This is a genomic window from Bacillota bacterium (assembly GCA_012518215.1).
Classification (GTDB): domain Bacteria; phylum Bacillota; class Dethiobacteria; order DTU022; family PWGO01; genus JAAYSV01.
Genome location: JAAYSV010000053.1, coordinates 1 through 49847, shown reverse-complemented (window position 1 = coordinate 49847; position 49847 = coordinate 1). Strand labels below are relative to the sequence as shown.

At 48.6% G+C, this 49847-nt stretch carries 50 protein-coding genes; 9 read left to right on the top strand and 41 right to left on the bottom strand.

Annotated elements, in window-relative coordinates; genetic code table 11:
• Nucleotides 1-377 precede the first annotated feature (377 nt).
• Both GX364_08940 and lnt read left to right on the top strand, forming a co-directional pair.
• A complete protein-coding gene (locus GX364_08940) occupies nucleotides 378-1211 on the top strand; it encodes a hypothetical protein (protein ID NLI70974.1) in 834 nt (277 codons plus the stop codon).
• Nucleotides 1212-1520: 309 nt separating this feature from the next.
• Nucleotides 1521-3044: an apolipoprotein N-acyltransferase gene (gene lnt / locus GX364_08935; protein ID NLI70973.1), complete on the top strand. Its 1524-nt coding sequence runs from the start codon at nucleotides 1521-1523 to the stop codon at nucleotides 3042-3044.
• Here the strand turns inward: lnt and GX364_08930 are convergent.
• The 6 genes from GX364_08930 to GX364_08905 form a co-directional block, all read right to left on the bottom strand.
• Nucleotides 3025-4200 carry a hypothetical protein gene (locus GX364_08930; GenBank protein ID NLI70972.1) on the bottom strand — a complete coding sequence of 392 codons (1176 nt, stop codon included), beginning with the start codon at nucleotides 4198-4200 and terminating at the stop codon, nucleotides 3025-3027. The two genes, lnt and GX364_08930, sit on opposite strands and share 20 nt — an antisense overlap.
• Before the next feature lie 3 nt (nucleotides 4201-4203).
• Entirely contained in the window at nucleotides 4204-4833 is a 630-nt protein-coding gene (locus tag GX364_08925) for a molybdenum cofactor guanylyltransferase (protein NLI70971.1), read from the bottom strand.
• Nucleotides 4826-5596 (bottom strand): twin-arginine translocase subunit TatC, encoded by a 771-nt coding sequence (gene tatC / locus GX364_08920; protein ID NLI70970.1) that lies wholly within the window; start codon nucleotides 5594-5596, stop codon nucleotides 4826-4828. The genes GX364_08925 and tatC overlap by 8 nt, the downstream gene beginning before the upstream one ends.
• A gap of 21 nt (nucleotides 5597-5617) precedes the next feature.
• Nucleotides 5618-5818: a twin-arginine translocase TatA/TatE family subunit gene (locus tag GX364_08915; GenBank protein NLI70969.1), complete on the bottom strand. Its 201-nt coding sequence runs from the start codon at nucleotides 5816-5818 to the stop codon at nucleotides 5618-5620.
• A gap of 146 nt (nucleotides 5819-5964) precedes the next feature.
• Complete coding sequence (locus GX364_08910) at nucleotides 5965-6159, bottom strand: twin-arginine translocase TatA/TatE family subunit (GenBank protein ID NLI70968.1); 195 nt, start codon at nucleotides 6157-6159, stop codon at nucleotides 5965-5967.
• Between the two features lie 273 nt (nucleotides 6160-6432).
• Nucleotides 6433-6672, bottom strand: a complete 240-nt coding sequence (locus GX364_08905; GenBank protein NLI70967.1) for a hypothetical protein — start codon at nucleotides 6670-6672, stop codon at nucleotides 6433-6435.
• 79 nt (nucleotides 6673-6751) lie between these two features.
• On the opposite strand from GX364_08905, the gene queG reads away from it, so the two are divergent.
• Nucleotides 6752-7897, top strand: a complete 1146-nt coding sequence (gene queG / locus GX364_08900; protein NLI70966.1) for a tRNA epoxyqueuosine(34) reductase QueG — start codon at nucleotides 6752-6754, stop codon at nucleotides 7895-7897.
• Here the strand turns inward: queG and GX364_08895 are convergent.
• Nucleotides 7894-9312, bottom strand: a complete 1419-nt coding sequence (locus GX364_08895; protein ID NLI70965.1) for a glycerophosphodiester phosphodiesterase — start codon at nucleotides 9310-9312, stop codon at nucleotides 7894-7896. The two genes, queG and GX364_08895, sit on opposite strands and share 4 nt — an antisense overlap.
• Nucleotides 9313-9379: 67 nt before the next feature.
• On the opposite strand from GX364_08895, the gene GX364_08890 reads away from it, so the two are divergent.
• Nucleotides 9380-10045 (top strand): hypothetical protein, encoded by a 666-nt coding sequence (locus GX364_08890; protein NLI70964.1) that lies wholly within the window; start codon nucleotides 9380-9382, stop codon nucleotides 10043-10045.
• Here the strand turns inward: GX364_08890 and GX364_08885 are convergent.
• Nucleotides 10042-10686, bottom strand: coding sequence for an MBL fold metallo-hydrolase (locus tag GX364_08885; protein NLI70963.1), 645 nt, complete (start codon nucleotides 10684-10686; stop codon nucleotides 10042-10044). The two genes, GX364_08890 and GX364_08885, sit on opposite strands and share 4 nt — an antisense overlap.
• Before the next feature lie 828 nt (nucleotides 10687-11514).
• Between GX364_08885 and GX364_08880 the strand changes: the two genes are divergently transcribed.
• On the top strand, nucleotides 11515-11808 hold the full coding sequence (locus GX364_08880; protein ID NLI70962.1) for a carbohydrate-binding protein: 294 nt from the start codon (nucleotides 11515-11517) through the stop codon (nucleotides 11806-11808).
• A 36-nt stretch (nucleotides 11809-11844) separates the two neighbouring features.
• Here GX364_08880 and GX364_08875 read toward each other — a convergent pair whose 3' ends face one another.
• The 13 genes from GX364_08875 to GX364_08815 all read right to left on the bottom strand — a co-directional run bounded on the left by GX364_08875 (nucleotide 11845) and on the right by GX364_08815 (nucleotide 22268).
• Nucleotides 11845-12474: a nitroreductase gene (locus tag GX364_08875; protein NLI70961.1), complete on the bottom strand. Its 630-nt coding sequence runs from the start codon at nucleotides 12472-12474 to the stop codon at nucleotides 11845-11847.
• A gap of 50 nt (nucleotides 12475-12524) precedes the next feature.
• Nucleotides 12525-13526, bottom strand: coding sequence for a YafY family transcriptional regulator (locus GX364_08870; protein NLI70960.1), 1002 nt, complete (start codon nucleotides 13524-13526; stop codon nucleotides 12525-12527).
• 192 nt (nucleotides 13527-13718) lie between these two features.
• On the bottom strand, nucleotides 13719-15707 hold the full coding sequence (locus GX364_08865) for a proton-conducting membrane transporter (protein ID NLI70959.1): 1989 nt from the start codon (nucleotides 15705-15707) through the stop codon (nucleotides 13719-13721).
• A gap of 60 nt (nucleotides 15708-15767) precedes the next feature.
• Nucleotides 15768-17234, bottom strand: coding sequence for a monovalent cation/H+ antiporter subunit D family protein (locus GX364_08860; GenBank protein NLI70958.1), 1467 nt, complete (start codon nucleotides 17232-17234; stop codon nucleotides 15768-15770).
• A 34-nt stretch (nucleotides 17235-17268) separates the two neighbouring features.
• Entirely contained in the window at nucleotides 17269-17520 is a 252-nt protein-coding gene (locus GX364_08855; GenBank protein ID NLI70957.1) for a hypothetical protein, read from the bottom strand.
• Between the two features lie 50 nt (nucleotides 17521-17570).
• Nucleotides 17571-17810 carry a DUF4040 domain-containing protein gene (locus tag GX364_08850; protein NLI70956.1) on the bottom strand — a complete coding sequence of 80 codons (240 nt, stop codon included), beginning with the start codon at nucleotides 17808-17810 and terminating at the stop codon, nucleotides 17571-17573.
• Nucleotides 17811-18158 (bottom strand): monovalent cation/H(+) antiporter subunit G, encoded by a 348-nt coding sequence (locus GX364_08845; protein NLI70955.1) that lies wholly within the window; start codon nucleotides 18156-18158, stop codon nucleotides 17811-17813. It lies immediately after the preceding gene.
• Between the two features lie 39 nt (nucleotides 18159-18197).
• On the bottom strand, nucleotides 18198-18473 hold the full coding sequence (locus GX364_08840; protein NLI70954.1) for a hypothetical protein: 276 nt from the start codon (nucleotides 18471-18473) through the stop codon (nucleotides 18198-18200).
• Between the two features lies 1 nt (nucleotide 18474).
• Nucleotides 18475-18984 carry a Na+/H+ antiporter subunit E gene (locus GX364_08835; GenBank protein NLI70953.1) on the bottom strand — a complete coding sequence of 170 codons (510 nt, stop codon included), beginning with the start codon at nucleotides 18982-18984 and terminating at the stop codon, nucleotides 18475-18477.
• Between the two features lie 20 nt (nucleotides 18985-19004).
• On the bottom strand, nucleotides 19005-20516 hold the full coding sequence (locus tag GX364_08830) for a monovalent cation/H+ antiporter subunit D family protein (GenBank protein ID NLI70952.1): 1512 nt from the start codon (nucleotides 20514-20516) through the stop codon (nucleotides 19005-19007).
• An 11-nt stretch (nucleotides 20517-20527) separates the two neighbouring features.
• A complete protein-coding gene (locus GX364_08825) occupies nucleotides 20528-20872 on the bottom strand; it encodes a cation:proton antiporter subunit C (protein NLI70951.1) in 345 nt (114 codons plus the stop codon).
• Nucleotides 20873-20892: 20 nt separating this feature from the next.
• Nucleotides 20893-21288, bottom strand: coding sequence for a sodium:proton antiporter (locus GX364_08820; GenBank protein NLI70950.1), 396 nt, complete (start codon nucleotides 21286-21288; stop codon nucleotides 20893-20895).
• Between the two features lie 191 nt (nucleotides 21289-21479).
• Nucleotides 21480-22268, bottom strand: a complete 789-nt coding sequence (locus GX364_08815; GenBank protein ID NLI70949.1) for a type III pantothenate kinase — start codon at nucleotides 22266-22268, stop codon at nucleotides 21480-21482.
• 225 nt (nucleotides 22269-22493) lie between these two features.
• Between GX364_08815 and folE the strand changes: the two genes are divergently transcribed.
• The 4 genes from folE to folK all read left to right on the top strand — a co-directional run bounded on the left by folE (nucleotide 22494) and on the right by folK (nucleotide 24907).
• A complete protein-coding gene (gene folE, locus GX364_08810; GenBank protein ID NLI70948.1) occupies nucleotides 22494-23057 on the top strand; it encodes a GTP cyclohydrolase I FolE in 564 nt (187 codons plus the stop codon).
• A gap of 67 nt (nucleotides 23058-23124) precedes the next feature.
• On the top strand, nucleotides 23125-23952 hold the full coding sequence (folP, locus tag GX364_08805; protein ID NLI70947.1) for a dihydropteroate synthase: 828 nt from the start codon (nucleotides 23125-23127) through the stop codon (nucleotides 23950-23952).
• A 6-nt stretch (nucleotides 23953-23958) separates the two neighbouring features.
• Complete coding sequence (gene folB, locus GX364_08800; GenBank protein ID NLI70946.1) at nucleotides 23959-24315, top strand: dihydroneopterin aldolase; 357 nt, start codon at nucleotides 23959-23961, stop codon at nucleotides 24313-24315.
• A gap of 49 nt (nucleotides 24316-24364) precedes the next feature.
• The gene (gene folK, locus GX364_08795) at nucleotides 24365-24907 is read left to right on the top strand and encodes a 2-amino-4-hydroxy-6-hydroxymethyldihydropteridine diphosphokinase (GenBank protein NLI70945.1); all 543 of its coding nucleotides are present in this window, start codon (nucleotides 24365-24367) and stop codon (nucleotides 24905-24907) included.
• A 29-nt stretch (nucleotides 24908-24936) separates the two neighbouring features.
• Here the strand turns inward: folK and GX364_08790 are convergent, their stop codons facing one another.
• From GX364_08790 to aroF, 20 genes are all read right to left on the bottom strand, one after another.
• Nucleotides 24937-25806, bottom strand: coding sequence for a 2-keto-4-methylthiobutyrate aminotransferase (locus GX364_08790; protein ID NLI70944.1), 870 nt, complete (start codon nucleotides 25804-25806; stop codon nucleotides 24937-24939).
• 19 nt (nucleotides 25807-25825) lie between these two features.
• A complete protein-coding gene (gene pabB, locus GX364_08785) occupies nucleotides 25826-27232 on the bottom strand; it encodes an aminodeoxychorismate synthase component I (GenBank protein ID NLI70943.1) in 1407 nt (468 codons plus the stop codon).
• Nucleotides 27213-27836 (bottom strand): C26 family cysteine hydrolase domain-containing family, encoded by a 624-nt coding sequence (locus GX364_08780; protein ID NLI70942.1) that lies wholly within the window; start codon nucleotides 27834-27836, stop codon nucleotides 27213-27215. The genes pabB and GX364_08780 overlap by 20 nt, the downstream gene beginning before the upstream one ends.
• A 93-nt stretch (nucleotides 27837-27929) precedes the next feature.
• A complete protein-coding gene (locus tag GX364_08775; protein NLI70941.1) occupies nucleotides 27930-29693 on the bottom strand; it encodes a formate--tetrahydrofolate ligase in 1764 nt (587 codons plus the stop codon).
• 310 nt (nucleotides 29694-30003) lie between these two features.
• A complete protein-coding gene (locus GX364_08770) occupies nucleotides 30004-31974 on the bottom strand; it encodes an ATP-dependent metallopeptidase FtsH/Yme1/Tma family protein (protein ID NLI70940.1) in 1971 nt (656 codons plus the stop codon).
• 234 nt (nucleotides 31975-32208) lie between these two features.
• On the bottom strand, nucleotides 32209-32724 hold the full coding sequence (hpt, locus tag GX364_08765) for a hypoxanthine phosphoribosyltransferase (GenBank protein NLI70939.1): 516 nt from the start codon (nucleotides 32722-32724) through the stop codon (nucleotides 32209-32211).
• On the bottom strand, nucleotides 32714-34150 hold the full coding sequence (tilS, locus tag GX364_08760; GenBank protein ID NLI70938.1) for a tRNA lysidine(34) synthetase TilS: 1437 nt from the start codon (nucleotides 34148-34150) through the stop codon (nucleotides 32714-32716). The genes hpt and tilS overlap by 11 nt, the downstream gene beginning before the upstream one ends.
• 109 nt (nucleotides 34151-34259) lie before the next feature.
• Nucleotides 34260-36479, bottom strand: a complete 2220-nt coding sequence (locus GX364_08755; protein NLI70937.1) for a SpoIIE family protein phosphatase — start codon at nucleotides 36477-36479, stop codon at nucleotides 34260-34262.
• Between the two features lie 362 nt (nucleotides 36480-36841).
• Nucleotides 36842-37222 carry a S1 RNA-binding domain-containing protein gene (locus tag GX364_08750; protein ID NLI70936.1) on the bottom strand — a complete coding sequence of 127 codons (381 nt, stop codon included), beginning with the start codon at nucleotides 37220-37222 and terminating at the stop codon, nucleotides 36842-36844.
• A 50-nt stretch (nucleotides 37223-37272) separates the two neighbouring features.
• Nucleotides 37273-37569, bottom strand: coding sequence for a hypothetical protein (locus GX364_08745; GenBank protein NLI70935.1), 297 nt, complete (start codon nucleotides 37567-37569; stop codon nucleotides 37273-37275).
• Between the two features lie 100 nt (nucleotides 37570-37669).
• Complete coding sequence (locus GX364_08740; GenBank protein NLI70934.1) at nucleotides 37670-38110, bottom strand: hypothetical protein; 441 nt, start codon at nucleotides 38108-38110, stop codon at nucleotides 37670-37672.
• Nucleotides 38110-38403 (bottom strand): sporulation protein YabP, encoded by a 294-nt coding sequence (gene yabP, locus GX364_08735; protein ID NLI70933.1) that lies wholly within the window; start codon nucleotides 38401-38403, stop codon nucleotides 38110-38112. Before yabP ends, GX364_08740 begins: the two co-directional genes overlap by 1 nt.
• Before the next feature lie 91 nt (nucleotides 38404-38494).
• Complete coding sequence (locus GX364_08730) at nucleotides 38495-39484, bottom strand: SpoIID/LytB domain-containing protein (GenBank protein ID NLI70932.1); 990 nt, start codon at nucleotides 39482-39484, stop codon at nucleotides 38495-38497.
• A 140-nt stretch (nucleotides 39485-39624) separates the two neighbouring features.
• On the bottom strand, nucleotides 39625-39900 hold the full coding sequence (locus tag GX364_08725; protein NLI70931.1) for an HU family DNA-binding protein: 276 nt from the start codon (nucleotides 39898-39900) through the stop codon (nucleotides 39625-39627).
• A gap of 81 nt (nucleotides 39901-39981) precedes the next feature.
• Nucleotides 39982-40737 (bottom strand): nucleoside triphosphate pyrophosphohydrolase, encoded by a 756-nt coding sequence (mazG, locus tag GX364_08720; GenBank protein ID NLI70930.1) that lies wholly within the window; start codon nucleotides 40735-40737, stop codon nucleotides 39982-39984.
• Between the two features lie 409 nt (nucleotides 40738-41146).
• Nucleotides 41147-42784, bottom strand: a complete 1638-nt coding sequence (locus GX364_08715) for a polysaccharide biosynthesis protein (protein ID NLI70929.1) — start codon at nucleotides 42782-42784, stop codon at nucleotides 41147-41149.
• A 74-nt stretch (nucleotides 42785-42858) separates the two neighbouring features.
• On the bottom strand, nucleotides 42859-43407 hold the full coding sequence (spoVT, locus tag GX364_08710) for a stage V sporulation protein T (protein ID NLI70928.1): 549 nt from the start codon (nucleotides 43405-43407) through the stop codon (nucleotides 42859-42861).
• Nucleotides 43408-43580: 173 nt separating this feature from the next.
• Complete coding sequence (gene mfd, locus GX364_08705) at nucleotides 43581-47111, bottom strand: transcription-repair coupling factor (GenBank protein NLI70927.1); 3531 nt, start codon at nucleotides 47109-47111, stop codon at nucleotides 43581-43583.
• A 136-nt stretch (nucleotides 47112-47247) separates the two neighbouring features.
• Entirely contained in the window at nucleotides 47248-48099 is an 852-nt protein-coding gene (gene pheA / locus GX364_08700) for a prephenate dehydratase (protein ID NLI70926.1), read from the bottom strand.
• 26 nt (nucleotides 48100-48125) lie between these two features.
• Nucleotides 48126-49166: a 3-deoxy-7-phosphoheptulonate synthase gene (aroF, locus tag GX364_08695; GenBank protein ID NLI70925.1), complete on the bottom strand. Its 1041-nt coding sequence runs from the start codon at nucleotides 49164-49166 to the stop codon at nucleotides 48126-48128.
• Between the last annotated feature and the right edge of the window lie 681 nt (nucleotides 49167-49847).

The window sequence follows — 49847 nt, the reverse complement described above, 5'->3', positions numbered from 1 at the left end:
GAAACATGCCGTTACTGCAGGGAGGCTTCAGTTTCACCAGGGAAGCTATTAAAAGTTTGATAGATAAAAAAGTGTGTTAAAAATTACGGGGTTCTCTCTTTTTTCCTAAAGTAGGTTGACACCGTCTTAAAAATATCCTTACAATCATTTCCTTGATACACTTATGATATAATATTGGAAAGGGAAAGGCAGCCTGGATATGGAAAAATATATAGCCAATATGCCAAATAAACAATTGCTTGTTCCTGTCTTCAACCGAAACTTATTTTCAATGGGATCGAAAATAGAATCAAAGCGGACAAATAGTTATTTTTGAATTGATATGCATTCAAGGCAAACAGGCTAACTTTTAGCTAGAAAATCGGGGGTTTGATTTTATGGCTCTGCGTAAATCTATGTTATTTGACCGTATTTGCAAAGAAGGTCTCTATGAAGATTTTATTGATTTTGCAACTTTCATGTGGTGGACAAGGAGATATTCATTTTTTAATTCTGCCCTTATCCTTCTTCAAAGGCCTGGAGCTGTACATATCGAGACCGAAGAAACTTGGAGAGAGAAATATTGTAGGCACATACTACCTGACGTTACTCCCATAGTAATCTTGCAGCCATTCGGGCCCATAAACTTTGTATACGATTTTGCTGACACTTACGGTGAAATGGTTCCTGATATCATGCGTGATGATTTTCAACTTCCAATACCAGATCCAAGGGTTGGCAAGTTTCTCCCCGCCTTGATACGTACAGTTAACCAACTGGGAATTTACTATGGTGAAGCTACATTTGGTTCTAGACAGGCTGGCCAAGCGGAATATCTTGAAAAAGCTATGAAGATCAAAATCTTTGAAAAGGAGAAAAAAGTAGAGTTATCTACTCATTTGGCTATAACAGTAAATAAGCATTTTAACGATGACCGGAAAGTAACCGCTATTTTGCATGAGATAGGACATATCCTATGCGGCCACCTCACCAGGGACAAGGGTAATAAAATGCTGAGGGTGCCCGACAGATCAAAAGAAGAACTCTCCAAAGAGCAAAAGGAATTTGAAGCCGAAAAGGTATGTGAGTTGATATGCAAAGCTATGGGGATGGCTTATGACAACAAGGATTATCTGGAAGGTTACTTGATAAATGGCGCCGAACCCTATTTTTCAGTGAGATTGGTAATAGAAGCTGCTGACAGGTTTATGAAAATAAATAGTACATATTAGCCATTATTCAATTGTTTAACTGGCGTCTTCCCCAAAAAGGTGCCTTTTTCATGCCCATTCCATGTTGGAACTTTTCTCCTCTCCTTTTTTCGATGCACAAATCAATATTCAAGGAGTAAGGCCTTTCTTTTCTGCCAATCCAATCCCCATATAAATCTTCTCCCCGACAACCATTTACTTGTACAATATCCGGCGATGCAGGTACACTTGAAGTGTATTGCATGTTAGTGTTAATATTTATCGGGGAGTATGGAGGTAGTGCTGTATATACTGAATCGGTAGCAAATATATTATCACCGGGGTATGACGATGAAGAAACAAACATTTTTGTTATTTTCCCTTCCGTTGCTTTCCGCATTTTTGTTGATTCTGGCTTTTCCCCGATTCAACCTCTGGTATATGGCCTGGTTTGCTCTGATCCCCGCGATTGTTTTTTTGCTGGGTTCCCGGCCGGGAACAGCATTTTGGGGCGGCCTGGTTTTCGGGGCCATCTTTCATTTTTACATCAATTTCTTTGTCAATGAAGCACTTTTCGATTTCTTGCCACGCAATCTTGCCCTACTGGCCTTCGTGCTGCTGATCACTTATTTAAGTCTGTTTTATGGACTGTGCTTCTATGCGCTCAACCGGATCAAGGATATTGTATCGCCGATTTCCATGGTTTTTTTATTTTCATTTCTTTGGGTACTTATGGAATATCTGCGTTCCGCGGGTTTTCTCGGGTATACCGCGGGGTATCTCGGGTACACACAGTGGAACATCCCTGTTATCCTCAGGATTGCCAGCGTTTACGGTTACTGGGGGCTTCCTTTTTTGATGTTCGCTTTGCAGGCCATGATCGCTCTCTGGATCAAGAACCTGTTGAGTAACAGAAGCCTGGGCAAGGTTTTGCTGGTGTGGATGATCATAGCCGGCCTGGGCCTGGGGCTGCCTTCTTTTTTCCCTGTAACCAGGGAAAATCAGACCAGAAACATCGCCCTGATTCAGGCCAACATCAGCCAAAACAATTTGCTTGAAGGCGCACGTGAGAATCTGGAACGATACGAAAATCTTTCCCGGGACGCGGCCGCACAATATGGGGATCTTGACCTGATCGTCTGGGCAGAAACCGTCCTTTCCACGGCGCTGGCCGGGGGACGGGATACTCTTCCCGAGGTCAGGCAACTGTCCGAGGATCTGCAGGTTCCTATTATTTACGGCGCCATGGTCCGGAAGGATGATGGACTTTACAATTCCATGATCCTGCTCATCCCCGGCCGGGAAGATCTTCAATCATGCAGCAAGAAGTACCTGGTACCGATTGTGGAATATTTCCCGCTGAACGATTTTTTGAACCGTTGGTTGAATTTAAGAGTTATACTGGGAACCTACGAACGGGGGAAAGGGATCAATGTTTTTGATCTGGATAGCCTGCCTCTGTCCGGAGTGATATGCTTCGAGAGTTTTTTTGGAAGCTACACGAGGCAATTTGCCGCCGCGGGAGCAAAACACCTTTTCATTATCAGCAATGATAACTGGCTCAAAAACAGCAATGGCCTGGACCAGCATGCCCACATGGTCATGATCCGCGCTGCCGAGATGGGCGTGGGCGTAACACAGGTTGCCAATTCGGGTATAACCATCTCCGCCGATTTTACCGGCAAGGAACTTCTACGTTCAAATATCGATGAGGTGAAGATTCTCCGGCTGGAAACCGACTTTGCCGGGCGCAATACCGTCTACCGCGTGGGCGGGGATTATTTTATCATCCTGGGCTGTCTATATGTTTTCTTTTCCATCGCGAAAAACATATTCCTGCACCGCAAAACCAACGCTACTTCAAGAAACCCTTGATCAGGACTATCGGTGTTCCGGCATCCGATGAACCACTGACCAGATCAGCCAGGCTGGCCAGAACATCCCCCAAAGGCCTGGGCGTGGTACCCTCGGATTCAATGGTGCCCTGAATAACTGTTTCTTCCTTTTTCTTTTTTTCAAGCATCTTTTCCACTGACTCGATATCGGCCCCTTTGCTCAAATACATGTCGGCCAGATACTTGTATTTTATCCCTTCCCTCAGACGATTCAACCCGTCGGTGGCAGCAAATACAGGGCGCGGATCGGCCAGCTCGTAGATTCCGCTGGTGGGATCGCAATAAGCCCCGTCTCCATAAATCAAAACCTCTATTTTCCGGCCCAGTTCGGTGGCAATCGAATTCTGCAAAGAAAGGACAAATTGCCGTCCATCACGCGGTGCCAGTTTGATATTGTCTCCCGAGCTTATGTTACTCCCAAGAACCCCCCATTCGGACCGGCTCTTGCCGCTGTTGCAAATCTCCTGCAAGGTTATGCAGTTTTTGATGATTTTGCCGATAGCCGCCTTTGTTTTTTCCCGGCTATGGATGTCGGCAGCAATCACCCCGTGCAAGGAAAAGGCCGTGATGGCCTGTGGGTCGTTGGACAATATTACTTTCGGTACCGCTCCCGCTTCCCTGACCGTGTCTTTGTAAAGAGATATATAATCAACCCCGGTCACAGGGTGCCGTGGCTTGTATCCTTCCAGATCCGACTCGGTAATGGTGTCACATTCTGTCTTGGCCAATCGCTCGACAAATTCAGGATCAACAAGGCGATTTCCAACTTCATCGCATGGAAATGAAAATTGGATGACCACCTCTCCCCGTGGAACTGCCCGCGCAATACCCCTGAGAACCTGGACAAAACGGTTGCGGCTGGTGATGGGGAAAACAACACCGACACGCCCATCGGATGGCAAGGATAGTTTTTCTGTTACTTCGCGGGCCACATCGTCGATGGTCACAAAATTGTTCTGTGCACGGGCCACGACTGATTCGGTAATACAGATAATGTCATTGTCATCGATCAGCCCATCCCTGCTGCATTTTTCGAGGGCCTCAAGGATCAGCTCCTCCAGATTCATCCCGGGAGCGATCACCCCCATCTTGATTCCAAAAGCCATCGGACCAAGGTAATTTGGCAACTTGCCCATTGATTACCCCCCCAAGATCTTTCTTGTTTGCTCTTCCTCAAAATATATCTGCCGGGCAGTTTTGAAAGCTACATCGGTATTGATATTGAAAAATGCCTTCTGTTCCGGATCAACTTCCAGGATTTTTTCTTCCTCGATATACCTGATATTCAAGTGGCAATACAGCTCAGCAACCTTGAATTTACCCGCAAGCAGATGCTTTTCAATGGTAGCAATGCTCCTCTTGTGATAAAAAGCATGAAGTGGTTGTACATATTCCCCTACACGGGGAATAACCGCATCGTACCCGGGTATCATACTGTGCATGTATTCGATCAGCAATATATTTACAAAAGGCATGTCGCAAGCAATAACAAAATTGTGAGTGCCTGTCGATCTTTCAAGCCCGGCATGCAGCCCCCGCAAGGAAGATTTTCTGTAACTGGTGAAGACATCCCCGGTTAAAATAACCGGCAGGTGCCGCAGCGGATCGGGAAGATCGGTTACAATGATAATTTCAGAGAAATATTCTTGCAGTTTTTCTACCATTATCTCGACAATCAATTTATCGCCGAATCTTAGCAGGGCTTTTGGCTGTCCCAGTCTTTTATTTTCTCCCCCGGCTAAAATAATCGCCGCTGTTTTCTCAGTCATATTCTTCTCCAATTCCGGGTGTATTGATTTCTTCCGCAGCCCCCTTCTTGATCCCCTTCCTCTCCGAGAATACCACGACCATGATCCCGATTTCGTACAATCCCTGCAACGGAATGGCCAGAAGTATCTGGGAAATGATGTCCGGCGGCGTGAGAATAGCTGCTACAACCAGAATGATCAACAAGGCGTACTTCCGATTGCGCTTCAAGGTCTTTGCGGTGATCAAACCAATTTTACTCAGTATCCACATCGCCAACGGCAGCTGAAAGAAAAGGCCACAACACAATATTAAATTTATTGTAAAAGATATATAATCACCGATGTTGAACAAAGGTGTAAGCCGCTCGGTTTCAAATTGAATAAAAAAATGAAGAACCAACCGCACGATAACATAGTAAGCAAAAAGGGCCCCGCCAGCAAAAAGGGTTACCGCACCACCCGTAAGCCCCAGCAAAAATTTTTTCTCATGACGGTACAAACCCGGGAAAATAAAAGCCATCAGTTCATAGATCAATACCGGAAAAGCAAGGGCCAGACCCGCAACCGCGGCCAGGCGCATATTGGCCATGAATGCTTCCGGGGGAGAAAAAAAGAACAGCTTCATGCCCCCGCCGGGTTTAACCAGAAGATAACGGAGATAGTCGACCCGGGTAAAACAAAAAATGGCAGCCGCAATAAAAGTAGCAGCAGAAATTAAAATGCGCAGCCGTAATTCTCCCAGATGTTCCAATACCGTCATGGAATCTTTACGGTGTTTGTTCAAATCAATCCCTCAGAAATACTGCTAGTCGTTAATTTCCTGTTCTTCACCCGATGTCTCGGGGGCGGCCTGTTTTTTTGGTTTCCCGCGCAACCCATCTTTAAGCTCCGTAACGCTTTGACCAATGGCTTTTGCCAAACTGGGCAATTTCCCGGGACCAAATATGAGCAGGACCACCGCCAGAATCAACACCAGTTCCAACGGGCCAATCTTTCCTCCCAACATCTGTCATTACCTCCTTTGACATGATCAAATATAGTTAAACATTTTGGAAATCAGGCTGTACCTGACTGACCGGGCCCGGCAGGGTTTCTGCACCCTCTTCCAGGCCCCCTTCGATATAAAATAAGTGTACAGGTATCCTCAATCATTTATTCGCCCTGATCGTCTTCTTCCAGATCCACCCCGGTAACATCTATGCTTTTTCTGATATCGCTTGCTGCCTTCCGGAACTCATTGATGCTTTTTCCTATTGCCCTGCCGATCTCGGGCAACTTGGTTGGACCAAAGACAATCAAGGCCACTACCAGCACTACTACTATCTCCCATATTCCGATTTTACCCAATCAACACACCCCCGCAACAGCCCTCGACCCTTTGACTGCTAGCCTTTCCGATGTTTTATTCTACGTTGTAACGAACAAATCCTTTAAACAAAACTTTCAATTGCATACGCACATCACATCAATTATATACAAAGCAATACATTTAAACAATATTTCCAATGTTTAAATGTTGGAAACGTGCGGGTGCGCCTGTCCGGCTGAAAAGACATGCATGACAGAATGTTGCTTCCCGTTCAATGGCTCCCTTCGGGCCATCGGGGAAGCTGCAAAATATTATTGGCCCGATCGGGGTTCTGTACCGGAAGCTATAATTTCCCTGGCCGATATCAGCAAATTTTCGGGAACCATGATTTCAACCCCGATCTCCTGCCCGAAAACAACTTTCAACCCTTTGTACGGCCCGGTGTATTCCTTGCGAGCAGGAATATCAAAGGTCGCCAGGAGGCTGCATATGATATCAGCCTCTGTATCATTGTAGGCTTCCGTTAAAAGAACCCAATCCTTTCCCGTCATCCTTGACACAACCCCCGTTTGACAGCATTGTACTTATCCCTTAGTATTTATTTTGCGGAAAGGAGCAGTTTAAAATACGATGAGCCCTGTCAATGATCTTATCGACTATTCCAACCAGATAGGAATTGAAATAACCGGTATCATTGAAGCATTGCCCCTTGCTGGGCTGAAATCTTTCCTGGCCACACGGGCACGGACAGGATTGCGTTCACCTTTTGAAAACAGTTCCCTGTCAGCCAGAATCGATCCCCGGCTCCTTCTTCCCGGATGCCAAAGTATCATCTGCCTGGCACTGCCTTATTTCATAGAATCGTCAGCCCCCCGTTCCGATAATGAAGGGCCCTGCGGAAAGGTGGCACGGATAGCTCGATTCCGGGATTATCATGAAATTGCAAAAAATAAAGCCAGGCTTCTCGTCAATTTTATGGGTCGCCTGTTTCCTCGTTCTTTCCAGTACCGGCTCCTTGTCGACAGGGAGCCGCTGATGGAAAGAGCTTTTGCCTACCAGACAGATGGAATAATTGGTGAAAATACTTTTTTCATCAGCCACAGATACGGTTCATGGGTAATTTTAGGGCTGATCCTTCTTGATATCCCTCTTCCTGCATGGCCCCCAACCACCCGATCAAGGTCATGTCTCGAATGCGGGCGATGCAGAAAGGCCTGTCCTACAGGAGCACTTTATGCTCCTTACCTGCTTGATCCCCGGCGTTGCCTGTCCTACGTTACACAGGCCCGGGGCGTTGTCCCCCTTTCTTTCCGGGAATCCCTGGGGTCAAGGATATATGGTTGCGATACCTGCCAGGAAGTCTGCCCCCTCAACAAAGAAATACCGCCATCCCCGCTGAAGGAAATATCCGCAGCGGTATTTGACGATCATACACCGCTGATCCCGCTGCTCGGTATAGATCGGCGGGAATTCTCCCGCACTTTTGGACAGACCGCTGCCGGTTGGCGCGGCATTGACCTGATAAGAAGAAATGCCATCATTGCCCTCGGCAACAGCCGCGATCACAGGGGTTTGAAACCGCTGTCCGATGTTTTCACACGCGACCCCCAGCCACTGATACGATTGCACGCTGCCTGGTCCATCGGGCAACTGGGAGGCCCGGAAGCCGAACGGATACTGAGCCGCGGCCTCGAACGGGAAACTGACCAACGTGTTCAGGAAGAAATTCGTTCTGCTCTACAGGGAAAAAGGGGAGAACCAACTTCCACTGACTAGTCGATTTGCCCCCGGTTCAGTTCCTCCAATGCGCCGGGGTAGTTGGTGATTATCCCATCAACCCCCAGTTCAATCAGGCGTTCCATTTCCTCCACTTCATTTACCGTCCATGCACTGATACGATATCCTTTTGCATGCGCCCTGGCTACATAATCTTCATCCACCATGTCGTAACGCGGATGCAGCGCATCGGGTTTGGTGATGGGAATGAGCATCCCCTTGCTCAGGAAAGAAGGAAGATCAGGGGAATAAATCAACCCCGTGCCAATACGGCTGTCCGCTCTTTTGACCCTGATCAAAGAAATGGGATTGAAACTGGATACAATGGTGCGTCCATAAAGGTCATACCGGGCTATGAGATCAACCACAGCTTTCTCGAGGCCATCCGAGAAGGGAGACTCACTCTTGATCTCGATATTGATGAGAACATCTTCGTCCAGCGCCTCAATCACCTCGGCCAGCGTGGGAATAACTGTTCCGGAATAATCTGCAGAAAACCAGGCACCAGCATCCAGCTGGCGAAGTTCGTCCATGGTCAGGTTCTTTACTTCCCCGATCCCATCGGTAGTCCTGTCAACACTGTAATCATGAATAACTACCAGTTCCCTGTCACGGCTGAACATGACGTCCAGTTCAATCCCATCTGCACCGAGTTCCATTGCCTTCTGGAAAGAAGGTATCGTGTTTTCAGGTGCATCCCCGGAAGCACCCCGATGGCCAAAATTCAAAACTTTACTATCACCGTAGAATGCCTCCATGGGATCCGGAGTCCAGCACCAGAATGAAATCATGATTATCCCGGCAGCAAAAAGAACAATCAGGATCAACGCCACCAATATTTTTATTACCGCCTTACCGGCTTTCATGAACAAACTCCCCCCATCATTGATTTTTTCTTCCGGATACAGACCGGTAGCCACCACTATGATAAATAAACCAAAACCGACCAGCCAGAAGGAAAACTGAAGAAAATACTCTCCGGTGATCGGGATCCAATCCGGATCCACGAAACCATGGGCAATGACAGACGGCAAACTGTAACATACAATCCCACCCGCCATCAGAAGCGGAATGATATTCCAGACCCCTCCCCGCCGCAGTTGCGTCAGGGCAGGTTTCCGCTTGTAAAATAAAATATGAATCAACCCTGACAGACGCCCTGTCCCGAGATCATAAAGCCCCAGGATCAGAAATAACAGGCCCACACATAAGAGAATTGCGTACCCCATCCCCAGATAAACAAACAACAAAAAAACGGCTACCAGGGATAACATGTCAAGAGCCACAAGGGCAATAAATTTCAGGCGGCCCATCAATACACCTCGATACTTATCTGTTGTTTTCGATACCAGGATCATATTTCCTGCATCGATGGCATATTGCCAGCAGAGAACAATCATGGTGAAAGGTGCCATTTACTTTTTTTCATACCCTACCGATATATACTATGGACAGGGCAAAGTGTTTTTGGGGGTTCGGGCTATGTTGAAAGATATATCGCGGATAATCGACAAGAGCTCGCAGGAAGGTTGGTCAGGGTCAACCAGGCGACGCCGTAAAAAAACTTCCCCGGACGGTACCGTCAAGTCTGAAGAAGACAGACTGGACCTCTCGGGCCCGGTTCGTTTTCTGGCATTTTTCAAGAATGTCGATTTCAAACATCAGGCTGAAGATAACCTCCTTTCTTTTCAACTTACCGGCACGGGGGATCGGTATCTGCTCTTCTTTGAAGGAGATTTGAACGTCATCAACGGCAACTGGCGTGTGGCCTGGACGGTGGAGTCGTGGGTACGTAATGTGGCCAAACATGAAATCTTGAACCAATTTTACCAGGCACTGGCCACACTGGTTTCAGGGAAAAAACCGGAGATGGAATATTTTTTGCAAGGAAAAGAACTGGCTGATTTTCTTGACGATCCTTCCGGGCCAATCTTTGTTATGCTCAGGGATCTCTTGACTATTGTACAAAACCTGCTCCCGATCATGCCAACCGGGAAGAAAAATTCATATTCCCGCAACGTTGATCACGAAATAACCGACACCCTTCCCATTCCGGTATGGCCTCTTTATTTCAAACGTCATAAAGCTTCTGCAATTTCATTGAAGTGGACAGAAAAAAGAACGGATTTGCAAGAAAAAACGTACTAGCTCGATTCCATGACCCAGATTTCTGTGGCGGGAGGGAGATCTTCCTTCTTGAGTGAAAGCGTTTTGCCCATATGTTTAACGTTCTTCAGACCCTTGATAAAGTTGTCAAGCGAGTCTATTTCGATATTTAACATGGGGGTCTTGTAGTGCATCGGAATGGCTACCCTTGGTGAAACAGCATTCACTATGTCACGAGCTTTCTTCGCATCAATCGTATAGACCCCGCCCACGGGGATCATCAACACATCAGTCGGCTCAAGGAAAAGGCGCTGCTCATCAGTCAGTTCTGCTTCCCCGTAATCACCCATATGAGCAAAGGTAATCCCTCCGATATGCCACTTGAATACAATGTTTTTACCCCTCCGGGATCCGCCATCTTCATCGTGATCAGTAACCAGCCCCTCGAATGAGACCGGTCCGTATATGAGCGGTGCGATGTCACGGACAATCACGGGGTTGCCTTTCAGGCCTTCAACATTGTTATGGTCATAATGATCGTGGCTTACAGAAACCAGCGACACATTTATATCGGGAAAAGGATAACCTATTTCCGGTGAATACGGATCGGTAACGATCCTGAAAGCCTTCTGCTCAATCATGAACATGGCATGACCGAACCATTTTACTTTTATTTTTTCCATCTTACCACCTCTATTTTTATTCTTCCCCTGCATGAATGGGCTCGTGCAGATTGTCAATAGGCCGTCAAAAAATCCGTGGGTTACTTTACAGGATCTTTTCTTATGATATGAAGCAAGATGCGTTACCTGCAAAAATCACGTGCGCATTGAAAAGTTTGAAGCATGCCTGTTTCGACATATTTTATTCGTGATCGGCATTGACCGATCCCTTGTCTGTCAGCGGGGGTAAAACCCCCGGCTTATAATTCGCAATAACCGCTGCCAGTATTGAATTCAGGGCCATGTTCTTTGAAAACAAACCCTTTGTTGAACCCGGACCGGTAATCTATCGTTTTGTTGGCGATATGCCGGGATATTTTCCGTTCATACAAAAAATACAGGCCATCCAGTTCTTCCACGATATCCGTTTCATTTGCTACAGGCTCTTCCAGAGCCAGCCCCAGTTGGGAACCCCTTCACCCAATTCTACGGAAGTAAATACGAATATATGCTTCCTCCACTCCTTCCTGTTTCAAAATTTCTTTCAACTTGTTTTTGGCTGTTTCTGTGATATTTATCATCTGACATTACCTTCCTGTTGATTTTCCAATATTATATCCATAATCAGTAAAGTTCTCAAACATATTTTATTTGAAATTTCGTCCGGCCCGGGTTTTTCGATTTTCTACCATTTTTCTTGGAACTATCTTCACCGCTTGACTTTATTCAAACCATTCAATACACAGCGTATGTTGAATAAATATCAATATTGAACTGTTACATAAATAATTCGGGTGTGCCGAGGAAGAATAAAAATGACCCAATCAAGAAAGGAGGCATGATTTGACGATGCACCTGGACGATCGTATTTCCATGGAACCGGGCAACCCCCGCCGTGGACAGAAAGTGAGCATCGAGTACCGTGGACTGCTGGCGCAAAGCGGTGCCGACAACATCTGGATGCACTGCGGTTTTGATGGATGGAAAAACGCAATGGATATCCCCATGAACCAGTCCATGCAGAAAACGTTTTCCTGTGATGCAAAGATACAGGGTAAACGCGAGATGAACTTCTGTTTCAAGGACAGTGCTGACAACTGGGACAACAACAGCGGAAACGATTGGACATGCAGGATCAGTTAAACAAAGCATGCCTGATGGGGGGGTATCCGTGTACATTCAATCCGGCATATCCCCTTTTTCTCCCACTTTCCAGACGATCTCATGCAAGGGAAGGCGAGGCCGCGCCGGGGGGTCCTCTGCCGGATAGCCCAATGGAATAATCGCCACAGGAGTCAACCGGGATGGCAAATTCAGGATGGAAGATAATTTCTCTTCATCGAACATACGCACCCAGCAACTCCCTATTCCCATGTCGGCAGCAAGCAGTATGATGTGTTCTATGGCGATACCCATATCGATGTAAGCGGAAACCGGTATGCCAACTTCCTCCGTCTTCTCCGGCATCTTCCGTTGATACAACAATTCGGCCACCTCTCGTTCCATGACTCCGGCGGAAACCAATTCTTCCACCCTTTTTTGAAGAACACCGCGGGTAAAGGAACGGCGGTCAATACAGCAAACCACGATCACCGAAGCTCTGGTAACAAAGGATTGGGTGATAGCTTCGCCGAGGTGGTTCTTCAGGTCTTTGTCCCTGACGACAACAAAACGCCATGGTTGACGATTGGTAGCCGAAGGGGCCGCCCGCGCCGCCAGCAGCAGCTCTTCAATCACATCATGGGGTAGAGGTTCCTCTTTGTAACGCCTGATACTTCTTCTTCTCCGGATTATTTCCTTCAATTCCAATGTCTTTTCCCCCTGTAAAGAATAAAATCATGATGTCCTGACAAAAAATATCAGCCATCCTGACGCTCATAATTTTTGACCATATTCCGCAATTCAGCCCCTATCTCATCTCTCAATTCCGGCGGTTCTAGAACCACCGCATGTTCCCCCCACCCCATAATCCATTTTTTTATCTCCCAGGTGCCTTCCACCGTTACCTCGAATATCAAGCTGTCATCATCAAGGTGCTTGATTTTCTGGGTGGGATGCCACTCGGATTCCATGATAAGAAAACTGATGGGGGAATAAATTCTAACCTTGACATTTATGGCCTCACCTCTAGCCAACCTCCATGAATGTTCAAAATACTTGTCGATATTGAAATCCCTGTCTATCTCAAAATTATCTTCGGTCAATTCAGCCCCATGGATTCGATCCAGACGGAAAGTGCGCAATTCCTGCCTCTGGAAACAGTAAGCAATGATATACCATGCCCCGTCGCGGAAAAAAATGTGATAGGGATTTACTTTCCGTTCCGAAAATTTTTGTGAAGAGAATGAATGATATTTTATGTTGACGGTCTGCTGGTACATCATCGCCTCATTGAGCATGGAGAAAATGTTTTCCCACGGATTGTAATTTTTTATATAATCTACAAGAATACTTATTTTTGGTTTCAACAAACGCAGATATTTCTTGCCCTCCGGTTTTGTAGCCCCGGTTATCTTCTCCAGGGCATTCTCCAGATCTTTTCTCAAGGGAATGCCATCGGTTCTGGCCAATACATGTGAAGCGAGCAGGATGGCCGTAGCTTCCAATCCAGTGAAAGTCAACGCCTTCAAAGCCGGGTGCCCCTTCGAGATATAACCTCCGGCTGCCCCGCTGGATGCCTCGATTTTGATACCCATCTTGCGCAAGTCTTCTATGTAACGATAAACTGTCCGTGTCCCGACCTGCAATTCCCGGGCAATCTCTCTGGCCTTGATCCCATCTTTCTCCTGTATCAATTTCAAAGTCTGCAGTACCCGCTCCGACTTTTTTATTGGAGTTGCCTCTACCCCGCCGGACCCCAAAACAAACACCCCCTGAACAGTAAAAATACCGCTATTTGATTTCAACAAGTGCTGGGAATATTCCTCTTTGATGGTTTGAAGAAGTGGGTCAACAATCACCGGTTATCGACTTTGCAAACTGCCTTGTCTTCTCCCCGGCATGTCAAGGCGATACCCATGATCGTAAAGCAGCCTGTTATATCAATCAAGGAATCATATGCCAAATTGCAGGTAAAACAGGCAGAAAAGAACTGCTCCCAGAACAAGCAGAACCAGGAAAATGTCAAAGTCAATATTCCCGAAATTGATAGCACGATAAATCGGCAAACGGGGCCGGTAATCCAGCCCTTGAAGCAGCCTGAATGTTGCTCTATAGATAGCACCAAAAATCCGTGCGAAGATATTCAGCACAAAATTTACAACAATAGTCACCAATCCCCATATTGCCACTGCTCCGCGGCCAATATTGTAGCCGATATATTCCTGGGTCAACCATTGCGGAATCCGTATGCGGAAAAAATTCGTTTTCGATGCCAGCCAGTAGATGACGATCCCCAAACCCAGGGTAATCGCTACAGACCCGATATCTTCAAGCACCCAGAAATTTATCCCCTTCAGATGTTGTTCGATGTAGATCGGATCGAACATGAAGCCATCAAGAACCGGCAAGATACATTTATCCAGAATCAGGTTGGGGAAAACCCCGAAAACCAACATGGTTATACCCAGCATCCCCATCCCCACCTTCATCAACGGGGGCTCCTTGAGCCCGGCATAGATCCGGCCACTTTTACGGAAAAATGTATAATAGAGGAATTTGATAAAATAGCAGGCCGTGCAGGCACTTGTCAGGATGAATATCCATTCCGCAACCTGCAAGGCGAAAAGGTTTTCGAGATGGTGTGCTTCTACCAGCGCATGATGCAAAAGAGTCTTGCTTGAATAACCATTGAAAAGAGGTATACCGACAATGCCAAAAGAAGCAATCAGCGCCACGGCCATGCTGAACGGCATCCTGCGGGCCAGTCCCCCCAATTCACGCATGTCCAGTTCCCCCAGCGCATAGACGATCACCCCGGCTACAAGAAAAAGTGATGATTTGAAAAGAGCGTGGTTGAGTATATGGAAAGAAGAACCGGCCAACCCCATCGCTCCATTGTAGCCAAGATATGCCGCAGCCCCCACCCCCGTGATGATGTATCCCATCTGACTGATGCTGCTGCAGGCAAGCATCCTTTTGATATTGTCTTGCAACATGGCGGAAACCGCCCCGAAAAACATGGTAACGATCCCCACCCAGATCATGATCATGCCCACACGAGCCAGATCTGGCCAGAGTGCAGCAAACTGTTCACCCAGCTGGGCCAGTTGAAAACGGTCGGCTGAAGGGGTAAAGAGCATGTTCACGGTACGAATAATTCCGTAAGCCCCGGTCTTGATCATGATCCCCGAAAGAAGTGCACTTGCCGGGGAAGGAGCAATGGGGTGTGCTCTCGGCAACCAGATGTGCAACGGGGCCATTCCCGCTTTGATACCAAAACCCAGTATCAACAAGACCATGGCGATCAGATGGAAAGTGGAGAAAGCGCCGAAAGGCTCCATCATCGGCCTGATGGCAACTGAACCTGTAATATGAAAAATTATCCCGATCCCCATCAGGAGCGATAATCCCCCGAAGATCCCCATGTACAGATAGAGGTTGCCGGCGCTTACCGCTTCATCGGATTGATTGTGAACCACGAGGACGTATGATGCCAAAGTCATGATTTCAAAAAACAACAACAATGTCAGCAGATCGCCGGCCAGCGGGACACCGATGGTACCAACAAGGGTCAATGCCAGGAATACGAAAAATCTTCCCTGGTTCTTCTCATGATCCATGTAACTGACAGCGTAAATCGTAGCAGCCAACCAGACCAGCGAGGCTATGAGAGCCACGATGAGGCCCAGCGCATCCACCCTGAAGAAAAGGTTGAGCGGAGAGATGAAAAGCGGTATCTCGAAAACGAGAACCTGTTTTGCTCCCATGATCCGGGGCCACATACCGATAACGGCACCCATGGTAAGCGCCGTTCCTACCAGGGCAACGGCATGGCGTGCCCAGGCCAGGCGTGAAAAAACAACAAGCAACAATGTTGTAAGGAGTGGTATTACAACCACCCATATCGGCAACACCGAGGTAAATACTTCCTGCCCGCCCATCAACCATCCTCCTATCATGGTTCAAGGAAACTGTTGAAAAGCTTCCCCGATCAGAATTGGCTACAACAAGTAAGCGGCTATCTTTTCTACAAAAGGTACATAGAAATTTATCTGAACACCGAAAGCGATACAGGTAATTGCAAGAATAACTATAGGTACCAACATGCTCAAAGGAGCTTCCATGCCGGGTGCCTCCTCGAAATCCCCCTTGCGGAAAAATGCAGAGATGACAATGGGGGCAAAATAGGCGGCATTGAGCAGTGCGCTGGCCAGCAGCACGACGGCCACCAGATAGTAGCGCAGGTCCAGACTGCCTACAATAAGGTACCATTTTGAAATGAAACCGTTCACCGGTAAAATTCCTATCATGCCTATACTCCCTATGGCAAAGGCCAACATGGTCAACGGCATTCGTTTACCCACCCCACGCAGTTCGCTGATTTTTTCCTTGCCGGTAACGGTGATAATAGCCCCGGCGCAGAAAAAGAGGGTGATCTTGAGCAAAGCATGATTGATCATATGCAGCAGCCCTCCTGCCAACCCCATGGATGTCAGCAAGGCACCGCCAAGTGTAATGTAACCCAGCTGGCTTATCGTGGAATATGCCAGGCGTTTTTTCAATACATCCTGCTTCAAAGCAATGATAGATGCAATGATGATGGTAATACAAACGATGACGGCCAGCAATAAGCCCAGGTCAAGATGAGCCAGGGTATCCGTTCCATAAATGGAATACATCACCCTGATCAGACAGAATACCCCCGACTTCACCACCGCCACTGCATGCAACAGGGCACTCACGGGAGTGGGTGCGGCCATGGCGGCGGGCAGCCATGCGTGCAGGGGCATGATAGCGGCTTTGATACCAAACCCCAGAATGAAACAGACAAAAATGGCCTGCCACAAAAAGGCGCTTTCCGAAGTGGCGGCAACTATACCCCCCTGGGTAAAATCAAGCGTCCCCGTATGGTGATAGGTCATGACCATGGCCAGAAGAACGAAGGCCGCCCCGATAAAACTGTATACCAGGTATTTGAAGCCGGCAGCCTGCGATTCCTCGTTCTCGGAGTGAATGACCAGGGGATAGGTACAGATTGTCAGAAACTCATAGAATAGATAAAGGGTGATCAGATTGGCAGCAAAAGCAATGCCCACCGTGACACCCAGAGACATCATGAAAAAAACAAAGTAGCGTCTGCGTTTATGTTCATGCGCCATGTAACCGAACGAATAAAGCGTTGCAAAAACCCACAACACCGAGGCGATGGTTCCGAAAAGAATGGAAAAAGGATCGACCTTGAAAGACAATTCCAGCCCCGGGGCAAGGGTCAGGATGGAAAACTCCGGGGTTCGACCATTGAGAACGGCCATGAGGATAAAAATCACGCTGGCAGCAGTAACAATGCTGATAAAAAAAGACATTGCATTTCTCAGCCGATCGGATTTTTCGGGAAACAGGCTTAGCAATATGGAACCTGCAATCGGTAAAAATATTGACCAAACTATCAACTGAGATGCATCCGGCATAATTTTCTCTCCTTAAAGGTTTTGGCAGCAGTTTTTATTCCGTGGATTCGCCCCTGCTGCTTAGCACGAGGATAATTGCCATCACGGCCGTGAATAGCACCGTCGTTTCCAGCAAGGTGTCATAACCACGGTAATCCAGAATAATATTGGTGATCAGGTTCAGGCCGCCGCTCTCTTCGACCCCTTTTTCAACATACCTTTCCACAACATCGTTCACTGTAGGATTGTCCGGTTGCCCGTAAGGGGGCATCTCGGAAACCGCCTGCAACAGCATATAAAAAACCATACCGGCCACAGCCAGGCCAATAATTACAATAATCAGACGGTGTTTGCGATTCATGAAGGCTTCCTCCCGATCTTCGTCACTATCGTAATGGTAATGAAGGTAACCGCGATACCAACGGCGGCCTCCGTGATTGCTATGTCAGGCGTATTCAGCTGTTGCCAGATCAAAGCCATGGTCATGCTGAATGCACCGAAAATGATTGCCACATAAAGGAGGTCTTCGAAAAAAAATATGGCCAGTGTGCTTACCAGCAGCACCAGAAAAAGAAAAAATATGATTGGTTCCTGCATTCAAGATCCCTCCCCTGTCTTCATCTTTTCATCCTGCCTGTCGCCTGACCCATTGTAGCGATCAAGAATAAAACTCCCCTCGGTCATCCTCACGCCTCGCTCGTAAGAAACCTTGGCAATGAGGTGAGTAACGACAGGGTTGATCACGGCAATCAGCAACAGAACAACCGCCAGTTTCATGATGGCCAGGTAACTGTCCGCAATCATCATCAAGCCCAAAATGATCAAACCGGAACCGAGCGTATCGCATTTACCGACAGCATGCATCCTTGTATATACGTCGGGTAAACGTAGAAACCCGATCACACCTGCCATCAGAAAGAAGGCCCCGCCTGCAAAAAATATCATCCCCAGTATTTCACGAAAAGCCACCCGGCCATTCCTCCTCTATGACTTTTTCTCAAGTCTATCTTTGCTTAACAATTTCAACATGCTCAGCGTGGCAATAAATGATCCAAGTGAAAATACCAGCCCTACATCGATATAATTGATATTGTGATGAAGATAGGCATAGATAAGGATGATCATGATGATTTCCGTGGTAATAATATTCATGGCAATGATACGGTCCACCGCCGAAGGCCCCCAGAACGCCCGAATAAGGGCCAGCACGGCAATCGCTATCAGAAAAATTACTACCCCGGCGAGATACTTCTCCAGCATTCTATCCGCCCCCTTCTATCTTTTTCATCATGCGATGAAGATACCAATCCGGGATACCCTCGGCTGCATCACGGGTGATCGCATGAACCATCAGGCGATCGTCTTCCATTTCAACAGTGATGGTCCCGGGAGTAAGCGTGATTGAATTGGCATAAAGCACCCTGGTCAGGTCCCGGTTCAATTCCTCCCGCAAAATAATCATCCCCGGTGAAATCGGCAATTTGGGATGGAGAACAATGATGGCCACGCTGATATTTGCCTTGATGATCTCGTATATCAGGCAGATAACATAGATAAAGGCCCATCCCCACTGTTTCAATACGAACTTTGTATGTGGTGCGTCTTCCCGGTTAAGCTTGTTCCAGAAAGCAACGAGAAAAATACTCAGCAAGGATCCGACCAGGAGATGTTGCCAATCATAATCAAGAGACATCAGCAACCAGAATCCCAGGAGCAATATGAACATGAATATCATGCCCTTGTAATCCAATCCTTTTCTTTGACCGGTCAAGATACTTACCTCCCGTCATGCTACAAAAAATATCCCGATACTATCAATCCCAGAAAATCAAAGCAGTAGTTGAACAGAAAACCCAGGGCAATAATAACCGCTGCCAGGATGCTGATAGGAGCCAACATCGTTACCGGCACCCTGTCCATCTTGAAAACGGGTGCCCGGCGGGGGGAGCCATCCCGGCCTTCATGTACAAAATATGCCTGCCAGAGAATGGGGAAATAATATGCCGCGTTGAGCAGCCCGCTGATCACGATGAGAATGATAAAAAATGGTTGCCCGGCAGTCAGACTTCCCAGACCCAGATAAAATTTGGAGATGAAACCACCGGTGGCGGGTATCCCCACCATGGAAAAACTGGCTATCAGGAAGGCCCCCATCGTGACCGGCATGCTGTAGCCTATACCGGCAAGTTCGGTGACTTTCTTTTTCCCGGTCTGCCGGTAGATGGCCCCGGCGCATAGAAATAGTACCGTCTTCATCACGGCATGAACGATAATGTGGAAAAAGGCGGCCATGATTCCTTCCGGCGTACCCAGCGAAATTCCCAGAAAAACATAGCCTACCTGGGCAACCGTGGAATAAGCCAGGCGCCGTTTAAGTTCCAGTTGCACAAAAGCGAAAAATGATCCGATCAGTATTGCCGCGGAAGCCATGATCAGAATCAAGACGCGTATATTCGTAGTCCCCAGAAACATTTTTACACCAAAGACGATCGCAAAAACCTTGAACAGGCTGACGATATACGCCTTGACAACCAGCCCGGAAAGGATGGCGCTTGATGGTGATGGTGCGGAGGAGTGAGCATCCGGCAACCATAGATGTAGAGGAAAAAGCGCCGATTTGATCCCGAAACCAACCACGAAAAAACCCATCGTTACCCAGACAAGATGAGGATACTGGGCCGCTGTCTGTTGAAGAATATCGCCGGCAAAGACCATGTTCAGATATCCGGTCATCATGTAGACAAATCCTATCCCCAACAGTATAAAACCGGAGCCGATAGTGGCCAGAATAAGATATTTGAGCGTCGCTTCCATGGCTATACGACTTCCTTTGCCAATGACCAGGGCGCAGGCACTTATTCCCACCACCTCGATAAAAACATACATGTTGAAAATATCCCTGGTCACGATCAGGCCCAGCATCGCCGTCATGCATAGCATGTATTCCACGTAATACCAGCCGCTCATCTCTTCACCGATCTCCGCGGGCAAAGCTCTGAGGCTATAAACGGAGATCATGAAATAAATTCCTGTTACCAGCGCAGCCATGAGACTGGTGATCGGATCGATGACAATCTCGATTCCCCATGGGGGATCCCAGGCAGCAACAGCATAATCAATGGTATGCCCTTGCGAAACCTGGATAACAAAAATCAGAGAAAGGATGAAGGCACCGGCCGAGGTTACGATCGCCAGAGGGGCACACCATTCCCTTTTCCACCGTGCCAGCAGGGGCATCGCAAAAGCGGATATCAAACTGCCTATGATCAATATAAAAGGAAGGTTGTTCTGCCCATAGACCAAATCCGTTCACCTCATCTCATCTTCATAAAATTTGGAGCATATACAGTGCCGTAAAGCGTGTAAAGTTTTGCAATCAAGGCCATGGCAAAAGATGTCGTGCTGAACCCTACCACAATCCCCGTCAGGACCAGCGCGGAGGGAAGGGGATTGATATAAACTATATCTGCGGGGGCACCGACTTCGACGATGGGTACTTCCCCACCGACAATGCTGCCCATCGAGATAAAGAATAAAAAGGTGGCATTGCTGATGATGTTCAAACCAAATACTTTTTTGATCAGGTTTGGTTGGGTCAATACAATCATCAACCCTACCGTAAATATTATTATGGAGATGAAATAGGGATAGTTGACCATCAATATTTTCCAACTCACGGCTAATCCTCCCCGGATAACAGATAATATATGCTGATGATGGTGCTGGCCACCAGCAGCCCGATTCCCAGGTTCACCACGGAGATGATACCGACACTGAATAGAGTGCCCACCTCTCCGACCGGGCCCTTGTGCGCAGGCAACAGATACTTGATGCCTTCCATGAGGCTTCCTATAGTGATCAGAACAACAGCGACATCGAGGGGGATATTACCCAGACGCTTCCTCCATGTCGGACCGAAAATGAGGAAAAACAGAAGAACCCCGAGGCCCAGAACCGTGCCACCTGCAAAACCCCCGCCCGGGGAAAGATGGCCGTGGAAAATTACATAGAACCCGTACATCATCACAAATACAAGCACATAACGAAATATTGTTTTGGCAATGTAATCTTTCAACGATAAACCCGCCTGTTATTATATTGTTTAACAATCAATTTTGCTGAATTTATTTATGTTTGTACGTTCAGTTCATCAATAAAAAGTTTGTCAAAAAGAAGATACCTTAAACTGACATGCATGTATTCTATATGGCAATCATAAAATCCTTCCGCCAAAACCAACAAAATAAAATATATTTGAAATATTGTTTAAGATTTGGCCGAATAATTTCTTTCCTTCTGCCGGTTGTAAATGATTTTCAACCCTTCGAGGGTTAGATTGTAATTGACCTCTTCGATGGTTTCCGATTCACTGGCCAGAAATTCCGCATAGCCCCCCGTGGCCACGACAAATGGTTTGGAAGATAGTTCCCTGCAGATGCGCCGTACAATGCCATCTACCTGGCCCACCAGGCCATAAATAATTCCTGACTGCATGCTGCTGATCGTATTCTTGCCAATTACCCGTTTGGGTTTGGCCAATTCTACCCGGGGAAGTTTGGCCGCTTTGGTAAAGAGGGCTTCGGTGGAGATTCCAATTCCCGGGGCTATGGCTCCACCGAGATAATCTCCTTTTTCATTTATAACACAGAAAGTTGTGGCCGTGCCGAAATCGACAATAATCGTTGGCCCCCCGTAGAGGGTATAAGCCGCCACGGCATTGACCACCCTGTCGGCCCCAACTTCACGGGGGTCATCCATCAAAATATTCAAACCGGTCTTCACTCCCGGGCCCACAACCAGGGGATACAGTTCGAAATATTTTTGTGACATCTTTTCCAGCGTATGCATCAGGGGAGGCACAACGGAAGAAATGGCTATCCCCGTAACCGCTTTCCACTCCAGGTTGCTATGCAGAAAAAGGTTTTTGATCATGATGCCGAGTTCATCCTCGGTGCGCTCATGTTTTGTCGCCATCCGCCAACAGATTTGCATCTTGTTGTTTTCGAAGACCCCCAGCATGATATACGAATTGCCCACATCGATGGCCAGCAACATTTTTCTCTTCCCTCCCGATTTACCCTACAACATAATAACAGAGTGAATATTTTAATTCAATCAAAGGAAATGATTTTGTCGGGTAAAAAATTGACATCATGGCAGGAAAATCGGCAAATTAGTAGAATCTTGCTAAGTACAATCTACATGAAGAAGAAAAAAACGTCGTTGCATCACCACATTTGAAAGCTTTATGAACAGAATCAAGACTCAAAGGAGAGGAATATGGTAGACGAGCAGAAGATAGAAGAAGCAGTAAAAATGATACTGGAGGCGATAGGCGAGGACCTTGAACGGGAAGGGCTCCGTGAAACGCCAAAGCGAGTGGCCAGGATGTACAAGGAGGTTTTTAGCGGATTGAGCCAGGATCCATGCGACATCCTGCATAAATTTTTCGTTACCGACAACCATGAAGAGATGGTTCTGATCAAAGATATCTCTTTCTATTCCATGTGCGAACACCATCTTCTCCCTTTTTATGGCAAGGCACATATCGCTTACATTCCTGCCGATGGGCGCATCATCGGTCTGAGCAAATTGGTCAAATTGATCGAAGTATTTGCCCGCCGCCCGCAGTTGCAGGAGAGGCTTACCAGCCAGGTTGCCGATGTAGCCATGGAAAAATTGGCCCCGAAGGGGGTAGTTGTCGTGGTGGAAGCCGAACACCTTTGCATGACCATACGCGGGGTAAAGAAACCCGGTTCAATAACAGTCACTTCGGCAGTAAGGGGACTCTTCCGCCACAGTCCCGTTTCCAGGGAAGAAGCTTTTACCCTGATAAAAGGATAAAACAAAACAGGATGACGGCACTCAAAAAGATAAATCCAGAGAATCGATAAGGCTACGGTAAACAGTAATGACCTCTATTTTACAACTGGGACCATACGATCTCCCCCTGGGGGAAAGAACATTGATCATGGGAATCCTCAATGTCACCCCCGATTCTTTTTCAGACGGGGGCCTCTTCCACCAATTTGATAAAGCTATTGCCCAGGCGCTGCGTATGGCCGAAGAGGGAGCGGATATAATCGATATAGGGGGGGAATCAACCCGTCCCGGATATATGCCCATCTCCCTGGAAGAGGAGCTAAACAGGGTTATCCCCATCATCCGCACCCTCAAAAAAGAAATCGATCTTCCCCTTTCCATAGACACCTACAAGGCAGAAATTGCAACCGCGGCCCTGCATGAAGGTGTCCATATGGTCAACGATATCTGGGGGTTGAAGGCTGATCGTAAAATGGCCGGGATTGTTGCCACAGCAGGGGTTCCCGTCTGCCTGATGCATAATCGGAGAGAACCTGTTTATCGCGATTTCATCCCCGACATCATCTCGGACTTGCAAGAGAGTGTCGATCTGGCATTGGCTGCCGGGATAGAAAAGAGTAAAATTATTGTCGACCCGGGTATCGGATTCGGGAAAAACCTTGATCAGAATCTGGAAGCCATGCATCATCTGCATGAGTTGAAATCACTGGGGTTTCCGGTGTTGCTTGGTTCTTCAAGAAAATCCATGATCGGCAAAACACTGAATCTGCCCGTGGAGGACCGCCTGGAAGGAACTGCTGCTACAATAGCTTATGGAATCGCTGCCGGAGTGGATATTGTCAGGGTTCATGATGTCAGGGAAATGGGGCGTGTAGTCAGAATGACCGACGCGATCGTGAGGCGTCAGAAAGGCTGAAAATGCATGGGAAAGATAAGATTGAATAGATTATCTTTTTTTGCTTACCATGGTGTTCTGCCGGAGGAGAAAGAACGCGGGCAGGAATTTCTGGTAAGCGTGGAATTGGATGCTGATCTGGAGGGAATCAGCCGGGCCGACGACCTCGGGGAAACGATAGATTATGCGGATATTTCCCTGTTGATCGAAGAGATCATGCTGAAAGAAAGATACGATCTGATCGAGTCAGTTGCGGACAGATTGGCCGGGGAACTGATCAAAATAAATAAAGTAAACCACGTTACCGTAACAGTGGAGAAACCACGGCCGCCACTGCCGGTTTTGAGCGGCGGGGTATCGGCAACCATCAGCCGTTCCAGATAATAATTTTTGCCGGGAAACCGATCTTTTTTGACAAACAGGTGATAAAATAATGACCACGGTTTACATCGGTCTGGGATCGAATCTCAAGGACAGGCTTGACTTTCTCAATCGTGCCGTCGAGGAAATGGACCGGCTTCAAAACACCGAAATGTCGAAACTTTCCTCTGTCTACGAAACTGATCCGGTCGGCGGCCCGTTACAGGGCAGGTACCTCAATGCGGTATGCGCGATCACAACATCTCTGTCGCCCATCTCCCTGTTGAACGCCACCAAAAAAATAGAATATGACCTTGGACGCAGACGGAAAGGCCACTGGGAAGCACGTTTTATCGATATCGATATCCTTGTTTTCCCGGGTGTTGTGATGCGGACAACGACACTCACGCTCCCCCATCCCTTGCTGGACAAGCGCTGGTTTGTCCTTGTTCCCCTGGTTGAGATTGCTCCGGATCTTGTCCCGCCGGGCTACTCCAGGAACGTGACCGCTCTTCTGCACGATCTTGGCCCCCCGGAAGGCATTGATCGGTATGAAGGGGAAAAACCCTGGGGCAAGTACAGCCATCTCATGGCCGGGAATAACCAAAACCCGTAGATCTTCTGCCCCGGGCAGTCTATTCCACATCACCGCGAGCCGTCAAGATATTTTTCCAGATACTCCCGGTAGAGATGCTGGAAATCTGCCGTCACCGGGCCGGGTTTACCCGTACCAACCGGTTTTCCCTCGATCGCAATCAGGGGCATGACCTGTAGCAGGGAATTCGTCAAAAAAGCTTCATCGGCTTCTTTCAGAAAAAGCGGGGAAATATTTTGTTCATGTATTTTGATTTTTTTTTCGGCCAGTTTGATAGCCAGGGCACGAGTTATTCCCGGCAGGATACCGGCTTCTGCAGGTGGAGTGTACACCTCTTTGCCCTTGACCAGGAAAAGATTGCTCACCGTCCCTTCGGCCAGATAACGTTTCTGGTTCAAGAAGATGCCTTCATCGCAACCCCTGCCTGTCGCTTCCTTTCTTCCCAACACATGATCGAGGCGGTTCAATGTTTTGAGGCCTGCGAGCGGCGAGTACTCGTTCAGGGGAAAACCGATCAATGCCCCGCGAAAACCCCTCCGGTACTGTTCCGGCGCGTATGGAATCCCGGCATGCGATGTGATGAAAAAAGTTGATGGGCCAGATTCCAGGGGCCAGAGCCCGCGCCGGGAAAAGCCCCTGGTAAGGGTCAGGCGCAATACCCCTTCATGCAGGGAGTTGGTGTCTATGACCTTCTCCACCGCCCGAAATATGTTGTCCTTTTTACCAGGCATTTTCAGGCCAAGCAGGTCAGCGCCCCGCTCAAGCCTTTCAACATGCCTGTCCAGAAGAAAGGGAATACCCCCGTACACCCTCATCGTTTCAAAAAGGCCATCCCCGTAGAATATGCCCCGGTCAAATATGGAAATCTGCGCTTCCCCGATGGGTACAATATCACCGTTCAAAAAACAGCAAGTTTGCAATCGATACACCCTCCCTGCATCAAAGGCCCAACGCTGCAAACAACGCTCTGGCCTTGTCCAGCGTTTCCAGGAACTCCGCTTCCGGAGACGAATCAGCCACGATGCCGCCCCCGACCTGAAAAAAAGCTCGTTGGCCCTTGATAACAAATGTACGGATGACAATATTCAAATCCGCTTTCCCGGCAAAGTCAATGTACCCGATCGAACCCGTATAGATACCGCGCCTGACCGGTTCCAGTTCTTCTATGATTTCCATGGATCTTATTTTTGGCGCACCGGTGATTGATCCTCCCGGGAATGCCCCCTTCAACACTTCCATTATACCTTTTTCTTGCGGGATTTTCCCCGTTACCGTTGCCACCAGATGATATACCGTGGCATATTCCTCCAGGGTGGCCAGGGATGGAACCTCCACCGTGCCTGTCCGGCACACCCGGCAAAGATCATTCCTTTCCTGGTCCACGATCATGGCCAGTTCTGCCCGGTCTTTTTCACTTTCCAGAAGCTCCCGTTTCAATGACAGGTCTTCCGCCACGTTTTTCCCGCGTGGACGTGTCCCCTTGATGGGCCGTGTTTCCAGATCCAGCCCGTCAAGTTTGAGAAACCTTTCCGGCGAGGATGAAACAACATTCACTTCGGGAAAATCCAGGAAAGAAGCAAAAGGAGCAGGATTGATCGACCGAAGCCGACGATAAAGCGCCCAGGGGGGGCTCTCCAGCCGGGCTTCGAAACGCTGGGACAGGTTGACCTGGTAGATCTCTCCGCGTCCGATATAACCGAGGGCTTTTTCCACCATGTCCATGTATTCTTTCCGGGAAAAGTTGCTGCAAGGGCCACTTCCCTTTATCTCGACAGCAGGCATTGCTTCCTGTCGACGCATCGTATCCTTCAATCTGTATTGCAATTCCCGGAAACGCCGGTCACGATGAGCGAGCCTTGCCGGGGGATCCCGGAACGGCTGCCCCGTTGAAAAAAGATAGGTTTCATGTTGATGATGATCCACGACTATTCCACGGTCATAAAAGGCCATGATGCATTCGGGTATCCCTGTGTCATCCGGAATACACCTCGGTAGCCTTTCGAGGGAACGCCCCATATCGTAAGAAAGATAACCCACAGCCCCGCCACCTACCATCGGTATTTCATGCCTGGAAAGAGTAGAAAGTCCAGCGAGCAATTCTCCCAGACATGAGAAAGGATTTTTTTCAATGAAAACGTTGTATCCCCCGGCGTAACGGATTGCACAACGGTCGCCCCGTGAACTGAAAACAAGAAAAGGATCCCCGCCCATGATGGAAAAACGGCCCAGAGCATCCTGGTTGCCGCCGCTTTCCAGCAAAAAGGCATAGGGGTTGCCTTCAAAAATGCCGTGGAGCCGATCCAATGGAAGGGTGTCTGGCCAGACCTCAACGATGGGTTCCATCATCCATCCCTCCTTCCCTGCCAGAGCATTTGCATTCGCCGGCCAGGCTTATGAAATTGTCCAGGATCCGTTGACCATATTCAGTCAAAATCGATGCCGGATGAAACTGAACACCGTAGACCGGCCCATGGCGGTATTTCAGAGCCATCATTTCTCCTTCGCCACTGAAAGCCGTGACCTCCAGATCCGAAGGCATGGTGCGAGAATCTGCGACCAAAGAATGATAACATGCTGCTTCAAAGGGCAGGGGTACCCCTGCAAAGAGCCCCTCCCCGTGATGGTAGACCTCCGCTGTCTTTCCATGCCGGGGGACATCCGCCTGCCTGACCTTTCCCCCAAAAGATTCAACCAGTGCCAGGTACCCGGAACCGATACCCAGCAATGGAATCGATCCGGCTACCCCCCCGGCCAATGCAACCACATTCCTGTCTTCCCCCGGACATCCCCGATCCGAAGAGATCACCATTGCCCGGGGCGCCAACCCGGCTATTTCTTCCATGCTGATATCATCGAAACACAGGAGCCGGATATCGTTACAACCTCGTTGTAAAAAAAGGTCGGCCAGGACATATACAAATGGATCACGATCATCAATTATCAACGGCATTTTCAACCCCCCAAAAGCAGAAGGACGCTACTGCCGATTCGCATCCCGGCCCTTAGCGTCCTCCATAACTGTTTGTTTATTTTTGAACAGGTTTTAGAACAAACCTTTTACCTTGCCTGTATCAACATCGACATCCACACGGCGATAGGCTGGATTGGCTGCCGTTCCAGGCATCAGCGAGATCGTTCCCGCCACGGGAACCACGAATCCCGCCCCGCCATAGGTGAGGATATCTCGCACATAGAGTTTCCAGCCCTTGGGCACACCTTTCAACATCGGGTTATCGGTCAGGCTCAGGTGAGTTTTGACCATGCAAGTGCCCAATTTCTGAATTTCGGGGTCTTTCTCCATCCGCTTTGCTTTCTCCAGCGCTTCAGCAGAGTATTCAACACCATCGGCGCCATAAACCTCGGTAGCAATAAGTTCAATGCGCTTGCGAAGCGGCGTATCCAGTTCATACAGAAACTTGAAGTCGTTGGGCTCATTGCAGGCATCAACAACGGCATCGGCAAACTCGAGGGCACCTTCCCCCCCGTACTGCCAGTGCTCAGAAAGAGCTACCCTGGCTCCGGCTTCCTCCGCGATACGGCGCACCAGATTGATCTCATTTTTGGTGTCGGTATGGAATGCGTTGATGCAGACCACCGGATTGATTCCCGCTTTCTTGATGGTACGGACATGGTGAATCAGGTTTTCGCAACCCTTCTCAACCCACTCCAGTTGTTCCGTAAGATATGCTTGATCCAACGGCTGGCCCGGAAGTGGCAGAGGGGCACCACCGTGAGCTTTGAGCGCACGTATGGTAGCCACAACGACGGCACAGTTGGGCTTCAGCCCCGACATGCGGCATTTCAAGTTCCAGAACTTCTCGAACCCGATATCGGCAGCAAATCCTGATTCCGTAATGACATAGTCACTCAGCTTGAGGGCAACGCGGTCCGCGATGATCGAGGACTGCCCGATAGCAATGTTGGCAAAGGGGCCGGCGTGAACAAATGTCGGCTGCCCTTCGAGCGTCTGCAGTAGATTGGGGTTGAGAGCCTCGACCATCCAGGCAGTCATTGCCCCGTCAACCTCGAGATCCCCCGTGGTAACCGGATTCCCACGTTTGTCGTAAGCTACCACGATTTTACCCATGCGTTCCCGCATATCTTTCAAGTCCCGGGCCACCGAAAGGATAGCCATGACTTCGGAGGAAACAGCGATGGCAAAGCCCGAATTCATCATGAATCCATCCCGCCTGGTTCCAAGGCCGATATTGATGTTGCGCAGAGCCTGGGCGCAAAAATCTATGATCCACTTCATTTCCACATTGCGCGGGTCAATGTTCAATCTTTTCAAATTGCTACGTTCCAGAAATGCATCCGTAGAATTGAATTCATGCTGAATTCGTGATGTAAGGGCCACCATGGCCAGGTTGTGAGCGTTCATGATTGCGTTGATATCCCCGGTCAAACCTAGGGAAAAAGGAGTCAGTGGGATACACTGGGCGAGGCCTCCACCGGCAGCAGACCCTTTTACATTCATGGTTGGCCCGCCCGAAGGCTGGCGAATGGTAGCGATGGCCGACTTCCCCCGCCTACCCATTCCTTGAGTCAACCCCATTGTGGAAGTGGATTTTCCTTCGCCAAGGGGAGTCGGGGTGATGGCAGTAACATCTATGTATTTGCCGTCGGGCCGATCCGCCAATCGATCAAGAACCTTTTTGAAATCTATCTTGGCCACGTAGTGACCATGTGGAAGCAATTCTTCCTTTTCCAACTCCATCTCTTCTGCCAGCTGGTAAACTGTCTTCATCCTTGATTCTGCTTCCTCGGCAATTTCCCAGTCAGCATATTTGGTAGGATCAAGTGTCATTTAATTTCCTCCTTTATTAAGAACAAATTTTTCCGATTTTTGATCTTTGCAAGATGTCGCCTTTACTTTGCCTTGCTTGCCTTTCCAAACGCCTCCCTTCAGGTCTTTATCCCATATTTATTAAGATTTCATACCAAATGTGGGCAATATTGATTCATAATTCTAATTTCTTCATAATTATTAATATTCCTGCTAATAAACAAGATACTTTTGATATTTTGTTGCATATTGCTGGCATCCCAAAACAAAAAAACCCTCTGTCCCGGGCAGCAAAAACCATGCAAAAAAGAAAGCGGTGATGAATTGTGGATCAATCATCGGGATCAAACGACGGGGAAATCGTGTCTTCGGTGTGTTCCGTATTTTCGAGGGGATGATCCTGCCCGATTCCCCCGGAGATATTTCTGAAGGAGCTCTTGACATTCTGAAAATTGTCTTTTTCCCTTGCTTTTCTTTCCACCTCTATCTCCTCGATGGTCTTTCCCTCTATGATGGCGGCAATCTCGTCAGAATCCAGCGTTTCTTTTTCGATCAACGCTGCTGCCAGTTCGTCCAGTTTGTCCCGGTTCTCTTCGATGATCTCCCGGGCACGATGGTAGCAACGGTCAACGGTCAAGCGTATTTCCTTGTCAATCGCTTTGGCAATATCTTCACTGAAGTTTCGATCATGGGCAAAATCCCTTCCCAGAAACACCTGATCATTTTTCTTGCCCAGGGTAATGGGGCCCAGTTTATCGCTCATACCGTATTCCATGATCATCTGACGTACGATGGATGTGGCCCGTTCCAGATCATTTTGCGCTCCGGTACTGACCTCGTTCAACACCACTTCCTCGGCCACCCTTCCCGCCAGGAGAGTACTGACACGATCCAGAAGTTCCGAACGGGTCATATAATACCTGTCTTCCTCCGGAAGCATCAGCGTAAACCCACCGGCACGGCCACGGGGTATAATGGAAACTTTGTGTACCGGGTCCGTGTTGGGAAGAAGATAACCAACCAGTGCATGCCCGCTCTCATGGAAAGCAACCAGCTTTTTTTCAAAATCGCTGATAACCCGGCTTTTTTTCTCTGTTCCCGCTACCACCCGGTCAATTGCCGCTTCGATTTCTTCCATGCCGATATACTGTTTGTTGCTTCGCGCCGTAAGCAGCGCCGCCTCGTTCATGACATTTTCAAGATCAGCCCCGGTAAAACCAGGAGTACGGCGGGCAATAACTTTCAAGTCCACCGTCTCATCCAGGGGTTTTTTTCGGCTGTGAACCTTCAATATCCCTTCACGACCCCTGACATCGGGATAATTGACGGTCACTTGCCGATCAAAACGGCCGGGGCGCAACAGGGCCGGATCCAGAATGTCGGGGCGGTTGGTAGCGGCAAGAATGATAATACCTTCATTGACATCAAAACCATCCATTTCCACGAGGAGCTGGTTGAGGGTCTGCTCCCTTTCGTCATGCCCACCCCCCAGGCCCGCACCCCTCTGCCTGCCGACAGCATCGATCTCGTCAATAAAGACGATGCATGGGAAATTCTTTCGTGCGTTTTCGAAAAGATCTCGAACCCTTGATGCCCCCACACCGACGAACATCTCCACAAAATCAGAACCGCTGATACTGAAAAAAGGGACATCGGCTTCACCGGCAACAGCACGTGCCAGAAGCGTCTTCCCCGTTCCAGGTGGGCCAACCAACAAAACCCCTTTGGGTATCCTTGCCCCGATAGAGATATATTTCTTCGGGTCCTTCAGGAATCCCACAATCTCTTCAAGCTCGGCTTTTTCCTCGTCAGCTCCGGCAACATCATTGAAAGTAACCCTGGTACGGTCAGGATCATGCAACCTGGCCTTGCTCTTGCCGAAATTCATGACCCGGCTGCCGCCACCCTGGGTCTGTTGCATGAAGAAAAAGAAAAGTCCGATCAGAAGTACGAAGGGAATCATGTAGGTCAAGGCGCTCCACCAGGGAGTGCTAACTTCACGAGCTTCAAACTGGATATTTTTTGCCTCGAGCCGCTCGGTCAGATTGTCATCGTCAGGTTTGGTGGTTTTTATTTTTTTTACCACCTTGCCATCAATTTCGGTTTCTTTTCTAAGCTCTGCCTTGATATCCATCCCCTCGAGGACAACCTTCCTGATCTCCTGTTTTTCGACCATGTCGATAAAATTGGGAATGTAATCTACACGCGGTATTTCTTCACGGCCCTGGAAATAGCTTATCAGGGCTATAACCACAATGGCGATAAGAAGATAAAATGTGGCGTGGCGCATGAATGGATTCAAATAATGTCCTCCTCAATGTGTGCATCCTGGATATTTAAAATCTGTTTTATTCTAACATATAAACACCGCCATGCAAACTTTTATACCCCTTTTCCATCATGTTGGATCGTGGCCTTTTTGAAACCGGCAGATCCCGTCAACAAACTTTTCCGGGCCGGGAGCTCCACACAGGACATGCGCTGATTGCAATACAGAAATTCAATCACCATCAAGCCCCCGGAAAACGTTTCCCCGCTAGATAAAATAGATATCAGGCAGATGACGATATTTTTCGTTGTAATCGAGGCCATAACCAACCACGAAATGATCCGGAATGACGAAACCCCGGTAATCCGCCTCGATGTCGATAAGGCGCCTTGCAGGCTTGTCCAGGAACGCCACGATTTTGATCGAAAGGGGTCTGCGCTGCCTGAAATTGTCAGCGATGAACTTCAGTGTAAGGCCGGTATCAATTATGTCTTCCACAATGATGACTTCCCTGCCCTCGATGCTCCTGTCCAGATCCTTGATAATCCGTACCACCCCCGAAGATTTTGTCGAGGCCCCATAGCTGGACACGGCGATAAAATCTATTTCCGAGGGAGTTTGGATATACCTGATCAGATCGGCAAGAAAAACCACCGCACCTTTCAGCACTCCAACAAACAATATTTCTTTTCCCCGGTAATCTTCATCTATAGCCCGGGCTATCTCCCGAACCCTGGTGTTGATTTCTGTCCGCCCGATAAGTATGTTTTCTTTACCTGGCAATTTTCATCCTTCCAATCTTCCGATCAGGTTTGAACTTTATTGTCAGCGCCCGCCGGGTTTCCGCTGTAACCCGGAAAGGATGAGCAATATCCAACCCTGTCACCCAAACGATATCAGTTCCGCAGACTACCAGGGGCAGGCAGTCCCGCTCCTGCCGGGGCACTTTGCGATCGATCAGATGATCTTTCAGTTTTTTTTGCTTGCCATCCATACCCAGGGGCCGGAAACGTGCCCCTGCCCAACGAAAAGTAACGACAAGGGGCAAGCGAAGCTTGTCATAATCCAGGTAAGCTTCCTTGCTGCTGTCGGGGGGCCACCTCAATCCCCGGGGATCTGCAATCGTTGTCGTGAAAACCCCCCCGCCACCGGGAATGGAAGTGTCGCCTGGCACGTTCAGAACAACCGTCTTCGCGGCCATTTTTTTCTTCCGGGGCTTTCTGGTTATCACCAATCCCAACTTTGAAATGTAAGCCCTTCCGTGACCGGGAAGCTGTGTTTCTTTCCCCGGCCGGGAATCAAGTAGCAGCTGCTCGAGAGCTTCGATATGTTTGCTTTCCGGGTAGAAGCCAACACCTCGGCTTATTCCCGCCCAGGCAACTCTCAAAACCCGTCTCCTGAGAGCGGGATGCAATTTCCGAACCTCCGATGCATCGATTACAACTGTTTCCCGCTCCCGTGCCCGGGTATATTTTTCGCACAGATGTATGGCTCTCCGTTGCAGATATGCCCCCTCTTCCCCGGCAAGGACAGAAAGGCGAAAAATAGCCTCGCCCACCCTTGGATTGTATTCTCGGGTCAGAACAGGAACAAGTTCAAGCCGGATCTTGTTTCGCAAGTACAAAGGCTCCAGGTTGCTGGGGTCACTGACATGATCTATTCCATTTTCTTCACAGTAATCCAGGATCTCGTCCTTGCTTATTTCCAGCAGGGGACGCACCAGAACAATACCCCTCCAGGGGCGGATGGCCTTGATACCGGCCAGGCCATCCAATCCGGTTCCCTTGATGATATTCATCAGGACCGTCTCCACCTGGTCATCACGATGATGGGCGGTGGCAATCCTGTTGACTTCAAAAAAAGAAGCCGCCTTTTCAAAGAATGTATAGCGGCAAAGCCTTGCCGCGGCCTGGACAGACAAACCTTTCTCCTGCCGGTACAATGCGGTATCGACCCGGGAACCATAGAAAGGAAGCCCCCATTTGCGGGAAATCGAACGGACAAACACAAATTCCCGGGAGGCCTCCGGACGAAGTCCATGATCCAGGTGGGCAACAAACAACCTGATACCCAGTTCCGAACGGAGCCGAAGCAGAACATGAAGCAGGCACATGGAATCGGGACCGCCGGAAACGCCTACCAGAACCCTGTCCCCTGTTTGAAAAAGGTTGGCATATTCGATTAATTCACGCACTTTGTCCTTGACCATCAAAATCTATATTCCCCTTGCATGAAAAAAAAATAAGCAATCACTGGCAGAGATTGCTTATTAATTTAATTAGAGTCAAGCGAAATTCCTTCTTTATATTTTTGTATGCTTATATAATCCCCACTTTTTCCTTTTTGAAGCCGCTTCCTTTCCTGGCCACCTGCCGATTCAGGGGGATTATACGGCAGGCTATCACCGTCATGTCGTCATGTTTGTCTTCAATCTCGCAGCGGAGCATGGCTTCTTCCAGAATCCTTCCGGCCACGATCTCGGGGTGATTGTATTCACAGTGATTGAGGAAGTTAGACAACCAGGCGTCCGAATTTCCATACACACCATCCGAGACCATGACATAAAGATCTCCGCTCTGGATCCCGATACTCTTCTGTTCGATTTCCAGATGCGAAAGAATGCCCAGAGGCAAGGATGCCGCGCCTATTTTATTCACATCTTTCCCCCTTTTCTGGAAACTGGGAGCAGCACCTATTTTGATTGACTCGATCTCACCTGTGCCCAGATTGATGAGCGCAAGATCCATGGTGGCAAAGAACTCTTCCAGTGTACGGAGCTGGAGCAGAGAATTTACCACCCGGATGACCATTTCTTTGCCAAAACCGGCCTCCAGCATCTTCTCGATCAGCTTGACCGCTGCTTTGCTCTCGGCTTGGGCTCGTGGCCCCTGTCCCATGCCGTCGCTCAAGGCCAGCACCTGCAAGTTTTCCCCGAACTCGAAAACGCTGTAATAATCTCCGCAGACTTTCTGACCTTTTCCCGGCTTCTGTGCTACTCCGACCTCCACAGTAAAGAGCGGGGAAACCCTTTCATTTGCGGATTGCAAGGGATTGGTCTTGACTTCTTCAGCCATCTCCTCCATGATGAGGGACACTCCCTCCAGCTGGCTGGAGACCAGATTCCTCTCCTCCGTCAATTTGTTTACCCAGTAACGGTTAGCTTTCCACACTTCTCTACTGCAGTTTATGGCCGTCAGCAATGATGCCGGGCTGCGGCACTTCACCCTGAAGTCGGGAGAAAGGTGGTATTCCTTGATCTCCCCTTCCGTCCGGGCCAACAGATCGATGATCCAGCGAAAATTCCGGTAAAAGTCTTTCCCCCAGCAACGATCCTTCATCAAGCATGTTTTGCAGGCACGATTCACGATATCATTGATAAACGGTGCCATCTCAGCTTCGATAGGACGCTGCTCATTACCGGTGATCTGGCTGAAATTCTCCGAAAGCTCGGAAAACAGGTTGGACAGGCGTTGAATTTTTGTAGCAACCTTGCCGAGGTATTCTTTCTCCACTTCACCCGCATGTATGGCCGTCCCCCGCGGTAGCTTCCCGGAAGCCCACCGGTAGAACACCGTGGGAATCAGAAGAAATATCCCCAATGCCAACAGATTGTCCAGCTGGTAAACCTCCGAAAATGCAGACGGCTCCAGCAGAGCGAAAAAAGGAAATGAAAGAATGTACCCCGATGCCGAACCCAAGCGCCCGAATTGCCGCATAAAGCCGGCCCAGAACCCGCTAAAAGCGAGGGATCCGATTACCAGGTACAGGTAGGGGTTCCCCAACCCCAAGATTATCCCCACGATTACGCCCATAGCGGCTCCTCCACCGGCACCGATAAGATAAGCGGACACCAGCAACAACAATTTGCTAAACAGACTGACTACGGAAATCCCGGCGATCTCCACCGTTCCGATTCCTATCAGCGCGAGGGAGAATAACAGGAACATGGCCAGGATCTCTTCCGAGGTTAAATCAGGACGATCCCTGATCCTGGGCAACTGCCCGACTACGTGCACGGCCGGCACCAAGGTTATGGACACCAGTAACCCGATTAGCACTTCCAATCCCAGGAATGCACCATCGAAAGCCCCGGTAATTCCGGAAACCAGTATGGGTGAAGATAGTACAATCAACAACACCACCGAAACAACCAGGGGGCTTTTTTTCTTCCACAGGCGCAGGCACAAAGCCTCCCAGACCCAGATCAGGAAGATGGCTACAAGGAGATGTCCTGTTGACAACCACCCCAGCACAGTTGCCCTGCCGAGCAATACCGTTGCCGCTACCAGATAGCTTTGTAACGGTTTTTCCCGCAACAGGACCAGCCAGAAGATGGCCCCGAAGGTGGCTACCTCTCCCATAAGGGTTGCCCTGCCGAGCAGAAAGCCGAGCATGCCAAGGAGGAGCAATTCTCCCCTGGACAGGGCCATTTCCTTCAAACCGGCAAGGCGCTCGGACAAACGCCACCGGATTTTTTTTAAACTCAATCGTTCATCTACCGTTATCGAAGATCCTGTATACAAGGACTCCTCCTTCAAGCAAACAACCTCCTTTCCTGAACGCCTGGAACCTCATTATAAATGACCGCCATCTATTTTAATGTCACAATAGGGCGGGTCCAAAATAATTTTTTCCGACAATAATTCCCTGCTTTTATCGTAATGGTGATGATAGTGCCATTTTTTATGGAAGCCGATTCAACAATGGCCATTTTTTTTGGCAATATCGGTTAATACTTTACGAAAATAGAGGATGGAATCTTTGAAAAACATTTTTTCTGCAGGTGATGATACGCGGCAATACCATTTCTTCCTGGCCTGAAACAATGGAGAGGCAACAAAAAAACCCCCTTGGGGGCAGACAGTGGTAACGCGGAAAATGTCCTGGAGGTTGTTGATTGTCAAGAATGATGGCGGTAGGAACGGTGCCCACGCCTTGGGTCATTGCTCCTTTTTATATCCTGCTGGCGTTCATCGCTCTCTTTCAAGAAACGGGATAACTTGTCTTCGAAAGAATGGTCCGGTTTTCTGGAAGGGACTTCTTTTTTTTCCTTTGCTTGCTTGATCGAAAGGGCCACCTTGCCTCCCTCGGCAGTTGAAAGCACCTTGACCTTTACCACGTCATCCTTCTTGAGATAATCATTGACATCTTTTACGTATGTGTGAGCAACCTCGGAAATGTGCACCAGCCCGGTCACCCCGTTGGGGAGGAGGACAAAGGCTCCAAAATTGGTAATACCCGTCACCACCCCCTCAACAATGTGTCCAACTTTCAACGACATGCTAAGAATATTCCTCCCTGAAATAATGATAATCTTCAAAAGCCAACCTGCTATTCACCGGGCCTGGCCAGGTCCAGATAACGGCGGGCCAAAAATTCTATGTATTCCTGATCTTGCAGGCGGATGATCTCCTCTTTGAGTTCATCATTCTCATCTTCCATCTTCTGCACTTCGCCGTTGTAACGGTCTCTCTCCAGGGCCAAACAATGGCAATGCCAGTAATATGCCACAGCAACAAATAAAAGAAAAAGGATGCACAACAGGGCTGCAAAAGCAAAAGAACGGCGCCCGTTCCACACCTTTTGTTTCTTCCCCGGAAAGGTAACCACAGATCTCTTTCGCCTCATCTTGCTCCCCTGGTGACAGAATTTCCTGATTCATTTACTATTTCTATCCGGTTGCCCCAAAGTCCTGCATATCATAAATGATTTCTTCCATTAAACATATTCAAACATCATTATTTCTTCGCAACATATTGAAAATGGCCTGCCCCGCAGATTTGAACGATCCGGAGAAGCGGTCAAAACCCTTTACCAGGAACTTGCCCAAATTGCCACCATGATGAAATGCCCGGCGCCAGAAAATAAGTAGATAGCGGCTCAACAAAAAATGATAGACCAGAAATCCACACGTGATCCCTGCATAAGCATAGAAATGAATTTCTCCCCATAAAATAACAAGCAGTACCGACACGCTGATTGCCGAAACTGCTATCCAGAAAAATAGGTCTGCAAAAAAAGTAGCTCTGAAAGACATATTGATCAGAGCCTTCAGGGAACGATAAAAATCCAACAAAAAACCCAGGACAAACCCCAACAGCAATGCTTTGGCAAAAAGAAAAAATTGATACCCCGCTGGAGAGATGAAGTAGGTATTGTTCATGGTCACTATTTGAACAGTCTTTCAAAAAATCCCTTGCCCCGGTCCCTTGCACTTGGTTTCTGATCCGAGTAGGCCAACTCCAGAATCATCCCCGCGATTCTTACCTCACCCTGGTCAAGATTTAGATGCTTGATGTTTAAATTTTCACCGCGTACCGCCAACAATCCCTGTTCGGTATCCATGACGACTTCCTCATCATCAAAACTATCAACATTCATTACCCCGGTTATCTCCATCTCCTCCCGGTTTTCCAGGGTTAGACGATGGTCAATCACTCGTGTTCCGTATTTCTCCTCCATCGCTTCCTTCCCCCTTTATCTTCTCCCATATAATATATTATGTCCGGGAAGACAGTTTATTCCATGTCAACTATAACCCTTTGAATTGGAATCACCAGAGGTTGTGAAAGCGAATGTCCCGGTAAAAGTAGCTGATGATATCTTCCGCTGCCTTGCCTTTCTGGGCCATGGCTTTTGCACCCCATTGACACATTCCCACCCCATGCCCATAGCCCGTACCTGCCATCAGCAAGTCAGGGCCATCAATTTCAATTTTGTCAATAAACGTTGAGCGCATCTCCGTGGAGCCCAATTTGAGCCGCAAGATCGGGGCCAGTATTTCTGTTTCATTGAAACCGATCCTCAATGCCCTCCCCGAAGGACCCTTTTCCAGAATCCCTACCGAAGAGATTGCACCCGGGTCATGACCCGTTTCTCCGGTTACAATTGTTCTTATCTCGGTTAGCGGGAATCTGGCCTTCCAACTTCCTTCTTCGGGATCGATAATATCCTGTCCCTTCCCTTCCACGATATGAATATAGGAAGGATTCCCTTCCTTGGGTCCCAGTCCTTCATAGGCCAATGCTGTACGGGGCCCGGCATAGGCATGAAACCAGGCTCGGATAAACTGATCGTCATGAGTAACAACCTTGCCGCGTGTTTTTCGGACCGCCCTGCGTACCCTGCTATTTATCTTGTCCGCATCGTAAGCTTGAAAGCCCTCGGGATCCGTGGAGACATGAGCAGCTTTCCCCTTCACCTTTTCCCCTGCAGCTATTCTATGCAATGTGTATGTACGAGCAATGATGGCCTGGGCTGCAAGAGCTTCCAGCGGCCAGAGATTGTCCATCTCCGCGGCAACCACGCCTTCGATGTATTTTTCAAAATCCATCGTTTCGATCTCGTCATCTTCATGCATGAATACTTTGATGGTCGGCTCTTCCCGTGCACCCGTTCTGATCTCCGCGGGTATTTCAGGCCCTTCTCCTCTTTCAGATGTACCGTGGCCGGGAAACATTTTGCAACCGCCACAACCCAAAATGAACAGGCAACAAATCAAGCAAACACCCTGGATAAACCTGCGTTGTTTTTTTGCATCCATTTTACTGTTTCCCCTGGTAATCCTGAATTTCAGCAACCTCTGCACTGCAATATTAGTTTTTATTGTTTGTAGAATAATATTCAATAAAAAAGCACCGCGAGCGGTGCTTTTAAGCAAAATATCAATTATGTAGCGGTACCTTACTTTTTAACTCTATCTTTCAGTCCCTTTCCAGCCTTGAAAACAGGTACCGTGGTCGCTGGTATGGTAATCTCTTCCCTGGTTGCAGGATTTCTGCCTTTACGAGCTTCACGCTTGCGGGTAGAAAATGTTCCAAAACCGATAACCTGCACCTTGTCCCCTTTTGCTAATGCATCGGTAATATTTTTAAAAACAGCATTTACCACTTTTTCCGTATCTTTCTTCGATAACTCCACCTCTGCAGACACGGCATTCACCAGATCAGACTTGTTCACGTGAGTTTCCCTCCTCATGGTATTATTGTTTTAATTCAACATTTACCCTATTCGATATAACATCTATGATTCCTGCCTGCCCTAGGCTTTTTTTGTTTTTTTCTTGATTTCTTTCCACCAACAGTCAAGTTGGTTCAGATCGAAATCAGCAACACCCCCCCCTTTTTCTTTTGCTTTCTCCTCTATACCGGCAAACCTATCTGCAAATTTCTTCGTTGCCGCCACCAAAGCAAGTTCCGGATTTACCCCCATGAACCGGGATACATTGACCAGGGCAAACAGAAGATCACCCAATTCTTCCTCTATTCTTTCCCTATCTCCCCCGTGATATGCATGCATAAGCTCGTTTCGCTCCTCTTTGACCTTTTCCAGCGGTCCCTCGATCGATTTCCAGTCAAAACCTACACGAGCAGCTTTCTCCTGTACTTTGAACGCCTGCATCAAAGCCGGCAAGTCCGGGTCAATGTGCATTATGCTGGCCTCGCCCGACGACCTCTCGCTCCGTTCCTCCTTTTTTATCTGGTCCCATTTCTTCTTGACTTCCCGAGTCGAAAAAATTCTTTGAGATCCAAAAACGTGCGGATGGCGACGTACCAGTTTGGTTATCAATGTATGAACGACATCATAAAAAGCAAAATGCTTCTCCTCCATGGCAATCTGGGCGTGAAAGACAACTTGCAGCAGCAGGTCTCCCAGCTCTTCCTGCAAGGATCGCATATCTCCCTTCTCGATGGCCCCTACAACCTCGTAAGCTTCCTCGACGAGGTAAGGCCGCAAGGAGAGATGCGTCTGTTCCCGGTCCCATGGGCAACCGTTCTTCTCTCTTAGCCTGCCCATGACACCGATCAATTCCGAAAGGGAGTGGTCCTCCAGCGGGGGAAGGTAAAGATAACCGGGAGAAAGCAAGGAACTGCAATGATGCAAGGCATATATCGGGCACCAGCCACCAAAAGACGTTTTTTTTCGGCCTGCCGGTATCTTGAGAATGGCTGCCGGGTAACGATCGGGATAAGCTTTCAACAGGCAAGATTGTATATACAAAAGGTGACGGTGCCTGCCCGGGATCTTCACCACCAGATTATGAGAAACCGGTTCCCTGAGCCTGGAAACGGATTGCTCGTCCAGAAAGGTAACCCCACCCGGAAACTGTCTGGTTGCTCTATCAATGTTACTGCTCAAATTCTTCTTCAATTTGTAGATTATCCTCTTTTCTCGATTCAAGCCAATTTATTATTTCACGTTTCTGCTATTTGATCAATCTCAATTTTCGTACCCATTGAACAAGATTGCCGCCGATACGGGGAATGGTATATAGATCATCCTCGGTCAACCAACCCAGATAAAGAAGAGCAGCGAAGTAGACTGCGGCGCCGACGAGAATACTGGCGCATGTAGCAATCCCGTTGGCTGCCCCGAAACCCAGTCTCGCGGATGAAACGGACAATACCAGGCGGTAAAAATAAATAACCGTTATGGACATGACCAGTACCGAAACGATCGGCTTGAAAAAAAGCGGGCCGATTCTGAACCGGTAACCTGTTTTTCGGGCTACCTGAACAATATTCAACACAGCCACGACAAAAAAACCAACCGTGGTCGAGAGAGCGGCCCCCCCGATATGAACGGAAGGAATGGCTGTCAAGATCCATGTGAGAACTACCTTTACCACCGCACCATAAAACATGTTGAGCACGGGGATGAGCGTATAACCCATTCCTTGCAGGATCCCGGTCGTGGTCAAATAGAATGAAAAAAAGATTATACCCCAGGAGAGAATGGACAGGGGATAAGCCGCCTCGGTGTTGTTGTACAACAATACCGTAACCGCGTTGGACAGCATGGGCAAGGAGAGTAGAAAAAGCCCCACCGCCGAAGGCAGAGCAAACAGAACCGTCAACCGATTGGATATTTCTATGCGGTTATGCATGAGGGGCCGGTTTTTCAAAGTATAAGCTTCCGATATGGCCGGCACCAGGCTTATGGCCAGTGCGATCACGATTACACTGGGAAAATACATCAATGAAAGGGCCATACCCGTCAACTGGCCGTACAGAGCCGTAGCCCTTTCAGTGCTGAAGCCGGCTGCATGCAGCCGGGCCGGAACAATGGCCAGATCCAGCAAGTTGATCAGCGGGACCATGATTGACCCCAGCGTTATCGGAATCGAGAGGCTTATGATACGCCCGATTATCTGCAACGTGGTATCCTTCTTGCCGCGATACGTTTGCCTGTGCGCACTTTCCAAAAAGTCTGACTTCTGTCGGTAATAGATGATGACCAGTACCAGCAAGCCGATCAGGCCTCCTGTTACCGCCCCGAATGCGGCGCCGGCCGCCGCATGCTCAAGACTGACCGAAAGGAGATAAATAACAAGCGCAACGGAAGTAATCACCCTTGCCAATTGCTCCATGAACTGGGATATGGCCGTGGGAACCATCTGCTGGTGGCCTTGAAAGAAACCCCTCATTGCCGACATGATCGTTACAAAAAAAATAGCCGGGGAGATGGCCAGGATTGGCAGATAGGCACGTGGATCCTTGGCTATATTGATCGCGAAATATCTGGCGCCGCAAGCCAGAACCAGGGAAATGACGAATCCGGTAATTGTCAATATTATCAGCGAAACCCTGTAAACACGATAAGCTTCACTGTGATTGTTCAAAGCCAGTTTTTCAGCCACGAGCTTTGATATAGCCACCGGGATACCGGCCGTGGAAATGGTAAGCAAGGTTACATAAACAGGATAAGCCATCTGATACAGCCCTATCCCCTCATCACCCATTAAAGCGGCCAATACAATACGCATGGCCGCCCCAATAAACTTCACCACGATCCCGGTAAAAGCCAGTATAACAGCGCCTTTGACAAAAGTGCCTCTTTTCAACGCTCTCCCCCGAAAACCAGTATTATAACATTACTACTATGGTTACCACCATTCAGGCAGAGTGCCAGAACCCCTTATTGTTCCATCTGCTTGGCCAGAAAATAAGCGGCCGTTTCAACAAGTTTGAGTTCCATTTCCCCCATCTCGGCACTCTGTTCCCTTGTACCCATTATCACCGCCCCGATAGGATCGCCTTCCGAAACAATAGGGGCAATTACTTCATGATAAAACTTGGACACTGCTTCGCCCTCCCTGTAGAAGGGGTGGTCGGCAGTGTTGTTTATCAGCGCGCTGCGGCGGTCTTCCATAACTTTTTCAATAACCGGGCTCAACGGGCGATTTACAAATTCCTTTTTTGGCGCCCCCGCCACGGCGACGATGGTATCACGATCACAGATGCACGCGACCCTGTCGGTAGATTCGTTCAGGGCATCAGCATATTCCTGGGCAAATTCCTCCAATTCCCCGATGGGGGAATACTTCTTTAATATGACTTCACCTTCCCTGTCCACGAATATTTCCAGAGGATCGCCTTCCCTTATTTTCATGGTTCTACGGATTTCCTTCGGTATTACCACCCGACCCAGATCATCTATTCGTCTCACGATACCCGTTGCTTTCATTGCTAGTCCCTCTTTTCTTTTATGGCTGTAAAACTTCTTTCTTATTATTTAACGATGCTGCCTGTTTTATGCAATTTATTTGCGGTGACCCTGGAACCGGTCGGATAGCCAGGTCCTCGCTATCCACCCGGCGGGGACTACCAAAATATTCATAAATTATAATACAAGACGATTCAAATAACAACCTTCCGGATCAGAACGAGAAAATCCTCCAGCTCCCGAAGATACAACGACTCGTCTTTATCCCGGGATGGTTTGATTTTGAGGATAACGTCATTGCCGGATAGCAGCTTGACCTTTCCGGGATAATCTTTGATCAGCCGCCGCAGTTTCAGAGGATCAAGCTCCCGTCCCCGGCCAAAGATCACGTTTATCAGTCCATTTGCATGGTATATGGAAACAATATGCAGGCTTGAAGCCAGAATCCGCAAACGGGCAACGAGCAACAAATTTTCAACTTCCAATGGTAAAGAACCGTACCTATCGAAGAGCTCCCTGCGGGTCTCATCAACTTCCTCCTGCGAATTCAAGGCATAAATACGTTGATACAGCTCGATTTTCTGTTCCTGATCAGGTATGTATCCGGTAGGGAGAAAAGCACTGATTTTTAAATCCAGTCGTGGATTTACTGCAGGAACAACTTTTTCACCTTTGCGGGTTCTTACCGCCTCTTCCAGCATCCGACAGTAGAGTTCAAAGCCCACGTCCGCAATAAAACCATGCTGTTCCGGACCAAGAATGTTGCCGGCCCCCCTTATTTCCAGATCGCGAAGGGCCACCTTGAAACCGGAACCCAGCTCGGCAAATTCCTTGATCGCCTGCAACCGCTTCTCCGCAGCCTCGGTAAGCACCTTGTCACGCTGAAAAGTAAGATAGGCGTAAGCCAACCTGTTTGAACGCCCGACTCGCCCCCGTAACTGATAGAGTTGAGCCAGACCGAAACGATCGGCATCATAGACAATCAGCGTATTTACATTGGGAATATCCAATCCTGCTTCAATAATGGTGGTAGATAGCAAAACATCGTATTCCCCCTCAATAAATTCATTCATGATCCTTTCCAGCTTCGATTCTTCCATCTGCCCGTGCGCAACGGCTATCCTGGCCTCCGGCACCAGTTCCCGAAGATTCTGTGCCCACTTTTCGATATGCTGCACCCGATTGAACACATAATATACCTGCCCTCCACGCCCCATTTCACGCCGGACAGCTTCCCGGACAACCTGGTCGGAATATTCAAGAACATAGGTCTGAACGGGGTAGCGGTTTTCCGGTGCGGTTTCAATCACGCTCAGATCTCTTGCCCCTACAAGCGACATGTGTAGAGTACGGGGTATGGGCGTGGCTGTCAATGTCAGCACATCAACATCCAGGCGTATCTTTTTCAATTTTTCCTTGTGGCGAACACCAAAACGATGTTCTTCATCGATCACGATCAACCCAAGATCCTTGAAGCGCACATCACCGGAAAGAAGACGGTGCGTGCCAACCATGATATCGATGTTGCCTTCAGAAAGATCCTTTATCCGTTCCCTCTGCCTGGTAACTGATAGAAAACGGCTCAGGAATGAAACTTTGATGGGAAAATAGGAAAACCTTTCACTGAAATTGCGGTAATGTTGCTGTGCCAGAATCGTTGTGGGGGTCAGTATTGCAACCTGTTTCCCTTCCATTACGACATTGAAAGCCGCCCTCATGGCCACCTCTGTTTTGCCATACCCCACGTCCCCGCAAAGCAATCGATCCATCGGCTTGCCCCGGGCCAGATCATTCCTTACTTCTTCTATAGTTTGCAGTTGGTCAACGGTTTCCTCATAGGGAAAGTAAGAATCGAATTCCGATTGCCATGGATGTGGGATCCGGTACGGGTAGCCCTCCAGGGAACTTCGAGCAGCATAGATGGAGATCAATTCCTCGGCAAGTTTTTCTACCGATGCTTTGACCCTGCCCTTTGTACGGTTCCAATCGCTGCTGCCCAACCGCTGAAGCCTGGGTATTTTCCCCTCAACACCGATGTATTTCCGGATCAAGTCGATCTGTTCCACGGGAACATACAGTTTGTCCTTTCCCGCATAGCGGATATCAAGATAGTCTTTCTTGATTCCTTCAATTTCCAGCGTCCGAACACCAAGATATTTCCCGATCCCATGCTGGTTATGCACCACATAATCCCCGACAGCCAGTTCACGATAATGGCGGAGTTGCAAACCTTCCTCCCTGCTTGCCAACCTTTTTCTTTTCTTCCTTCTGGGAAAAAGGTTCTGTTCGGTAACAAAGACGGTACGCAATGAGGGAATAACAAACCCGTTATTTAAACTACCGATTGTAATCTGTGGAACGGACCGGTCCATGGAAAGCATTCCTCTGGAAAAGGCTTCCTGGACAACAAATTCCTGCTCTTTGAGGTGAAGAAAAAGCATTTCCGCTCGTTGCGAGGATGAACCGAGAAAATAAACATCGTACCCTTCTTTTTTCCATTCCCCGAGTTCCCCATGGAGCAGATCCCACTGTCCATAATAGTTGGGAATATCCTTGGCTGAAAAATTGAAAGACCTCTTGCGGAAGACCCTGGCCCCCGCCGTTTTGAAGAGGGACAAGAAAAGACAGGGATTTTTCAGGCGTGCCACCAGTTCGTCATAAGACCAGGTGAGGCTTGTTTCTGCACATAATGCATCTCCCTGTACAAGCAACCCGCTCTGAAAATCGTTGCCGCGGTCCAACAATTCCTTCGCTGCCGCCTCGACCCGGGCGGGATCGTCAAAAATGAGCAGGGAACTTTCATGGATATAGTCCAACAGGCTTTCCCCCCGGGCATAGAAATAGGAAAAATACCCGTAAAGATCCTCCTCCAGTACAGGCTGATCCAGTATCCTTTCCATATGCCGTTCAACCTTCTCCCTCAGCTTTCCTGCGGTCCCCCCCCGGAGGCCCAATTTGTTTTCTGCCCGCTGCAGACCTTCCCTGATCTTCTCCAACCCCCTGTGCCGATCAGTTTCAGCCAGAAGTACCTCCGCAGCCGGGTATATCCTGATCGCCTTCATTGTATCCAGGGAACGTTGTGTAACACGATCAAATGTCCGTATGGATGTCACGGTATCATCATATAATTCCATCCTTACAGGGTTTTCCCGGCCCGGCGGGAAAAAATCGATTATATCACCGCGTACACTGAATTGAGCCTTCTCCTCGATAAGCGGAACCCTCTCGTACCCCAGATTGGCAAAACTTTCGATCAATTCTTCGCGGTCAACGTGCATGTTCAGGCGCAGGGAAATGATCCGGCCAAACCATATATGGGAAGGCATCATCCTGTAAACGACGGCGCCGAGGGGCACCACGAAAATCAACTTCTCCCCCTCCGCCATCTTTTCCATGGCTTCCATCCGCAACGCCCAGTTTTCGCGGCTCTTCCCCAGCATCCCTTCGGCGATAACAAGATCACGGTTGGCAAGCAATTTCACTTCTTCCTCGGGCAAAAATGCCAACAGATCTTCATAAATTCTTTCAGCCCGCAGGGAATCATGGGCTACGATGAATACAGGCCCATCCCAACGTTCGTAAAGGGCCGCATGCAGATAAGCCCGCTGGCTACCTTCAAGGCCACTGGCCAACACCTTTCCGGTAGGTTTCTCATGGAGAGCCAGGATGAGGTTTTCAAATTCCTCGTTTCTTTCCCAGGCCCCAAGAAGGGGTCTCAAACGCATCGTCCATCCTCCTGCAATCATCATCTTCCCCGGAACAAACAACATGGTAACGGCATCCGTTGCAAAACATGCCCGCATCCCATCATGGCATCGATGCTTTTTCTTTGGGTTACAATATATTATTATACCTTATCGGTTATGAAATTAAATTGAGAGAGGGGTAAGAGCCGAGCATTTTGAGAAAAACAACCCTGTCCGATAATTCCTCAAGAAGCCTTCCGATCTTCGTCTCCCGGCGATGGCCTTCGAAATCAATAAAAAAAAGGTATTCGCCCAAAGTCCTGCGTGCCGGGCGTGATTCGATACGGGTCAGATTGATATCTTTTGCAGCAAAAAGACCCAGGATATTGAAGAGGCTACCCGGGCCGTCCTTGATAGACAGAACAATCGAGGTCTTGTCGCCCCCGGTAAAAGGATGGTCATCGGGGGAGATAACCACAAACCTGGTCACATTGTCATGCTTTGCCTCCTCGTTCCCATCCTGTATAGCCGATGAGAGGATGTTTAAACCGAAAATTCCCGCTGCCCTGCGGGTAGCTATGGCCGCCCTGTTCCCTCCCAACAAGGCCACGATTCTGGCCGCAGCGGCCGTACTGTCCATGGACACATAACTTGCAGCACCAAGTTTCTCTTTCAAAAATACACGGCATTGCGAAAAAGCCTGTAGATGGGAATACACCTCTTCGATGCCATCCATACGGGCCCCTTCCGGTGCCAGCAGGCAGTGAGATACGGGGTACAGAAGTTCCTGATAGATATAAACGCCTTCGTTCCGCACCAGCGCATCCAGGGTAATATTTACGCTTCCTTCCAGGGAGTTTTCGATGGGCACGACCCCCTGGGCAAGAATTCCGGCAGCTACATCTTCTATGACCCGATCAATAGTAGCATATTCCCTGAGGTGCTGGTTCCGATCGTGACTGTAAAGCAAGGCCGCTTCTTCCGTGAACGTACCCTGCGGACCCAAAAAACCCAGACAATTATCCATCTGCCCTGGATGCCTCCTTTTCACCATCAATTGCAGACACAGGCCGGGGGTACGACCATCTTTCTTCCGACCGCCTCCGCTACCGGGGGCAACTGCTTCATCATCAGACGAAAATTTTTCAACGTCAACGACTGTGACCCGTCGCAGAGGGCTTCCCCGGGATTGTAATGTACTTCCACGATTATCCCGTCAGCCCCGGCAGCAAGAGCCGCCTTGGCCAGGGGAAGAACCAAACTCCATTCCCCCGCGCTATGGCTGGGATCGACGATGATTGGCAGATGGGAAAGTTTTTTCACAATGGGGATGGAACTTATGTCCAATGTATTGCGTGTGTAGTTTTCAAAAGTTCTGATCCCCCTCTCACACAGTATGACACGGTAATTGCCTTCATTCAGAATGTATTCTGCTGCCATCAGCCATTCCTCGATTGTGGAGGCCAGCCCCCTCTTCAGCAGAATCGGCTTCTGGCATCGTCCCAGCTCTTTCAGCAACGCATAGTTCTGCATATTCCTTGCTCCAACCTGGATAATGTCGGCATAAGCATCAATCAGTTCAATGTCCCCTGGGGTTATTGCCTCCGTAACAATTTTCATCCCTGTTTTCTTTCTTACCTCGGCCATGAATTTCAGTCCTTCCTTTTCCAACCCCTGAAAACTGTAAGGCGAGGATCGCGGTTTGTATGCACCACCACGTAAAAAATGGGCACCTCCTTCCTTGACCCCTGCAGCGGTCTTGCAGATCTGATCCAAACTTTCGACCGCACAAGGCCCGGCTATTACTACAATTTCCTCTCCCCCGATGGTAATATCACCCACATCGATGGTAGTATTCTCCTGCTTGGCTTCCCGGCTTACCAGTTTGTAGGGAACCATTATATTGACTACCTTTTCAACCCCCGGCATCGTCTCCAACCCTGTCGGTACCGGATGATTTTCACGTCCTATAGCACCGATCACCAGCCGTTCCGTGCCATAGATAAGGTGGGTTCTGTATCCTCGTTGATGTAGTTTTTCCTTGACCTGTTCGACCTGTTTTTCTCCGACATCAAGCTTCATTACAATAATCATGCTTCTCCCCCTCCGTTTTTCCTTGCTTTGATAATTTACGGGCATGAACTGTTGGAATGGGAACCGCCCGTCAAGCCGACAAAGAAGCTGAAATATCAGCCCCGGTTACCGAAACAATCACTCGTAATTCCCACCGCATACGATCACCACCTGCCCTCGCCTTTTGCCGCATAAATAAAAAAAGCCCCTGCCCCCATAGGGGCGTGAGACTTCTGGCTTCCGCTATACCACCCTATCAACCTTTTTCCGGTTTTCTGATTATCCAGTACGGGAACAGCCAACGACATACTGCTCCTTATACCGGCTTCTTGATAACGGTGAAGAACCCGTCCCGACCTACTTGCCCGTCATAAACGAGTTTCAATCGGCAGCTCGGGGGCGAACTTCAAACAGTATCTTTACCGCGGGACTTTCAGCCGCTGATCCCGCGTCTCTGCTGAAAAAATATCTGCCCTACTTTTCCCCGTCATGGCTTTTACTCGATATGTTTTGTTCGGATGATTTTAACACATGCACCATTCTATGTCAATACATTGAATTTATTCATGGCTGCATAGAGTGATTCACATGCGATAATGTCCCATTAGAAGACAAGGGAAAATGTCCCGGTTTTTAGAAAGTTACCTCGTATTGATTTTATTAAAACGAGGTGAATCTGATGAGAAAGGTTGAGCTAAATAT

What these genes read in the sequence shown, in the direction of transcription:
- GX364_08840 (NLI70954.1), bottom strand. Translation starts at nt 18,473, where the DNA reads ATGCTGGAGAAGTATCTCGCCGGGGTAGTAATTTTTCTGATAGCGATT.
- pabB (NLI70943.1), bottom strand. Translation starts at nt 27,232, where the DNA reads ATGATGGAACCCATCGTTGAGGTCTGGCCAGACACCCTTCCATTGGAT.
- mfd (NLI70927.1), bottom strand. Translation starts at nt 47,111, where the DNA reads ATGCGTTTGAGACCCCTTCTTGGGGCCTGGGAAAGAAACGAGGAATTT.
- GX364_08780 (NLI70942.1), bottom strand. Translation starts at nt 27,836, where the DNA reads ATGCCGTTGATAATTGATGATCGTGATCCATTTGTATATGTCCTGGCC.
- spoVT (NLI70928.1), bottom strand. Translation starts at nt 43,407, where the DNA reads ATGAAAGCAACGGGTATCGTGAGACGAATAGATGATCTGGGTCGGGTG.
- tilS (NLI70938.1), bottom strand. Translation starts at nt 34,150, where the DNA reads ATGGTCAAGGACAAAGTGCGTGAATTAATCGAATATGCCAACCTTTTT.
- folE (NLI70948.1), top strand. Translation starts at nt 22,494, where the DNA reads ATGGTAGACGAGCAGAAGATAGAAGAAGCAGTAAAAATGATACTGGAG.
- yabP (NLI70933.1), bottom strand. Translation starts at nt 38,403, where the DNA reads ATGGAGGAGAAATACGGAACACGAGTGATTGACCATCGTCTAACCCTG.
- GX364_08775 (NLI70941.1), bottom strand. Translation starts at nt 29,693, where the DNA reads ATGACACTTGATCCTACCAAATATGCTGACTGGGAAATTGCCGAGGAA.
- GX364_08855 (NLI70957.1), bottom strand. Translation starts at nt 17,520, where the DNA reads ATGGTTTTTTATATGCTGTTGCAGGCGGTTTCCGAGATGCCCCCTTAC.
- folB (NLI70946.1), top strand. Translation starts at nt 23,959, where the DNA reads ATGGGAAAGATAAGATTGAATAGATTATCTTTTTTTGCTTACCATGGT.
- GX364_08885 (NLI70963.1), bottom strand. Translation starts at nt 10,686, where the DNA reads ATGGAAAAAATAAAAGTAAAATGGTTCGGTCATGCCATGTTCATGATT.
- GX364_08850 (NLI70956.1), bottom strand. Translation starts at nt 17,810, where the DNA reads ATGCAGGAACCAATCATATTTTTTCTTTTTCTGGTGCTGCTGGTAAGC.
- folP (NLI70947.1), top strand. Translation starts at nt 23,125, where the DNA reads ATGACCTCTATTTTACAACTGGGACCATACGATCTCCCCCTGGGGGAA.
- GX364_08880 (NLI70962.1), top strand. Translation starts at nt 11,515, where the DNA reads ATGCACCTGGACGATCGTATTTCCATGGAACCGGGCAACCCCCGCCGT.
- GX364_08745 (NLI70935.1), bottom strand. Translation starts at nt 37,569, where the DNA reads ATGAGGCGAAAGAGATCTGTGGTTACCTTTCCGGGGAAGAAACAAAAG.
- GX364_08930 (NLI70972.1), bottom strand. Translation starts at nt 4,200, where the DNA reads ATGGGCAAGTTGCCAAATTACCTTGGTCCGATGGCTTTTGGAATCAAG.
- queG (NLI70966.1), top strand. Translation starts at nt 6,752, where the DNA reads ATGAGCCCTGTCAATGATCTTATCGACTATTCCAACCAGATAGGAATT.
- lnt (NLI70973.1), top strand. Translation starts at nt 1,521, where the DNA reads ATGAAGAAACAAACATTTTTGTTATTTTCCCTTCCGTTGCTTTCCGCA.
- GX364_08925 (NLI70971.1), bottom strand. Translation starts at nt 4,833, where the DNA reads ATGACTGAGAAAACAGCGGCGATTATTTTAGCCGGGGGAGAAAATAAA.
- pheA (NLI70926.1), bottom strand. Translation starts at nt 48,099, where the DNA reads ATGGATAATTGTCTGGGTTTTTTGGGTCCGCAGGGTACGTTCACGGAA.
- GX364_08895 (NLI70965.1), bottom strand. Translation starts at nt 9,312, where the DNA reads ATGGCACCTTTCACCATGATTGTTCTCTGCTGGCAATATGCCATCGAT.
- GX364_08815 (NLI70949.1), bottom strand. Translation starts at nt 22,268, where the DNA reads ATGTTGCTGGCCATCGATGTGGGCAATTCGTATATCATGCTGGGGGTC.
- GX364_08860 (NLI70958.1), bottom strand. Translation starts at nt 17,234, where the DNA reads ATGCCGGATGCATCTCAGTTGATAGTTTGGTCAATATTTTTACCGATT.
- GX364_08940 (NLI70974.1), top strand. Translation starts at nt 378, where the DNA reads ATGGCTCTGCGTAAATCTATGTTATTTGACCGTATTTGCAAAGAAGGT.
- GX364_08865 (NLI70959.1), bottom strand. Translation starts at nt 15,707, where the DNA reads ATGGGCGGGCAGGAAGTATTTACCTCGGTGTTGCCGATATGGGTGGTT.
- GX364_08750 (NLI70936.1), bottom strand. Translation starts at nt 37,222, where the DNA reads ATGTCGTTGAAAGTTGGACACATTGTTGAGGGGGTGGTGACGGGTATT.
- folK (NLI70945.1), top strand. Translation starts at nt 24,365, where the DNA reads ATGACCACGGTTTACATCGGTCTGGGATCGAATCTCAAGGACAGGCTT.
- GX364_08845 (NLI70955.1), bottom strand. Translation starts at nt 18,158, where the DNA reads ATGATATTTTTTGCAGGCGGGGCCTTCTTTCTGATGGCAGGTGTGATC.
- mazG (NLI70930.1), bottom strand. Translation starts at nt 40,737, where the DNA reads ATGGGCAGGCTAAGAGAGAAGAACGGTTGCCCATGGGACCGGGAACAG.
- aroF (NLI70925.1), bottom strand. Translation starts at nt 49,166, where the DNA reads ATGATTATTGTAATGAAGCTTGATGTCGGAGAAAAACAGGTCGAACAG.
- GX364_08890 (NLI70964.1), top strand. Translation starts at nt 9,380, where the DNA reads ATGTTGAAAGATATATCGCGGATAATCGACAAGAGCTCGCAGGAAGGT.
- GX364_08730 (NLI70932.1), bottom strand. Translation starts at nt 39,484, where the DNA reads ATGGATGCAAAAAAACAACGCAGGTTTATCCAGGGTGTTTGCTTGATT.
- GX364_08905 (NLI70967.1), bottom strand. Translation starts at nt 6,672, where the DNA reads ATGACGGGAAAGGATTGGGTTCTTTTAACGGAAGCCTACAATGATACA.
- GX364_08825 (NLI70951.1), bottom strand. Translation starts at nt 20,872, where the DNA reads ATGGTCAACTATCCCTATTTCATCTCCATAATAATATTTACGGTAGGG.
- GX364_08915 (NLI70969.1), bottom strand. Translation starts at nt 5,818, where the DNA reads ATGTTGGGAGGAAAGATTGGCCCGTTGGAACTGGTGTTGATTCTGGCG.